Below are 57149 nucleotides of genomic sequence, written 5' to 3'. Positions count from 1 at the left end.
CCCCTTGCTCGGTGGTACGGAAACGCCCGGCCACCGACCCCGGAGGCTGCGACAGAATCGCCGCGTGCGCCGGGCCACCGCCACGGCCCACGGTGCCGCCGCGACCATGGAACAACAACAGTTCCACTTGTTGTTCGCGGCAGATATCCACCAAGCGTTCCTGCGCCCGGTACTGAGCCCAGGCCGCCGCCGTGGTGCCGGCATCCTTGGCCGAGTCGGAATAACCGATCATCACTTCCTGCGGGCCCTGCAACCGCGAGCGGTAACCCGGCAGCAGCAACAGTTTCTCGATCACCGGGCCGGCGTTGTCGAGGTCGGCGAGGGTTTCGAACAGCGGCACGACGCGCATGGGTCGCAACACACCGGACTCTTTAAGCAGCAGTTGCACGGCGAGCACGTCCGACGCGGCGCCCGCCATGGAGATCACATAAGAGCCCAGCGACGCCACCGGTGCCGCCGCGATTTCACGACACGTCGCCAGGACTTCGGCGGTGTCGGCCGAAGGCTTGAAATACGCCGGCAGGAGTGGCCGACGATTGTTCAGCTCGCCCATCAGGAAGCTGATGCGCGCTTCCTCGTCCCAGTCCTCATAGCGACCGAGCCCAAGGTAGTCAGTGATTTCGGTCATCGCCGACGCATGCCGCGACGAGTCCTGGCGCACGTCGAGTCGTACCAGGAACAGGCCGAACGTCACCGCCCGACGCAGGCAATCGAGCAACGGACCGTCGGCGATCACGCCCATGCCGCATTCATGCAGCGATTGATAGCACAGCTCCAGCGGGTCCAGCAGTTCGCGGTTGTTCTGCAGCACATCGGCCGGTGCCGGGATGCTCGCGGTCAGGGATGCCTGCGCCCAGTTACGGGTCGCGCGCAGGCGCTCACGCAGCTGTTTGAGCACTGCACGGTAAGGTTCGGCGCTGTCCCCGACCTTGGCCCGCAACGCGGTGCTGGCCTGCTGCATCGACAAATCGGCGGCCAGATGATCGACATCACGCAAGTACAAATCGGCCGCCATCCAGCGCGCCAGCAGCAAGACCTCACGGGTCACCTCTGCGGTGACGTTCGGGTTGCCATCACGGTCGCCGCCCATCCACGAGGCGAAGCGAATCGGCGCCGCTTCCAGCGGCAAGCGCAGACCGGTGGCCGCATGCAAGGCCTGGTCGGCCTTGCGCAGGTAGTTGGGAATCGCTTGCCACAGCGAATGCTCGATCACCGCAAAGCCCCACTTGGCTTCATCGACCGGGGTTGGCCGGGTGCGGCGGATTTCTTCGGTGTGCCAGGCTTCGGCGATCAGGCGCTGCAAGGTCGACTTGATCTGCTCGCGCTCGGCACCGGTCAGGTCGCGATGATCCTGCGCCGCCAGTTGCGCGGCGATGGCGTCGTATTTCTGGATCAAGGTCCGGCGGGCGACTTCAGTCGGGTGCGCCGTCAGCACCAGCTCGATCTCCAGCCGTCCCAATTGCCGCGCCAGCGCGTCGCTGCCATGCCCTTCCGCCCGCAGGCGAGCGAGCAGTTCAGGCAGCACCCGCGCTTCGAACGGCGCTGGCTGGGACTCTTCGCGGCGATGAATCAGCTGATATTGCTCGGCGATGTTCGCCAGATTGAGGAACTGGTTGAACGCTCGCGCCACTGGCAGCAGTTCATCTTCAGTCAACTGGTTGAGACTGGCGCGCAGTTCGGCGTCCGTCGAGCCACGACGATCAGCCTTGGCACCCTTGCGGATCAGCTCGATCTTGTCGAGAAAGCCATCCCCGTACTGCTCACGAATGGTGTTGCCCAACAACTCACCCAGCAGGTGAACATCCTCGCGCAAGCGTGCATCGATATCAGTCATCAGCAGTTCTCCAGCGAATGGCAGTCGACTCCAAGAGTGCCGTCCGCAGCGGGTTCTTACAAGTCAGACGACAAATCGACGGTAAACCCTGAAGGTTGGGGCTAGTCTGAAGAATAAGCCGTACAAAGGCTTGCCACCGGCCACGGCCGGACACTCATCTCCCCTGCCACCAGCAGGTGCCTATTGAGGTCATTATGAAAATCCGTGAGCTAGCCCAACATTGGGAAGAAACCGCCAAAGGCCGTTTGACCAAGACCGGCTACACCATTCACCTGGACGTCGAAGCCGCGGCGCGGCTGGCGGCGATTACCGAGATGTACCCCAAACGCCACCCCGAAGAACTGCTGGGCGAACTGATCGGCGCGGCCCTGGAAGAGCTCGAAGCGAGTTTCCCTTACATCAAGGGTCAGCAGGTGGTCGCAACCGATGAGGAAGGCGACCCGCTCTACGAAGACGTCGGCCCGACACCGCGTTTTCTCGAATTGTCGCGGCGCCATTTGCACGACTTATCGGCTCAGGCCGGCAAGCAAAAACACTGAGGCAGCCTGTAACGCAAAAGCCCCGCCTGAACTGATCAGGTGGGGCTTTTGTGTACATGCACGCTCTTACCACTCGTCGCCACCTGTTATTTCTGACAGTAGGCAGCCTCCAGCAGCGCGAGTAAAAGTGAGCTCCAGGCCAGGATTACGGGCATCAAGGAGCACCACCATGCGAATGCTGACGTTTTTTTTGCTGTTGAGTGCAGCACTGATTCAGGGAGGGTGTGCACAGTCCGCCCATGACTCGAAAGTCGGCGTCTCGACAAGCGGCGAGCCCGAGTACAACCCTCTCGACCCTGAGACCATTCTCACCGGTAAACCCCTGCCCGTTCCGGGCGTCAACCAACGACCGGTCGTGGGCACAAAGAAAGTGTTGCTGGTGGTCGGTAAGTGGGCCGGCATGCCCGCGCTGGACAAGGACGTGCTGTGGTCGCAGAGCCTTTCTCCAGAGGACAAATCTTCCTTGCGCAGTTACATCGCCGATGTTTCAGGCAAGAAGCTGACCCTGGAAGGCAAGATGATCACCGCTGACTTCGGTGCAAAACCGGCCATCTGCAGCACTCGCGACGCAGTCAAAGGCCCCGCCGAAGCCGCCGCCAGGGCTCAAGGCCTGAATCCTGACGCCTATGACTATCTGTTCATCGCGGCCCCCTGCGAAACAGGTACGGGGAATGCCGATGTTCCCGGCCGGGTACTGGCAATCTACAAACAGCCAGAGAGCTCGCATCTCTGGATTCACCTGTTCGGCAATAACCTGGGTTTTCTTCCTGGGCCTACCTACTCCAGTTGCCCTCTGAACGGCAATGTCATCAAAGCGCCCGACCAATGCAAAATCGTCTTCTACCCCGACTATGGCAATCCCGTCTCAGGCGGTCTGTCGGTGCTGTATCCCAATCACTTCCGCTGGTACGCAGGCTGGCAGGATGACGCCACGGCAACCCACATCAACAAGTCGGGCATCTATCGCCTCGCCCTCAGACAGAGTTACTTGATTGATCGCCCGACAACAGGCCCAAACCAGCCGAAGCAAATAGCACTGGAAGTGCGTCAGCCTGGTCGTCCACCGTTCGACAGCCAGTTTCCAGACAATTATGCCGTGGGCGTCTGGGCTCGCTACACCAACATAGGGGCCTACGTTCAGGACACCCAACTCGATGGCACGCCCGAAACGACTTCAACACAAGATGCAACCTTGAAAGCAGGTAGAACGTTGAAGGACGAGGCAGCAGGCATTACCGTGCATGTGTGCGCAGTTGAGCCCCTGGTCGGATCGTATGCTGCCATTTCTGTTGGTTTCAACGGTGAAACACCAGCGGCCTGTTCATCCCTGAAGAAGCCGACCTTCACGACTCCAAAAGATGGAGAATGGATCAACAACGGTACGCCCTACAGCGGGTCTGGACAGCCCGGTGCGGTGTTCTTCTTGACCTACGTCGACCTTTCGAATTTCGCCACTTGGACCCTCCCCCTCAACTCGGATAATGCAGGCAACTGGACTGGACAAGGATCTGGGAAACCAGGTAAAGCATACCTATTGAATTTGATTCAAAACTTCGGCGGTATCCTTGACACAACAACTATTAAATTCGGAGTAAATCCCGATACGTCAGCCGCCAGCCGATAGGCCATTGAACTGAACCTGATGTCTTCGCCTGACAAAACCGCTGATCACGTCGCATGGAAAAAGCCCCGGTTCCTACCAAGAAACCGGGGCTTTTTCATTTGCCTGATCTAAACCGGCTACTGCTCCAACTGCGGCGTCTCTTGCCCCATGCAACGCACGGCTTTTTTCTTGTTGTTGACCAGCACACCAGTCAGGCCTTTCTGTTCGGTGTCGAACAGCACCAGCACGCCATCAACGCACTGGGCGACTTCTGCCGCCGGCTCCAGCGAGACTTTGTAGTTTTCTCCCGGCACGGTCTTGAGCATGGTGAAGTCATTCAGCAGCAATGCGTCTTCCGGTTTGGCGAAGTGCAGGTAGCCGTAGTACCACAGGGCCCCGACCGTGCCGAGGATGCTGCAGATACCGGTGATGATCAGCGGGATGGCGTTACGTTCTTCACTCATTGCGGACTCTCTGGAGGTTCAACTTCTGAATTCGGGGGGGCCGGGTAATTGGGGATTTCTCCCAACCGGCGCAAGCCGTTGAAATGTTGCGGGTCATCGAGATAGCGCAGCATGACGGTGCGCCAGACCGGGTCGGCAAACGTCTGCACATGGCCGCCACGGACCAATTGCAGGACCCTCGGCGGGGGCGCAGCTTGATACAGTCGAATGCCATTGGAAAGAGGCACGAGCGGATCATCGATGCTGTGGTAGATCAGCTTTGGCACGCCATTGAGCTGCGGCATCGCGTTGATCGCGCTGTCGGCGTCCGGTACCAGCCAGGACAACGGCACCTGAAACGGCCAGGTCATCCACGACGTACTCAGTGCAAACCGCCCGACATCCCGGTAGCTGGCCGGCACGCCGTCGAGGACCAGCGCCTTGAGCTGGCGCTGACGCTCGGGGTGTTCCGCCAGATAATGCACAACCAGCGCACCGCCAAGGCTCTGGCCCAGGACGATCAACGGTTTGCCCTGAACCTCGGGCGCCTGGTCGAGCCATTTGAATGCAGCGTCGATGTCCTGATAGATCGCCGGCAGGCCGGGTTTACCCTGCGACAGGCCATACCCGCGATAGTCCACCAGCAGCACCTGATAACCCTGCTTCGGTAGCCACCAACTGGCCCCCAGATGCCCGGCGAGATTCCCGCCATTGCCGTGTAAATGCAGCACCGTGCCCTTGACCGTCACGCCTTTTTTGGCCGGTAGCCACCAACCGTTGAGTTTCACGCCATCGGCGGTGGTCAGGGTGACGTCACGGTATTCAAGCCCGGCTTTTTGCGGGGTAAACGGCAGACCGGGATCGGGATAGAACAGCAAGGAGCTGCACCCGCCGAGGGTCAGGAGAAGGCAAAGAATGCCGAGGATTCTCATCCGTTGAAGCCCCGCGAAAAAGGAGTTGAAACACATAACCTGTGGGAGCGAGCTTGCTCGCGATGGCGGTGGGTCAGTCAACATTGATGTTGAATGTAATTCCGTCATCGCGAGCAAGCTCGCTCCCACATTTGGACTGTGGTGCTCTTACAAAATGTTCGAATAATCCGCTTCGATCCGGTCCAGGCTCAGGTGGTTGAGGAAGTTGGAGAAACACATCCAGGCCGACAAGGCGTTCATGTCACGGAACTGGTCCGGCAGGTACTTGGGTGGCTCCACCAGGCCTTCATCCACCAACTGACGCAGGGTTCGCATGTCTTCCAGGGTGGTTTTGCCGCAAAACAGCAAAGGAATCTGCTCGAGCTTGCCTTTACGCACGGCCAACTGAATGTAGTTGTAAACCATGATAAAGCCCTTGAGATAGGACAAGTCTTTGGTGAATGGCAGGCCATTGGGTATCGAACCGCGGAAAACCCGGCTGGCATTGCTATAGCTTTCAGCCATCTCGAAACCTTGAGCGCGGAAGAACTCGAAGATCTGCAAAAAGTCCGCGCCCTCCTCGGCCATGTGAATCGCACGGGTACGATTGGTCAGTTTGCGCAAGCGACTCGGGTAGGACGCAAAGGTGATGATTTCCATCAGGATCGCCAGGCCTTCCTGGGTCACGGTCGACGACGGTGGCCCCTTGGAGAGGAAGGTGCAGATCGGCTGGTTCAGACCGTTAAGGGTGGTGCCGACATGCACCAGGCCTTCATGGACTTCCAAAGCGCGCACGTCACGTTCGTTGAACATCGCGTCAGCGCGGATCTTGATGTAGTCGGCACCGGCCGCCGCATCCGCGACAATACCGTCGGACTCGAATACCCGAATGGTTTCCTCGGCTTCGCCAAAGACCTTGTTCAAGCGGGTTTGCAGCAGGTGCACGGCTTCTTTGGCGGTGAGAATCTTCGGCTCGTCCTTGAGGTCGCCCCGGCCATCGATGTTGTTCAGGTAGTCGGACATCATCAGGCCAAGGTCGGCCAGGGTCGGGTCACCGGCGTGGAACGCATCGGACGCGGCGCCGTAAAGCTCCTGGGAGATCAACCCGAAATCTTCGGTGCCACGCGCTTCGAGCATCCGCACCACCATGCGGTATTCCTTGCACATGCGGCGCATGATCTGCCCGACGGGGTTGAACTGACCGAGCTGACGGGTGATGTCGCGCTCGATGTTCTGGAACTCCAGCTTCACTTTGCTGGAGTCGAAGGACAGTGGCCGATTGAGGTAGTAATCGCGGTCCACCGCCGGCATTTCCTTGCCTTTGGCCTTGAGGAAACCCTTGCGGATGTTGTCATCCCACTTGACCGCATCGAGGACCCGAATCGGCGTCTGCGCCAGCACTATGCGATCGGACAAGGTGCGTATCGTCTGCTGGTATTCGTCCACCGGTTGCTCCCGTTGATAACCGTTGCGTGTTGCGTTTATTGGACAAGGCGATCACGACACGCCGGGACTGCATTCAACACTCCCTAAGCGCGCACGAGGGCCTTATGTGGGAGCGAGCTTGCTCGCGATGACGGTCCGACATTCAACATGAATGTCGACTGTTCAATTGCTATCGCGAGCAAGCTCGCTCCCACAAGGTCAGACCGATGCCAGTACCAGGTGCATGTACCGATTCAGGATGCCGAGCATCTCTTCCTCGGCCTGCGGCTCTGCGTCGTTGAGCAGGCCCTGATATTCCATCCGGCCGATTATCGCCGTCAACACTTTGGCATCCTGCTGCGGCTCTCGCGAACCCAATACCTGGAAAAGCTGGCAGGTGCCCTGCAAGAGGATTTGCTGATGCGAGCGCACCAGCAGTGCCAGGCGCGGGTTGAGCAACGCTTCCTGGCGGAAGGCCTGCTCGGCCATCAGGTGCTCGCGGCGGTTGATCAATTGCCGGTGAACATAGTCCGCCATCAGCCGGGCAATATCGTCAGCCAACTGTGAGCGGGACTCGGGACTGCCATCACCACTGATGACCATCTCGCGCAACAAGCCTTCGTTGTTGGCCCACAACCTGGCCATGTAGGCGGCGCTACGTTCGACGTATTGAGCGAAGGTATCGGTGAGCAGGTCATCGATATCCTTGAAATAGTAAGTGGTCGCCGACAATGGCACACCGGCTTCGGCGGCCACGGCACGGTGACGCACCGCACGGACACCGTCGCGCACGACGATGCGCATCGCTGCATCGAGAATTTCCTGTCGACGCTGCTCACTGCCCTGTCGGCTGGCTTTGCGTCCCTGATACTGAACACTTTCAGCGACCGCAGTGGCAATGCCAACTGCTCCTTCTTGAGCCATTGCACGATTCACGACAGATATTCCTCTCTAACGTCAAAAGTAACCAATTGATACGTTTGTACCAGACAGGCAATAAAAAGCCGCCTGTTATAGGCGGCTTTTTAGTTGAAACATTTACGCTTGTGGCCGCATGTGCGGGAACAGGATCACATCGCGGATCGACGGTGAGTTGGTCAGCAACATCACCAGACGGTCGATGCCGATCCCTTCACCGGCGGTCGGCGGCATGCCGTACTCCAGCGCGCGAACGAAGTCAGCGTCGTAGTGCATGGCTTCGTCATCGCCGGCGTCCTTATCGGCCACCTGGGCCATGAAGCGCTCGGCCTGGTCTTCCGCGTCGTTCAACTCGGAGTAGGCATTGGCGATTTCACGGCCACCAATGAACAACTCGAAACGGTCGGTGACGTTCGGGTTCTCGTCGTTACGACGGGCCAGCGGCGACACTTCGAACGGGTACTGGGTGATGAAGTGCGGCTGCTCCAGCTTGTGCTCGACCAGCTCTTCGAAAATCATTACCTGCAACTTGCCCAGACCTTCGAAGCCCAGCACCTTGGCGCCGGCCTTCTTGGCAATAGCGCGAGCTTTGTCGATGTCAGTCAGGTCGTCAGCGGTCAGATCCGGGTTGTACTTGAGGATCGAGTCGAACACCGACAGACGCACGAACGGTTCGCCGAAGTGGAACACCTTGTCGCCGTAAGGCACGTCGGTGCTGCCCAGAACCAGCTGCGCCAGCTCGCGGAACAGTTCTTCGGTCAGGTCCATGTTGTCTTCGTAGTCGGCGTGGGCCTGGTAGAACTCCAACATGGTGAATTCAGGGTTGTGACGAGTCGAAACACCTTCGTTACGGAAGTTGCGGTTGATCTCGAAGACTTTCTCGAAACCACCTACCACCAGACGCTTGAGGTACAGCTCCGGCGCGATACGCAAGAACATCTGCATATCCAGCGCATTGTGGTGAGTCTCGAACGGCTTGGCCGCCGCACCGCCCGGGATGGTTTGCAGCATCGGCGTTTCGACTTCCAGGAAGTCGCGCTTCATCAGGAAGCTGCGAATATGCGCAATCACTTGCGAACGCACGCGGAAGGTCTGGCGCACGTCTTCGTTGACGATCAGGTCAACGTAACGCTGGCGGTAGCGCTGCTCGGTGTCGGACAGGCCGTGGTGCTTGTCCGGCAACGGGCGCAGGGATTTTGTCAGCAGACGCACGTTGGTCATTTCAACGTACAGGTCGCCTTTGCCCGAACGGGCCAGGGTGCCTTCGGCGGCAATGATGTCGCCCAGGTCCCAGGTTTTCACGGCGGCCAGGGTTTCTTCGGACAGGGTTTTACGGTTGACGTAAACCTGGATGCGTCCGGACATGTCCTGAATCACCATGAACGAGCCACGGTTGAGCATGAGACGACCGGCAACCTTGACCGGGATCGCAGCCTCTGCCAGCTCTTCCTTGGTCTTGTCGGCGTACTGTTTCTGCAAGTCTTCGCAGTAGGCGTCGCGGCGGAAGTCGTTGGGGAAGGCCTGGCCCTTGGCGCGCTCGGCAGCAAGCTTTTCCTTGCGCAGGGCGATCAGGGAGTTTTCTTCCTGTTGCAGGGCTTGCGAATCGAGTTCTAGGTCGCTCATGTCTTTAAATTTTCCATCACAGGTTCGTTGCCCCCACCGATGGCAGGGGACTTGAGGTCTTGACTGGCGGTTTACAAGCCTTGCTTCAGGCTCGCCACCAGGTATTCGTCGATGTCGCCGTCGAGCACCTTGTCGCAGTCGCTGCGTTCGATGTTAGTGCGCAAATCCTTGATTCGCGAGGCATCGAGCACATACGAGCGGATCTGGTGACCCCAGCCGATGTCCGACTTGGTGTCTTCCAGGGCTTGGGAGGCAGCGTTGCGTTTCTGCACTTCCTGCTCGTACAAGCGCGCCCGCAACATTTTCATCGCGGTGTCTTTGTTGGCGTGCTGGGAACGTTCGTTCTGGCAGCTGACCACGGTGTTGGTCGGTACGTGGGTGATACGTACGGCCGAGTCGGTGGTGTTTACGTGCTGACCACCGGCGCCCGAGGAGCGGTAGGTGTCGATGCGCAGGTCCGACGGGTTGATGTCGATTTCGATGTTGTCATCGATTTCCGGGGACACGAACACGGCCGAGAACGAGGTGTGACGACGGTTACCGGAGTCGTACGGGCTCTTGCGCACCAGACGGTGCACGCCGATCTCGGTCCGCAGCCAGCCAAAGGCGTATTCACCCTTGATGTGCACGGTTGCGCCCTTGATCCCGGCGACTTCACCGGCGGAGAGTTCCATGATGGTCGCGTCGAAACCGCGTTTGTCAGCCCAGCGCAGGTACATGCGCAGCAGGATGTTGGCCCAGTCCTGGGCTTCGGTACCGCCGGAGCCGGCCTGGATGTCCAGGTAGGCGTTGTTGGCGTCCATCTCACCGCTGAACATGCGACGGAATTCGAGTTTTTCCAGGGCCTCGCGCAGACGCTCGACTTCGGCAGCGACGTCATCGACGGCGGCCTGGTCTTCTTCCTCTGCGGACATCAACAGCAGGTCTTTGGCGTCGGCAAGGCCGCTGTGCATCTGGTCGAGGGTTTCGACGATCTGCGCCAGCAGGGACCGCTCGCGGCCCAGTTCCTGAGCGTACGACGGGTTGTTCCAGACATTCGGATCTTCAAGCTCGCGATTGACTTCAGTCAGACGCTCATGCTTTTGATCGTAGTCAAAGATACCCCCGAATAGTTTCGGAGCGCTCGGACAGGTCCTTGATGCTGTTAAGGATCGGGTTGATTTCCATGGCGGGCAGCACTCGTTGGCGAACTTTTGAAAGCCGGCGAGTATAACGTAATCACGCTGTCACGGCAGCCCGCCTGGCGGCTTTAGGGCGAATGGTTTTGGACGAAACCATATGAAGACGGCTGACTCTTGTAGCAGCTGCCGAGCCCGCGAGGCTGCGTTCGGTTGCGCAGCAGCCGTAAAATCAGATAACGCGTACTTCCAGGTCAATCGCATACACCGGATTGGCGAGGACTTCGTCCTCGAACGCAGCCTTGCGGGCTCGGCAGCTGCTACGGGTGCCGCATTTCAATCTTGCGGGCTGATCCTCATTCGATGCCCACCTGATTGCGTCCATTGTTCTTCGCCAGGTACAACCCCTTGTCCGCTGCCGAGATCAATTGACGGTAATCACTGCCTGGCTGCGGGGTCATGGTCGAGAGGCCGATGCTGATGGTCAGGCTCGCATCTTCTGCCGGAACTACATGCGCAATCTTCATCCCGGCTACGGTCTGCCGGAGTTTTTCCGCGACCAGCCGCGCCCCGCCCGGCGAGGTATTGGGCAATACCAGGACAAACTCTTCACCGCCATAGCGTGCCGGCAAATCGGAAGGCCGGCTGCTGGCATCGCGGATCGCCGCGGCGACTTTGCGCAGGGCTTCGTCGCCTTCCAGGTGGCCGAAGTTGTCGTTGTACAACTTGAAGTGATCGACATCGATCATCAACAACGACAGTTGCACCTGGTCACGCATGGCCCGACGCCATTCCAGTTCAAGGTATTCGTCGAAATGGCGACGGTTCGACAGGCCGGTCAGGCCGTCGGAGTTCATCAGGCGTTGCAGCACCAGGTTGGTGTCGAGCAGCTGTTGCTGACTGACCCGCAGCGCCCGGTAGGCCGCGTCGCGCTGGATCAGGGTCATGTAGGAGCGCGAGTGATAACGAATGCGCGCAACCAGTTCGATGTTGTCCGGCAGCTTGACCAGGTAATCGTTGGCCCCCGCAGCAAACGCCGCGCTCTTGATCAGCGGGTCTTCCTTGGTCGACAGCACAATGATCGGAATGTCCTTGGTCGCCGGGTGGTTGCGGTATTCGCGCACCAGCGACAGGCCGTCGAGACCGGGCATGACCAGGTCCTGCAGGATCACCGTCGGCTTGATACGAATCGCCTGGGCGATGGCCTGGTGCGGATCGGCGCAGAAATGGAAGTCGATGTTCTCTTCGTTCGCCAGCCCGCGGCGCACGGCTTCGCCGATCATCGCCTGGTCGTCGACCAGCAGGACCATCGCGGCGTTTTCATCGGTTTTAAAGGCGTCGAGCTGTAAATCATCCATGTGCGGGCACCTGAATAAGGCAAGTACAGCTGCAATGATGAGTCATTTTGCAAAGATCTCCAGCAATCGTGGCGCTATCTTGTCCAACGGGTGAATTTCTACAGCGGCGTCGAGGGCGGCGGCCGCTTTCGGCATGCCATATACCGCACTGCTGCGCTGATCCTGAGCAATGGTCAAGTAGCCTTGCTGGCGCATCAATTTAAGTCCCTGGGCGCCATCGCGCCCCATTCCGGTCAGCAGCACACCCACTGCATCTCCGTTCCAGTAAGTGGCCACGCTTTCAAAAAAAACGTCGATCGAGGGTCGATAGATTTCGTTGACCGGCTCGGCGGTGTAGGCCAGCGTACCGTTCTTCAACAACCGAATGTGGTGATTGGTGCCCGCCAGTAACACCGTCCCGCTTTGCGGCGGCTCGCCTTCCTGAGCCAGGCGCACGTTCAGGCCGCTGGCGCTGCTAAGCCATTCAGCCATACCGGCCGCAAACACCTGGTCAACGTGCTGAACCAGCACGATGGCCGGCGCAAAATCGCGTGGCAGGCCCTTGAGCAAGACTTCCAGCGCCGCTGGCCCACCGGCAGAAGAACCGATCGCCACCAGGCTCTGGCGTTGCCCGAGAATACGCGGATGGGCCGGCGCGGACTGCACGCGGTTACCGCGCTCGCCGATCAGCCAGCCGATGTTCATGATCTTGCGCAGCAGTGGCGCCGCAGCTTCTTTCGGATCGCCCGCGCCGAGGGCCGGGGTATCGACCACATCCAGCGCGCCGTGGCCCATGGCCTCGAACACCCGATGGACATTCTGCTGCCGGTCCACCGTGACAATGACAATAGCGCATGGAGTCTCGGCCATGATCCGGCGTGTTGCTTCGACGCCATCCATGACCGGCATGATCAGGTCCATCAGAATCAGGTCCGGGGTGAACTCGGCGCAACGTTGCACCGCCTCGGCGCCATTGCGGGCGACCCAGACCACCTCGTGCGCCGGCTCGAATGCCAAGGCTCGACGCAGGGCCTCCACGGCCATGGGCATATCGTTGACGATAGCGATCTTCATGTCCGCGCTCCTCCTATGAGCTCAACCACTGCATCGAGCAGCGCATCGTCATGAAAGCTGGCCTTGGCTAGATAGTAGTCGGCTCCAGCGTCCAGTCCACGACGACGGTCTTCTTCACGATCCTTGTAGGACACCACCATCACCGGCAGCGATTGCAGCCGATTGTCACGTCGCAACAACGAAACCAGTTCGATCCCGTCCATGCGCGGCATATCAATGTCGGTAATCAGTAGATCGAAATCTTCGGCACGCAGTGCGTTCCAGCCGTCCATGCCGTCAACCGCAACGGCCACGTCATAACCCCGATTGAGCAGCAGCTTGCGTTGCAACTCACGCACTGTCAGCGAGTCATCGACCACCAGAATACGTTTTCGCGCAACGATGGCGGCTTGCTGGCTGTGCCGGGCGATCCGCTCCAGGCGACCGGTATTGAGCAGTTTGTCCACCGAGCGGAGCAGGTCTTCGACGTCGACGATCAACACCACCGACCCGTCATCGAGCAAGGCGCCGGCAGAAATGTCCTGAACCTTGCCCAGCCGCTCATCCAGCGGCAGCACCACCAACGTGCGCTCGCCGATAAAACGCTCGACGGCCACGCCGTACACCGTGTCGCGATCACGGATGACCACGACTTTAAGGGTCGCCGGGCTGTTCTGACTCGCCGGGCGGTTCAGCAACTGGCTGGCCGCGACGAGGCCGACGTGTCGACCTTCGTGCCAGAAGTGCTGACGACCTTCCACCTGAACGATTTCGTCCGATGCCAAATCGCACATGCGCTCGATGTGCGCCAATGGAAAGGCATACGCCTCCTCGCCCACTTCCACCACCAGACTGCGCACCACCGACAACGTCAGCGGCACCTCGAGCTGGAAACGACTGCCCTCGCCGGCCTTCTGCTCCAGCACCACGGCGCCACGTAACTGGCGGACCATGTGCTGAACCGCATCCAGGCCTACGCCACGACCGGACACCTCGGTGACCGTGTCGCGCAGGCTGAAGCCCGGCAGGAAAAGGAACGTCAGCAACTCTTCCTCGCTCAACTGCGCCGCGGTCTCGGCCGGTGACAGTTGACGCTCGACGATGCTGCGGCGCACTCGTTCCAGGTCCACGCCATGGCCATCGTCGCTCAACTCCAGCAACAGCAGCCCGGCCTGGTTGGATGCGCGCAGGCGAATCAACCCTTCGGCAGGCTTGCCGGCCAGCAGGCGTTGCTCGGGTGTCTCGATGCCGTGGTCCACGGCATTGCGCAACAAATGGGTCAGCGGCGCTTCGAGTTTCTCCAGCACGTCGCGGTCGACCTGGGTCTTTTCACCCTCGATTTCCAACCGCACCTGTTTGCCCAGACTACGCCCCAAGTCGCGAACCATCCGCGCCTGCCCGGTCAGCACATCGGCAAACGGCCGCATGCGACAGGCCAGCGCCGTGTCGTACAGCACCTGAGCACGTTGATTCGCCTGCCAGGCAAACTCATCGAGCTCAGCGGTTTTTTCCACCAGCAACTGCTGGGACTCGGCCAACAGCCGCCGCGCATCGCCGAGCGCCTCCAGGGCCTCAAGGCTCAGGTCTTGCTCCTTGAGGTGAACGTTGAGGTTTTCCAGGGCGCGCAGACTGTTGCTCTGCGTGCGTTTGAGACGCTGCATCGTCGCGAGGTAAGGCTTGAGACGCAGGGTTTCCACCAGCGATTTGCTCGACAGATCGAGCAGGCTGTTCAAGCGTTCGGCAGTTACTCGCAACACCCGCTCACCGCCTTCGGTGACGCGCTTGGCTTTACGCGACGCTTCGACCGAGGCCGCCAGCGACGACTCGAGTTCTGACACCAGGTCCGGTGGCTCGACGTGCGGTGCCGCTGGCTCGGGCGGCAATGAGGGCTGTGCTACGGCAGGTGCTGCAAGCGCCAGGGGATCGAGCAAATGCCCCATCAGCGCCACGTAGGCATCGATGTCGCCTGACGCCACGTTGGCACTGCCGGGCGTGGCGATGCGCATCAGCAAGTCCGTGCCCTGCAGCAGCGCATCAATGTGTTCGGGGCGCAGAAAAAGTCGCCCCTCCTGCGCGCTGACCAGGCAATCTTCCATCACATGGGAAACGCTGACCCCGGCGTCCACACCGACGATCCGCGCCGCGCCCTTGAGCGAATGCGCGGCGCGCATGCAGGCTTCCAGCTGATCGGCCTGGGTCGGGTCACGTTCCAGCGCCAGCAACCCGGCGCTGAGCACCTGGGTCTGGGCCTCGGCTTCAAGACTGAAGAGTTCCAGCAGTGACGCGTCGCGCATTTGATCGGGGGTCATGTCAGGCTCCGGGTCACGGCGGACAACACCTGTTCTTCATCCAGCCAGCGCAGGCTGCGACCTCTGAATTGCAGGACGCCACGGGTGTACTTGGCACTGGCCTGCTCGCCTGAGCGGGACGCGGCGTCGAGAACCCGCTCATCAATGGCGTGTATCCCGTCCACCTCGTCCACCGGCACCACCACCGGGCCGCCGTGAGCAGCAATGATCAACATGCGCGGCATGATCCGCACGCCAGAGGCGACACCTGTAGTTGCGTCCAGCCCGAGCAATTCCACCAGCGACAGGCACGCCACCAGCGCGCCACGCACATTCGCCACGCCCAGCAACGCTCGCGAACGCTGATGCGGCAGCGAATGAATCGCCTGCATCGGCGCCACTTCCACCAGGCTGCGGGTGGCCAGGGCGAGCCATTCTTCGCCGAGGCGGAACATCAACAGCGAGCGTGTGACCACGTCCGCTTCAACGGCAATGGATGCTTGCGCGCGGTCGTCCTGTTGCAAGGCATAGCGATCCAGCAAACGCGTCGCCGCGGCGGAATACACCGCGCAATTGCGACAGTGAATGTGTTCGATCAGCAGCGGACAGGACTTGTCGCCGTGGATACCGATACGGTTCCAGCAGTCGTCAATAGCCTGGGCATCTTCATGGGTTACGTTCAGCGAAACAGAACCGGTCATCGTTTACGCTCACTGTCAGCGGTGCGCTCATTGCGAGCAGCGCGTTCCTGCAATCGACGGGCGCCGGACACATCCCCCTGGGACGCCAATAACACCGACAGGTGCATCAGCGCTTCGGGATGCTGCGGTTGCAAATACAGCGCCTTGCGATAAAAACCCTGGGCCTCCAGCACGTTGCCGGCGACATCACTGAGCAACCCCAGCCAGTAAAACACCTGCGCCACCGGCTCGTGGTTGCGCAGGTATTCCTCACAGGCGGCCCGCGCTTCGAGGCTTTTACCTTCGTTGGCCAGGGTTGCAATGCTTGCCAGCAGCGCGGCCGCATCGGTATTCGGTGCTTTCTCCAGGTTCGCACGCTGCACAGGTGCAACGGCGGCAAAAGGTCGGTTGCGCACCGACGGCGCTGGAACGCTGCGCAGCGGTAAACTCACCGGCAACGGCGGCGCAATAAACATGGGGGGCGGTGCAGGTTCGGGCTCGCTGTGGCGGCTGAAGGCGAAGGATTGTGGGATACCAATCGAACGCATCCCCAGATGCCCCAGCAAACTGCCTTCGGCCGGGCCGATAAACAGCACGCCGTCCACGTGGGTCAGGCGCTTGAGCACTTCCAGAACCTGCTTCTGGGTAGGTTGATCGAAATAGATCAGCAGGTTGCGACAAAACACGAAGTCATAGGCTGGCTCACTGGCCAGCAAGGTCGGGTCCAGCAGGTTGCCCACCTGCAAACGCACCTGTTCGCGTACCCGCTCGCTGACGCGATAGCCGTCGTCTTCGGTGCTGAAATAGCGCTCGCGGAAATCGGTTTGCTGCCCACGAAAGGAGTTCTTGCCGTACAGCGCACGCTTGGCCCGTTCGACCGACAGCGGGCTGACGTCCACCCCGTCGACCTTGAATTGATGCGGCGCGAGCCCGCCATCGAATAACGCCATGGCAATCGAATACGGCTCTTCGCCAGTCGAGCACGGCAGGCTGAGAATCCGCAGCGCGCGCATGCCCTTGATCTCGGCCAGACGCTTGAGCGCCAGCCTGGTCAGCGTGGCAAAGGATTCCGGGTAACGGAAAAACCAGGTTTCCGGGACGATCACGCCTTCGATCAGCGCCTGTTGTTCGTCTGCCGAGCCTTGCAGCCGCAGCCAGTACTCATCGGCCGTTACCACGTGCTGCACCGTCATCCGCTGGCGCACGGCCCGCTCGATGATCGCCGGGCCGACGGAGTTCACGTCCAGGCCGATACGCTCTTTGAGGAAATCGAAAAAGCGCTGGTCGCTACTCATGGGCGCTCCTCAAGCATCGCCAGGTCCAGCGGCGGCGACGGGAACAGCAGCGCCCGCACCTGGGCATCCAGCAAGTCTGCGACACGAACCCATTGCAGCAGCCCTTGCGCGTCTTCACGCACCGGCCCCAAATACGGCGCCTGACGGTTATCCAGACCATAGGGCTGGAAGTCCGCCGGGTTGCAACGCAGAGTGTCGGTGGCCTGCTCGAGAATCAGCCCGAGCAATTGCCCGGGCGTGGCGTCATCCGGCTGATAATGCACCAGCACCAATCGAGTGCTGGTGCGCGCCTGGGCCGGCTGACCGAACGCCAATTCGCCAACATCGATCACTGGCACTACCGCACCGCGATAGGCAAACACCCCCGCGACCCATGAAGGCGTCCCGGCAATCGGTTTTAGCGGCAGGCGCGGCAGCACCTCGGCCACTTCAATGGCTTGCAATGCATAACGCTCGTCACCGATGCGAAACACCAGAAACAATGACTGCCTGGGCGCCATGCCTGCGCCGCGTTTCGCCACGAGTTCGCTCATCAGACTTTGAATCGCGAGACGCCGCTGCGCAGCCCTACGGCCACCTGGCTCAGCTCGTCGATGGCGGAACTGGCCTGACGCAATGACTCGACTGTCTGGCTGCTGGCATCGCCCAACTGCACCAGCGCATGGTTGATCTGTTCGGCGCCCGTGGCCTGGGCCTGCATGCCCTCGTTGACCATCAACACCCGCGGCGCCAGCGCCTGAACCTGGTGGATGATTTGCGACAGTTGCTCACCGACCTGCTGCACTTCGGACATGCCACGGCGGACTTCTTCAGAGAACTTGTCCATGCCCATGACACCGGCCGACACCGCCGACTGGATCTCGCGAACCATCTGCTCGATGTCGTAGGTGGCGACGGCGGTCTGGTCTGCCAGACGTCGAACTTCGGTGGCGACCACGGCAAAACCGCGACCGTATTCACCGGCCTTTTCGGCCTCGATGGCGGCGTTCAGCGACAGCAGGTTGGTCTGGTCCGCAACCTTGACGATGGTCACCACCACCTGATTGATGTTACCGGCCTTCTCGTTGAGGATCGCCAGTTTGGCATTGACCAGATCGGCCGCGCCCATCACCGAGTGCATGGTCTCTTCCATGCGCGCCAGCCCCTGCTGACCGGAACCGGCCAGCACCGAGGCCTGATCGGCAGCGGTGGAAACTTCGGTCATGGTCCGCACCAGATCCCGCGAGGTGGCGGCAATTTCGCGCGAGGTGGCGCCGATTTCGGTGGTGGTGGCCGCCGTTTCAGTGGCGGTCGCCTGCTGTTGTTTGGAGGTAGCCGCGATTTCGGTTACCGAGGTGGTGACCTGTACCGAGGAACGCTGCGCCTGGGATACCAGCGAGGTCAACTCGGTCATCATGTCGTTGAAGCCGGTTTCCACCGCGCCGAATTCGTCTTTGCGATCCAGGTTCAGGCGGCTGCTGAGATCGCCGGTGCGCATGATGTCGAGGATCTGCACGATGCGGTTCATCGGCGCCATGATCGCGCGCATCAACAGCAGGCCACAGAGGCCGGCAGCAACGACCGCCACCAGCAAGGACACACCCATGCTGACTTTTGCCGCGGTGACTGCTTGGCGGATGGCCTCGGTAGCATTAGCGGATTGATCACGATTGCTATCAATCACAACATTCAACTGCTTGCGGCCATCGATCCACGCAGGCGTCAACTCCTGCTCCAGCGCCAGGCGAGCCTGTTCGTATTGTTTTTGCTGATACAGCCCGACGACTTTAGCCAACGCCTGGTTGTACGTTTGATAACGAGCCTCGAACACTTCGAACTCGGCCCGATCCTCGGCAGTGAAGATCGTTTTCCGATAGTTGGCCATCTCGTCTTTCAGGTGCGCCTCGGCACCCTTGTACAGCTCCAGGTCAGCGGCACTCATGTCGCGATGCTCCGAGAGGCCAACGATCCGTTGGGTCAAGACGTAGGTGTCGACCCAGGCGCCGCGAATCATCGAGCTGTAATACAACCCCGGAACGGCATCCAACTGGACCGTTTCCTCGCTGGACTCAATCTTCAGCAGACTCGAGAACGAGACCATGACCATCAGCAGCATGATGGCGATAATTACCGCAAAGCTCGCCAAAATGCGTTGGCGTAACGTCCAGTTCTTCACAGTCAGTCCTCGGGGCGGTTCAAATGGAGGGGAGTATAGCCGAGGGCACGCCGCGTTTTGTCTGCGGTTGCACACTGCGTCTCATCTTGAAATGAAAAACGGATAACCGCTTTATTGAGGGGCTGTGTAGATCCTGTAGGAACACGATTTGCCGGCGATGGCGATCTCACAGACGCCATCGCGGACAAGCCTTGCTCCTACGGATTTTCGGCGCTCCCACCTTAGTCGATATACGCCACACCTGTAGGAGCAAGGCTTGCCCGCGATGAACGATAACGCGGTCTACCTGACCAACCACAAATTCGTAGCAGCTGCCGAGCCCGCGAGGCTGCGTTCGGCCGCGAAGCGGTCGTAAGATCAGGCCGCGCGTTCTATCAGGTAAATCGCGTATGCAGGGTTTGCGAGGACTGCGTCCTCGAACGCAGCCTCGCAGGCTCGGCAGCTGCTACGGGGAGCCGCGTTCTTATCCGTTACTCCGGTGGGTCGAGGTGATCCAGTGCTCGATTCACGGCCAGCTCGGCCAGCGAGATCATCTGCTGAATCGCCAGCGCGGTATTGCGTTTGGGGCCTTCGAGTTCGAACGCCAGATCGCTGGCCATGACATTCACCGACGCGAGCGTCTCGCAGGCATGGGCCAGCAGGGTTTCGCTGTCGATGTCGGGGGCAATGACGAAAATGCAGCCGGGGCGTCGGTCGGCTAGCAATGTCTTGGTTTCGGGTAGCACCAGGTAGTGATCGAGCGCACGGTGCGCGGCGGCGTGGAGTTCTTTCGAATTGAGAGAGGCGTAGGGGGAAACGGGGTCTGTTTCGGGAGGATTTGGAGTTGGTTTGAACATGCTGATGCTCCTAGAGTCATGGAGCTGCCACGATTCGCTGCGAAGCAAAGGGAGGTGGCAGCTGTACGCGGGTTCGCAGACCGGGACTCTAGAACCGGCAGACCCGAAGGTCTCCCACGCACAACCGCCATAACATGAACTGACAGGCATAGAGGACACCTGCTCACGAACGGGGACGTTGTGCGTCTAGAGATTACCCGGGCTGCGAAACCCGGTCGCTGAATGGGCAGCGACACGGAAACAATAGGGACCCGGCCCAAGACGCACAAGCCGGCGGATTCTGGCGTAGGTGTAGGCAGCGACGCAAGGCAACGTAGCCTCGGACCGAGGATTTGGGAAAGGATTAAACAGAAGCACCTGCCCCGCTAAGATTTCCTGACACCGCGCGCGCAACTGGTGATTGACTGAAATCTTGGCAGGGCCTAGGGTGTTTACGTCGTTTACAATGTATACACCTTCACAGGAGAGCCGCGATGGCCTCGCCCGTTTTGTCCTTTCGAGTCGAAGAGATTCTTGCCCAGCAACTGGATCAGCTTGCAGCAGCGACCGATCGCGACCGTCAGTACCACCTCAAGCGCGCACTGGTGCGTTATGTAGAAGCCGAATCCTGGCACCTGCAAGCAATCAGCGAAGGTATTGCCGATGCCGATGCTGGAAAATTGACCGATCTGGACGCCGTGAAGGCTAAGTGGGCAAATCGTGCCGAGAGTCGCACTGACCGAGAAAGCTGAGAGTGATCTGGACGCTATTCATGAACACTATTGCGGGCTGATTGGCACAGCCGCTGCCAACGATGTGGTGACAAGCATCCTCAACACCTTTAGCCAACTTGAACTGTTCCCCGGCTCCGGGCGTCCTTCACCGGTACCGGATATACGTGAGCTTGTGCTGAATCAGCTTCCATTTGTTGCACCTTATCGCCTGGTACTCGGCCAAGTGCAGATCCTGCGAATATTGCATGAACGAACCGAGCGTAATCAGGAGTGGTGACACTCTATGCAATCGGGGCTGGTGCACAAGACAAACAGCCCCTCCCATAAGCGAACATGGGAGGGACCGTCACCCGCCTCAAAACCGCGAAACACGGTGCATCGCATCCGCCAGATAGCGCATTGCAATCCGGTCATTCTCCGATAACGCTCGATACTGCTCGACGAGTTTCACCTCCTCCGAGCTGAGCCGGCGCGATCTTCGCGAGAGGCTCAAGCCTGAGAAAATCCCTAAAAACCCGATGATGCCTTGCGCTTTTTCCATGGACGATGTCCCTCTGCACGTGAACTGAAACTTCAAATACCTCATCGCCCTGCTCCTGTTTCAACCATGCCTGGCACTTGCGTGAGTGCGGCTGAACGTTCACCGGTCTCAAGGGCAAAGACCGGTCATGAGCCTAAGAATAGGGACAAAAAAACGTTTGCGAGCTGTTTTTAGAGTAATTAGTCAAATAAATGAAAACGCTTATTTGAAACGCTATATCGGCTTGAATGACAGCTGAGTATCCTCGGGTTCCAGCTCATGCAACTGCAGGTCCGGCGTTTCGAGTAACACACAGCCCTGGCGCGGCCTGTGGGAGTTTTCCATAAAGCGCACACTCATCATTTTCGAGCTATTTCGAACGCTTTATCTTATTGGGCATCTGTTTAAAATCCGATGCGTTTGGTCGAAGGCTTGTCCGAACCTCACATTTTGATCCGAATCGCAGCCAGGAATGCCGCGGGATCGTCCACAACAGGTTGTCCTATGCACCGCAGGAATTTGCTCAAAGCCTCCATGGCCATCGCTGCCTACACCGGCCTTTCGGCCACTGGATTGTTGGCCGCGCGGGCCTGGGCCGGGACGGCTGATGGCGAGGCCCAGGCCTTCGACTTCGAGACCTTGCAGGCACAAGCCAAGCAACTGGCCAGCAGTGGCTATGTCGACACCAAGCAGGTGTTGCCAGCGACGCTGGCAAACATGACGCCGCAGCAGTTCAACGCGATTCAGTACGACGCCAAACATTCGCTGTGGAATGACCTGAACGGGCAACTCGACGTGCAGTTCTTCCACGTCGGCATGGGTTTCAAACAACCGGTGCGCATGTACAGCGTCGACCCCAAGACCCGTCAGGCGCGGGAAGTGCATTTCCACCCGTCGCTGTTCAATTACCAGAACAGCGGCGTCGATACCGCGCAGCTCAAGGGTGACCTGGGGTTTGCCGGGTTCAAGCTGTTCAAGGCCCCGGAGCTGGATAAACATGACGTGGTGTCGTTCCTCGGCGCCAGCTACTTCCGTGCTGTGGATAACACCGGCCAGTACGGTTTGTCGGCCCGTGGCCTGGCGATCGATACCTACGCCAAAAAGCGTGAAGAGTTTCCGGACTTCACCAAGTTCTGGTTTGAAACCCCGGACAAGGACAGCACCCGTTTCGTGGTCTATGCCCTGCTCGACTCACCGAGTGCCACTGGTGCCTACCGCTTTGACATCGACTGCCAGGCCAATCAGGTGGTGATGGCCGTCGACGCACACGTCAACGCGCGCACCGCCATCGAGCAACTCGGCATCGCGCCGATGACCAGCATGTTCAGTTGCGGCACTCACGAACGGCGCATGTGCGACACCCTTCATCCGCAGATCCACGACTCGGATCGACTGGCCATGTGGCGTGGCAATGGCGAGTGGATCTGCCGTCCGCTGAATAACCCGGCGACCCTGCAGTTCAACGCCTTCGCCGACACAGACCCGAAAGGTTTTGGTCTGGTGCAGACCGACCATGAGTTTGCCAGCTATCAGGACACCGTCGATTGGTACAGCAAGCGCCCGAGCCTGTGGGTCGAGCCGACCACCGCGTGGGGCGAAGGCTCCGTCGACCTGCTGGAAATCCCGACCACCGGCGAAACCCTGGACAACATCGTGGCCTTCTGGACCCCGAAAAAACCGGTGGCTGCAGGCGACTCGCTGAACTACGGCTACAAGCTCTACTGGAGCGCCCTGCCGCCGGTGGGCACGCCGCTGGCGCGGGTCAACGCCACGCGTTCGGGCATGGGTGGTTTCGTCGAAGGCTGGGCCCCCGGCGAGCACTATCCGAAAGTCTGGGCGCGGCGTTTTGCGGTCGACTTTACCGGTGGAGGACTGGATCGTTTGCCTGAAGGCACCGGCATCGAACCGGTGGTCACGGCGTCGAGCGGTCAGGTCAAGGATTTCAACGTGCTGGCGCTGGATGACATCAAAGGCTACCGAATCACCTTCGACTGGGTCCCGACTGATGACAGTGTGGCGCCAGTGGAGCTGCGCTTGTTCATCCGTACCCATGACCGGACGTTGAGCGAAACCTGGCTGTATCAGTATTTCCCGCCAGCGCCGGACAAGCGCAAGTACCCGGATTGGCCTGCCACTTGAGATAAGTAACGTCCGAGCCGGCCCCATCGCGAGCAAGCTCGCTCCCACACTTGACCGGTATGAACACAGATTTTGTGTACACCGAAACCTAATGTGGGAGCGAGCTTGCTCGCGATGACGGCGGTACAACCACCAAAAATCCGTCAGACAAACAAAGCCCCGACCAAACGGTGAGGGCTTTTTTTTTCAGCGTCACTCAGTCCCGCAAATCCGACTCATGGATCGGCTGATCGCGGCTCGTCGCCCGTTGATACTGCGCCGGCCAGATGGCCTTGCGTCCGCCCAAGTCATCGTCGGCGTGCAACGGCCAATACGGGTCGCGCAACAGTTCGCGAGCCAACAGGATGATGTCGGCCTGACAGGTGCGCAGAATGTGTTCAGCCTGCGCTGGTTCGGTAATCAAGCCGACGGTGCCGGTGGCAATCCCCGACTCCTTACGCACACGCTCGGCAAACCGCGTCTGATAACCCGGCCCGGTCGGGATCTCCGCATTCGCCGCCGTGCCGCCGGACGATACGTCGATCAGATCGACCCCCAACGCTTTCAAGCGCCGCGCCAGTTCCACGGTTTCATCCGGGTTCCAGCCATCTTCGACCCAATCGGTGGCCGATACGCGAACGAACAAGGGCAACTCTTCAGGCCAGACCGCGCGTACCGCCTCGGTCACTTCCAGCACCAGACGAATGCGGTTTTCGAAAGACCCGCCGTACTGATCACGGCGCTGATTGCTCAACGGCGACAGAAACTGATGCAACAGATAGCCGTGCGCCGCGTGCACTTCAACTACTTTGAAGCCTGCGGTCAGTGCACGCTTGGCCGACTCGACGAACGCCTGAATCACCTCGGCGATCTGCGCCTCGGTCAATGGTGTGGGTGGTGTGTGTTGAGGGTCAAAGGCTATCGACGAAGGACCGACCGGAGTCCAGCCGCCATCCTCCGGTTTGACACTGCCATGTTTGCCCAGCCACGGCCGGTGAGTGCTGGCCTTGCGTCCGGCGTGGGCCAGCTGAATACCGGCAACCGCACCTTGAGCGGTGATAAAGCGGGTGATGCGTTGCAGTGGTTCGATCTGTTCATCGTTCCACAGGCCCAGGTCCTGAGCGGTGATCCGCCCCTCGGCGGTGACTGCCGTGGCTTCGGTAAATACCAGGCCGGCCCCGCCCACGGCACGGCTACCGAGGTGGACCAGGTGCCAGTCATTGGCCAGTCCATCGACGCTGGAGTATTGGCACATCGGCGACACCGCGATGCGGTTGAGCAGGGTCAATTGACGAAGGGTATACGGTTCAAGCAGCAGACTCATGGGGCACCTCTCAAATCAGTGGGCAGGCTCCAGGGTTCTGTTTGAATAGTCGACGAGTGACAGGAAAGGATGCGGCACCCGCCCCCGCGGGTAAAAAATGGACAAAACGTCACAAGGCCAATCAAGCAGTGATTAGAGCCTAGTCGACATCGGCGGATGAGGGAGGGTTCAAGGAAGTTTCGGCTGATGATCGTTCCCATGCGTCGCAAAGGAATGCCTCAATGGACGCTCTGCGTTCGCCTTTGTGACGCGGAGCGTCACGGGATGCGTTCCCACGCAGAGCGTGGGAACGATCTGTGTTGCGCCTAACGCGGTTCGATATGGGCAATCATCAGCTGGACGGTTTCCTGGCCACGAAATTCGTTGACGTCGAGTTTGTAGGCCAGCTCGACCCAGCGAATGGTCGGATTCGGCCAGACGTCGCGGTCGATGCCAAACGCAATGCCGTCGAGTTTCACCGAACCGCATTCGCTTTTCAGCACCACCTTGAGGTGGCGTTCACCGACCACGCGCTGCTCGACCAACTGGAACACCCCGTGAAACAGCGGTTCCGGAAAGTGTTGGCCCCAGGGACCGGCATGGCGCAGGGCGCGGGCCAGTTCCAGGTGAAACTCTTCGACCGCCAGGGTGCCGTCCGACAGCAACCGTCCGGTCAGGTCCTCTTCGCGCATTTGCCGACGAACTTCAGTATCGAAGGCCTCGGCGAACAACGGAAAATTCGCTTCCGGTAACGTCAGGCCCGCGGCCATGGCGTGGCCACCGTACTTGCTGATCAGATTTGGATGCTGCGCCGCCACCACACTCAAGGCGTCACGAATATGAAAGCCCTGCACGGAACGTCCCGAGCCCTTGAGCATGCCGTCACCGGCGTCGGCAAAGGCGATGGTCGGACGGAAATAGCGCTCTTTCATACGCGAAGCAAGGATCCCGATGACACCCTGGTGCCATTCAGGGTCGAACAGACACAAGCCAAACGGCATCGACTCCAGCGGCAAGTCCTTGAGCTGGGCCAACGCTTCGCGCTGCATGCCCTGCTCGATGGATTTGCGGTCCTGATTCATGCCGTCGAGTTGCGCGGCCATTTCACGGGCCAGCGCCACGTCTTCGGTCAGCAGGCATTCGATGCCCAGGCTCATGTCGTCCAGACGCCCTGCCGCGTTCAGGCGTGGGCCGAGGATGAACCCCAGATCGGTCGAGGTGATGCGCGAGTGGTCACGCTTGGCCACTTCGAGAATCGCCTTGATGCCCGGCCGAGCCCGGCCGGCGCGAATCCGCTCCAGGCCCTGATGCACCAGAATCCGGTTGTTGGCATCCAGCGGCACCACGTCGGCAACACTGCCCAGCGCCACCAGATCCAGCAACTCGCCGATGTTCGGCTGCGGCCTGCTCTCGTACCAGCCCAGGCTACGCAGGCGTGCACGCAACGCCATCAGCACATAGAAAATCACCCCGACACCGGCCAGCGCCTTGCTCGGGAACTCACAACCTGGCTGGTTCGGATTGACGATGGCATCGGCCAACGGCAGCTCGTCGCCGGGCAAGTGGTGATCGGTGACCAGCACCTTGAGCCCGGCCTGTTTCGCCGCCGCCACGCCCTCGACGCTGGAAATGCCGTTGTCCACGGTGATCAGCAGCTGTGGCTCGCGCTGCAAGGCCACCTCGACGATTTCCGGGGTCAGGCCATAGCCATACTCAAAGCGGTTCGGCACTAGATAATCGACGTGAGCCGCGCCGAGCAGACGCAGCCCCAACAGGCCAACAGTACTGGCAGTCGCGCCATCGGCATCGAAGTCGCCAACGATCAGAATCCGCTGACGCTGCTCCAGCGCCACCACCAGCAAGTCCACCGCAGCCTCGATGCCCTTGAGCTGTTGATACGGGATCAAGCGCGCCAGGCTCTTGTCCAGCTCAGCCTCCGACTGCACACCCCGCGCCGCGTATAAACGGGTCAGCAGGGGTGGAATATCACCGAGGAATGGCAGGGTGTCGGGCAATAGGCGAGGTTCGATGCGCATGAGGTGACAGGTGCTTCTCTTGAATACGTAGGATAAAACCGGGTGATGCGATCCTGCGGCGAAAAATCAGCCGCGCTCGCCCGCCAACCATTGCAGCTGGACTTCGTGTTGACCACGGTCGTCGGTGACGAAGATCGTCCCTTCGCTGATCATCACGTCCCACTTGATAACGCGGGGCATGTCCTTGGCCAGGGTTTCCAGGACTTCCTGAGGAACCGCGGCGATGTTGACGTTTTTCAGGTTTTTTACTGCGGGCACCACTTTGCCTTCCCAGACGCGCAAGCTGCCGTAAGCCAACAGGCTGGTGCGCTCGGTACGACGCGAACACCAGGTCAGGCGATCGGCGTCTGGCTGGCCGACTTCGATCCAGTGCAGGACGCGGTCATCCAGGCTCTTTTCCCACAGGGCTGGCTCGTCCACTTCTGACAGACCACGGCCAAAGGACAGCTGCTCGTTGTACCAGAGGGCGTAGGCCAACAGCCGCACGGTCATGCGTTCTTCGGTTTCCGAAGGGTGGCGGGCGATGGTCTGCTTGACGCTCTCGTACACACTGCGGTCGAGGTCGGTAAGGTTCAGTTCAAACTTGTAGGTCGTGGACGGCTGGGCCATGAACGGGCTTCTTGATACGAGGAAAGGCGGCAAGTCTAACCGATGCCGGGGTCAATCAACGAATCATGACGGCCATCAAGCGTGGGCGATGAGCTCCGGCCTATGATAAAACGATCTACTCGCTCAGCCTTTGTCCTACAGGATTGACCATGCCGCTCACCGCCAAACCCCTTGCCGGCCTGAAAATCATTGAACTCGGTACTTTGATCGCCGGGCCTTTCGCCTCGCGTATTTGTGCCGAGTTCGGCGCCGAAGTGATCAAGATCGAATCTCCGGATGGCGGTGACCCGTTGCGCAAGTGGCGCAAACTCTACGAGGGCACTTCGCTGTGGTGGTTCGTCCAGGCGCGCAACAAGAAGTCCCTGACGCTGAACCTCAAGCACCCCGACGGCCTGGCAATCCTCAAGCAGTTGCTCGGCGAAGCCGACATCCTGATCGAAAATTTCCGTCCCGGTGTGTTGGAAAAACTCGGCCTGGGCTGGGACGTGCTGCATGCACTGAACCCGAAACTGGTGATGGTTCGTCTGTCGGGCTTCGGGCAGACCGGGCCGATGAAGGATCAACCGGGCTTCGGCGCGGTGGGCGAATCCATGGGCGGTTTGCGTTACATCACCGGCTTCGAGGATCGACCGCCGGTGCGTACCGGGATTTCCATCGGTGACTCGATTGCAGCGCTCTGGGGCGTGATCGGCGCGCTGATGGCCTTGCGTCACCGTGAGGTCAACGGTGGTCAGGGGCAAGTGGTGGACGTGGCCTTGTACGAAGCGATCTTCGCCATGATGGAAAGCATGGTCCCGGAGTTCGATGTGTTCGGGTTTATCCGCGAGCGCACCGGCAACATCATGCCCGGCATCACGCCCTCCTCCATTCACACCAGCGCCGACGGCAAACACGTGCAGATCGGCGCCAACGGCGATGCGATCTTCAAGCGCTTCATGCAGACCATCGGCCGCGACGACCTGGCCAACGATCCAGCGCTTGCCAGCAACGATGGTCGCGATAGCCGTCGCGATGAGCTGTATGGGGTCATTGATCGCTGGGTCAGTTCGTTGCCGCTGGATGCGGTGATCGAGCAGTTGAACCTGGCCGAAGTGCCAGCCAGCCGGATCTTCAGCGCCGAAGACATGTTCAGCGACCCGCAATTTCTTGCCCGGGAAATGTTCCTGCAAGCCAAGCTGCCCGATGGAAAAGACTTCAAGATGCCGGGCATCGTGCCGAAACTCTCGGAAACACCGGGCGCTTGCGAATGGGTTGGCGCGCAGCTCGGTGAACATAATGTGCAGGTGTTGAGCGAGCTTGGCTATGACGTGGAACAGATCGCGCAACTGCGTGCAGATGGGGCTATCTAAACTGCAAGGGTTGTCAGCCATTCGCAGATGCCTTCGTGTGCTGGGTTTCGGCACAACGCTGTCATGCCTGCTGGCAATCCCCACGGCCGCTCAAGCCAAGGACACGTTGATCTGGTTGCTGCGCGATCTGCCGCCGCTGACGATTGTCGACGGGCCGCAAAAAAACCAGGGCGTGATCGACCGGTATTTACCGCTATTGATCGCCAGCATGCCCGAGTACCAACACACAACCTTTCAGGTCAACCGCGCACGCGGCATGCAAATGCTCCTGGAACCCAGCTTCACCTGCGACCCTTCGTTGCTCTGGAGCGCGGAACGGGCGAAACGGATCGTCTATTCCATCGCGGCCTATCGAGTCCCTGGCAACGGCATTGTGATACGCCATCAGGACCGCAAAGCACTCGCGCCTTTCATCATCGACAACAGCGTCGATCTGGAGCAGTTGCTGGCGCATCAGGACAAGAAACTGGGCGTGGTCGCCGAACGCAGTTACGGCCAGGTCGTTGACCGCCTGCTGCAACAGGCACCGAGCAACAGTCTGTCAGCCCATTACGGTAACGATGCCCTTGGCAGTCTGCTGCAAATGCAGCGCCTGGGGCGTTTGACCGCCCTGTTGGGGTACTGGTCGGAAATTCGTTATCAGGCCCGCCAGCAAGGCATATCGCTCGACGATCTGGAGTTCTACGCGATTCGCGGCACGGACAAGTACCAGTCGATTCACATTGCGTGCTCGGACACCGAGCAGGGCCGTCAGGCCATCACTCACATCAACAAAATATTGCGCGGACCGGGGCAGACCAGGCTGGTCGAGCTTTACGCCCAATGGCTCGACCCGAAAATGCGCAGCGAGTATCTGGAAGACGCCAAGCGGTTTTTCCAGAATGAGACACCCTGACCAAACGCCAGGCAAAAGAAACCCCGAGAAGTGGGGAGACGACTCGGGGTTAAACGTGGCCTACAAAGACCCGCCCAACAAGCGACAAGCACCGGAGCACAATGCCTGCTCTTGTTGATACAGGGTCTGACTAACCTGATTGCGCGAAGGTTCCCGAAAAAAACAAATCAGCTTCTGCCATCCACACGCTTGTCTTGCGCAACATTGCGCAGTGCCGCAATCACGCTGGGTTCCAGCCGTCCCTCGGCAATCAGCACATCGCGATGCAAACCGTCGACAACGTCTGTCAGCAGTCGTTTGTCCGTGAACTGCGTCTGATTGAACTCCCGTTCGACCACGATGGCGCCAGTGGCGCTCTTCAATGTCACCAGGCATTCGCCGTGGGCACCTGACGGGGTCAGCGTTACCTGATACGGGCTCAATGCCTCACCCAGCAATAGGCTGATACTTTCCATCTCGATCACCACTCAATAGTCCGAAAACAAAGTGCCAAGGGCGTGATAAATGACCACTGGCCCGAGAAGAAAGTTCTGAACTCGACTGACGGTATGTCGCTTTACCCTGAGTCTTCAGAGCATGCATGGGAAAGATGACAAGAAAAAAACAGCAGGTTAAACGGCTGCTGGAGGAGCGGAACCACGACAAGTGCGCCATGCAGAAACGAAGAAGCCCGTCAGGAGACGGGCTTCAACATGCGACAGGAAACCCTGTCAGAGTGGCTTGCCGCGGTTGCCATGCTGGCTGACAAAAGCCTGCACGGCTTTCAGGTCGTTTGGCAAAACGGTGCAGCGCTCATCTCGCTCGAACAGATCAGAAAGATGGGCAGGCAGTTCAAGCGCTTTTCCTACGCCGGCTTTTTCGACAGCGTCAGGGAATTTGACCGGATGGGCCGTTCCCAGAATCACCATCGGAATATCCAGGCTACGACGGCACTCACGCGCAGCCTTGACGCCGATGGCAGTGTGCGGATCGAGCAACTCACCGGTTTGTTCGAAGACTTCAGCAATCGTCTCGCAGGTTTGCGCGTCATCCACGGCCAGCGAGTCGAAGAGTTTGCGCGCTTCGGTCCAGCGCTCTTGCTCGACGCTGAAACCGCCACCTTGCTTGAAGGTGTCCATCAGGCCGGCGATCGCGGCACCGTTGCGACCGTGCAGGTCGAACAGCAGGCGTTCGAAGTTCGACGAGACCATGATGTCCATCGATGGCGACAACGTGGCGTGCAGGGTTTCCTTGACGTACTGATTGCCGCTCATGAAGCGGTGCAGGATGTCGTTGCGGTTGGTGGCGACGATCAACTGATTGATCGGCAAACCCATGTTGCGTGCCAGGTAGCCGGCGAAGATGTCACCGAAGTTGCCGGTTGGCACCGAGAACGACACCGAGCGCGCCGGGCCGCCCAACTGCAGGGCTGCATGGAAGTAGTAGACGATCTGGGCCATGATCCGCGCCCAGTTGATCGAGTTCACCGCCACCAGGCGCGTGCCTTTGAGGAAGCTCTGGTCAGCGAAGCTCGCCTTGACCATTTCCTGGCAGTCATCGAAGTTGCCTTCGATGGCGATGTTGTGGATGTTCTCGCCGAAGATGGTGGTCATCTGGCGACGCTGCACTTCGGACACGCGGTTGTGCGGGTGCAGGATGAAGATGTCGACGTTTTCGCAGTGCTTGCAGCCTTCGATGGCGGCCGAGCCGGTATCGCCCGAGGTGGCGCCGACGATGACCACGCGCTCACCGCGTTTTTCCAGCACATAGTCGAGCAGACGACCGAGCAATTGCAGGGCGAAGTCCTTGAATGCCAGGGTCGGGCCGTGGAACAGCTCCAGCACCCATTCGTTGCCGTTCAACTGACGCAACGGCGCCACGGCGTTGTGGGAGAACACGCCGTAGGTTTCTTCAAGGATCTTTTTGAAATCAGCGTCAGGAATGCTGCCGGTGACAAACGGGCGCATCACCCGGAAAGCCAGCTCGTGATATGGCAGGCCGGCCCAGGAAGCGATTTCTTCCTGGGTGAAACGTGGCAGGTTTTCCGGGACGTACAGACCGCCGTCAGTGGCCAGACCGGCCAGCAGGACGTCTTCGAAATTCAGGGCCGGTGCCTGGCCGCGGGTACTGATATAACGCATGACTGGCTCCAATAGACAGTGTTCGCAAACCCGGGCCCGCAAGCGAGCCCGGTGAACGATAACGGCTTAGTTCAGATGCTCAACGCGGATCCGTACAACCGGACCGACCACGCCAGCCAACGCTTCGAGGGCGGCGATCGCGTCGTTCATGTGCTGTTCCAGCACACGGTGAGTCAGCAGGATCATTGGCACCAGACCGTCATGCTCTTCGACTTCTTTCTGCATGATCGATTCGATGTTGATACCGCGCTCCGACAGGATGCTCGCGACCTGAGCCAGCACGCCCGGATGGTCCTTGGCCTGGATGCGCAGGTAGTAGGCGCTTTCGCAGGCTTCGATCGGCAGGATCGGGTGAGCCGACAGCGAATCCGGCTGGAAGGCCAGGTGCGGTACGCGGTTTTCCGGGTCAGAGGTCATGGCGCGAACCACATCCACCAGGTCCGCGATCACCGACGAAGCCGTAGGCTCCATGCCGGCACCCGCGCCGTAGAACAGCGTCGAACCGGCAGCGTCACCGTTGACCATCACCGCGTTCATCACGCCGTTGACGTTGGCGATCAGGCGATCGGCCGGGATCAGCGTCGGATGCACACGCAGTTCGATGCCAGCGGCAGTGCTACGCGCCACGCCCAAGTGCTTGATGCGATAGCCCAGCGCTTCAGCGTAGTTCACGTCAGCGGTGGTCAGCTTGGTGATGCCTTCGGTGTAGGCCTTGTCGAACTGCAGCGGGATGCCGAAAGCGATCGATGCCAGGATCGTCAGCTTGTGTGCCGCGTCGATGCCTTCGACGTCGAAGGTTGGATCGGCCTCGGCGTAACCCAGGGCTTGCGCCTCGGCGAGTACGTCTTCAAAGGTCCGGCCCTTCTCACGCATTTCGGTGAGGATGAAGTTGCCGGTGCCGTTGATGATCCCGGCGACCCAGTTGATGCGGTTGGCCGACAGGCCTTCACGAATCGCCTTGATCACCGGAATGCCACCGGCTACCGCGGCTTCGAACGCGACGATCACGCCTTTCTCGCGGGCCTTGGCGAAAATTTCATTACCGTGAACGGCAATCAGTGCCTTGTTCGCGGTGACCACATGCTTGCCATTCTCGATGGCTTTGAGTACCAGCTCGCGGGCAACGGTGTAGCCGCCCATCAGCTCTATAACGATGTCGATCTCAGGGTTCGTGGCCACTTCGAAGACATCGTTGGTAATCGCAATACCGGTCGTCTGGAACTGAGGCTTTGGCGTGCGCATGGCAATTTGTGCCACTTCGATTCCACGCCCGGCACGACGAGCAATTTCCTCGGCGTTGCGCTGAAGTACGTTGAAGGTACCGCCACCGACGGTCCCTAACCCACAGATGCCTACTTTGACCGGTTTCACTGTGAACTCCCCATAAAACGGCCGACTCAAGGTCGGCCGTGGAAAACAGCCGCACCACGTGCGGCTCTCTATTAATGGAGCGCCGACTGCTGTCGCCGCTCCATGATCGTCAAAGGCTTACCGTGACGACGCAGGATTATTTCGCACTCAGTGCCAGTTTGGCGACTTGTGGTGCTGGCTGGTAGCCCGGAATCACTTGGCCATCGGCCAAAACGATAGCCGGTGTACCGTTCACGCCGATCGACTGGCCCAGGGCGAACTGCTTGGAAACCGGGTTGGCGCACTTGGCAGCCTTGATTTCCTTGCCGTCGACCATGTTGTCCATCGCCGCTTTTTTGTCAGCCGAGCACCAGACCGCTTGCAGTTGCTCATCACCCGGCGAGCCGAGGCCCTGGCGCGGGAAAGCAACATAACGCACTTCGATGCCCATTTTGTTCAATGCAGGCACTTCGGCGTGCAATTTGTGGCAGTACGGGCAGGTGGTGTCGGTGAATACGGTGATGTGGGTCTTGGTTTCGCCAATCGCCGGGTAAACCACGGTTTCAGCAACCGGAATACCGTTGATCAGCTTGGAGATACCCAGACGCTCGGCCTTCTCGGTCAGGTTGACCGGTTTGCCGTCCTTGAGCTGGAACACGTAGCCCTGAACGATGTACTGGCCGTCGGCGCTCGCGTACAGCACGCGGCTGCCCTTGAGTTTGACTTCGTAGAGACCGGCCAGCGGGCTGGCACTGATTGACTCGATCGGGGTGTCGAGCTTGAGGGTTTCCAGGCTTTTACGAATGGCTTTATCAGCCGCATCATCGGCGATAGCAAAGGTGCTGACCAACGCAATGGCTGCGGCGGCGAAAATCTGGGTCAGACGCATGAGAACTCCTGAAGGCGGGCAAATGAGTCGGCTAGAACGCCGGCAATGAAACACCGGGTCATAACCGCCCATCGTGCAAACCCGCAAAGCCTACCACATAAGGCCCGCGTGGCCGAATGCGCCTGACGCAAGACATCATGGGGAACACAAAACCCTTGTGGGAGCGAGCTTGCTCGCGATAGCTATCTGTCAGCCACATCAATGCTGGATGTGCCGCCACAATCGCGAGCAAGCTCGCTCCCACAAAAAGCCATTATCACATCGACTAGCCGCGTGGATGGTGTTTGGCGTGCAGGTCCTGCAAACGGGCGCGAGCGACGTGGGTGTAGATTTGTGTGGTCGACAGGTCGCTATGGCCGAGCAACATTTGCACCACCCGCAAGTCGGCGCCGTGGTTGAGCAGATGGGTGGCGAAAGCGTGACGCAAGGTATGCGGCGACAGGGACTTGCCGATCCCGGCGACTTTGGCCTGGTGCTTGATTCGATGCCAGAAGGTCTGGCGAGTCATCTGCTCGCCACGCAGGCTCGGAAACAGCACATCGCTGGGCCGCCCGCCCAGTAACTCGCTGCGCGCATCGCGCAGGTAGCGCTCGACCCAGACAATCGCCTCCTCGCCCATCGGCACCAGCCGTTCCTTGCTGCCCTTGCCCATGACGCGCAGCACGCCCTGGCGCAGGTTGATCTGTTCCAGCGTCAGGCTGATCAGTTCGGTAACCCGCAAGCCGCAGGCATACAGCACTTCCAGCATGGCGCGATCGCGCTGGCCGATCGCTTCGCTCAGATCCGGTGCGGCGAGCAAGGCTTCCACGTCCGCTTCCGACAATGACTTGGGCAATGGCCTGCCAAGTTGCGGCATGTCGACGCGCAATGTCGGGTCGACGGCAATCAGTTTTTCACGCAGCAAATAGCGATAGAACCCACGCACACCCGAGAGAAACCGCGCAGTCGAGCGAGGTTTGTAGTTTTGTTCGAGGCGCCAGGCCAGGTGATCGAGGATCAGCTCGCGCCCGGCGTTGACCAGCTCCAGGCCCTTCTCCAGCAACCAGCCGTTGAACAGGGCCAGGTCGCTGCGATAGGCGTCACGGGTGTTATCGGACAGGCCTTTCTCCAACCACAGGGCGTCGAGAAACTGGTCTATCAATGGATGGTCGATGGCAGGCATAAAGGCTCAAGCAAGACAGGCAACAACGGGAAGGTGGCGAACAGTCTTTCATAGCATGGCCGCTCGCGAAACCATGGCACTTTCAGGGAGAGGAATAAATGACAGGCAACAAAAAAGCAGCCCGTAGGCTGCTTTTTTCTGCATCGGAAGCTGGACTTAAGCCAGTTTTTCCTTGATGCGAGCTGCTTTACCCGACAGGTCACGCAGGTAGTACAGCTTGGCTTTACGTACGTCACCGCGACGCTTAACAGCCATGCTGTCGATTTGCGGGCTGTAGGTCTGGAAAGTACGCTCTACGCCAACACCGTTGGAGATTTTACGAACAGTGAAAGCACTGTTCACACCACGGTTACGCTTGGCGATTACTACGCCTTCGAACGCTTGCAGACGCGAACGGTCGCCTTCCTTCACTTTCACCTGAACGACAATGGTGTCGCCCGGGGCAAAGGTAGGGATCTCTTTGGTCATCTGCTCTGCTTCGAGTGCAAGGATGATTTTGTTAGTCATGCTGTGCTCCTAAGGTAAATCGTCGGATCTACCATCGATACGTTGTTAACTATCGTCCCGCTCGCGGATGTATTCCTCGAGCAGCTTCTTCTCTTCTCCAGAAAGCGAGCGGCTTTCCAGAAGATCGGCGCGTCGTTCAAAGGTCCTACCAAGGGACTGCTGTAAACGCCAACGCCGGATATGCGCGTGATTGCCACTCAGCAACACGTCGGGAACACGCTGATCCGCATACACCTCAGGTCGGGTGTAATGCGGGCAATCCAGCAGACCATCCGTAAAGGAATCTTCCTCGGCGGAGTCCGCATGCCCTAAAGCTCCAGGCAGCAGTCGTGTAACCGCATCGATCAGGACCATCGCCGGCAGCTCGCCGCCAGACAGTACATAGTCACCAATCGACCACTCTTCATCGACATGAGCGTCAATAAAACGCTCGTCAATGCCTTCATAGCGGCCGGCAATCAGGATTAATGCTTCCTCATTCGCCAACTCGCGTACCGCCGACTGAGTCAGTTGACGGCCTTGGGGCGACAGATAAATTACCTTCGCCGCCTCCCCGGCTGCTGCCTTGGCCTGAACCAGAGCATCTTCCAGGGGCTTGATCTTCATCACCATGCCCGGACCACCGCCAAATGGGCGATCATCCACAGTGTGATGTCGATCCGTTGTGTAGTCTCGCGGATTCCAACAGGTCAGCTGCAAGAGCCCCTGTTTCACCGCACGACTGGTGATGCCGTAGTCGCTGATGGCGGAAAACATCTCGGGAAACAAACTGATCACTTCGACGCGCAAGTTAGCCACGTTTAGAAGTCCGCGTCCCAATCCACCTTCATCTCGCCTGCTGCCAGGTCGACGGCCAACACGCATTGCTCCGTATAGGGCAACAGGCGTTCGCGATCATCCAGGCTGCCAGCGCAAGGCTTGACCACCATGACATCGTTCGAGCCGGTCTCCAGCAGGTGATCGATCTTCCCGAGCAATTGCCCGAGGTGGTCGATAACCTTCAGACCTTCCAGCTGGTACCAGTAGTACTCGCCGTCGGTCAGATCAGGAAACAGGTTACGCGGCACGCAGATTTCAAAACCGGCCAGAAGACGAGCTTCTTCGCGGTCATCGAGACCTTTGAGCTTTGTGACCAGAAACTTGCCGCCTTGTACGCGGCCGCTGACCAGCTCTACCTGCCGTACATCGCCTTCGCGCTTGAGCGTCCAGGTCTTGTAGTCCAACAGGTTTCCAATCGGATCAGTAAAGGAAAAGACCTTCACTTCGCCGCGAACGCCATGAATAGAATAAATCTTGCCGATAACGATCAAATCATCAGCATTTGCTGGCGTCGCGTTCATATTGCTCAGGCCGCAGCCTTAGCAGCGTCCTTCAGCAACTGAGCAACACGCTCAGAAGGTTGTGCACCAACGCTCAGCCAGTAGGCTACGCGCTCTTGGTTCACGGACAGGCGGACTTCTTGACCACGAGCGATCGGGTTGAAGAAACCAACTTGTTCTTTGTGCGAACCGTCGCGTGGGTTGCGGCTGTCGGTCACGTTCAAGTGGTAAAACGGGCGCTTTTTGGAGCCGCCAAGGGCAAGACGGATTGTTAGCATGTGAACATAGTTCCTGTAGTCGGTGCTGCAAATCTAAATGCACAGCGGGCATAGGTGCCCGAAAGGCCGCATATTCTAAGGAATATCCGGACTTTTGCAAATGTCTTTTTCCGGCACCTGTCAGTGTGCCATCCAGATTTGCTATAGAGCCGTTGCGAACAACGGCGAGTCAGCTCCCGCCAATGCGGGCTTGCTGTGGGTCCCACGTCCGTGTGGGGCCGCGCCGACATGAATGCCGGCGCGAAAGTTTTACATTTTCGGCATGCCGCCGCCGGGCAACATACCGCCCATGCCGCGCATCATTTTGGCCATTCCGCCTTTGGCGGAGAACTTCTTCATCATCTTCTGCATCTGCTTGTGCTGCTTGATCAAGCGACCGATGTCCTGCACCTGGGTGCCGGAACCCATGGCGATCCGACGCTTGCGCGAACCGCTGATCAGCTCAGGGTCGCGGCGCTCGGCCGGGGTCATGGAATTGATGATGGCTTCCATCTGCTTGAATTGCTTCTCTGCCGCACCCTGGGCATTGCCCATTTGCGCCAGATTCACCCCACCGATGTTCGGCAGTTTGTCCATGAGCCCGCCGAGGCCGCCCATGTTCTTCATCTGTTGCAGCTGATCGCGGAAGTCTTCGAGGTCGAAGCCTTTGCCCTTCTTCAGCTTTTTGGCCAGCTTGTCGGCCTTGTCCTTGTCGAGGGTCGCTTCAGCCTGTTCGATCAGGCTGAGCACGTCGCCCATGCCGAGGATGCGCGAAGCGATCCGCTCCGGGTGGAACGGTTCGAGGGCTTCGGTCTTCTCGCCCATACCGATGAACTTGATCGGCTTGCCGGTGATCGCACGTACCGACAGCGCGGCACCGCCACGGGCGTCACCGTCGACCTTGGTCAGGATCACACCGGTCAGCGGCAGCGCGTCGCCAAAGGCCTTGGCCGTGATGGCGGCGTCCTGGCCGGTCATGGCGTCGACCACGAACAGCGTCTCGACCGGTTTGATCGCCGCGTGCAGGGCCTTGATCTCGCCCATCATCTCTTCGTCGATGTGCAGGCGACCGGCGGTATCGACGATGACCACGTCGATGAATTTCAGTCTTGCTTCTTTAATAGCCGCTTCGGCGATATCGACCGGCTTCTGGCTCAGGTCGGACGGGAAGAACGTCACGCCGATGTCGTTGGCCAGGGTTTCCAGCTGCTTGATCGCGGCCGGGCGGTAAACGTCCGCCGACACCACCATGACCGACTTCTTCTTGCGCTCTTTAAGGAAGCGCGCCAGTTTGCCGGCGGTGGTGGTTTTACCGGCACCTTGCAGACCGGCCATCAAAATGACGGCTGGCGGCACGGCGTTCAGGTTCAAATCTTCGTTGGCCGCGCCCATCAGGCTTTCGAGTTCGGCCTGGACGATCTTCACGAAGGCCTGGCCCGGCGTCAGGCTGCGCGACACCTCGGTGCCGACAGCGCGCTCCTTGACCGAATTGACGAAGTCTTTGACCACCGGCAAGGCGACGTCGGCTTCGAGCAACGCCATGCGCACTTCGCGCAGCGTGTCTTTGATATTGTCCTCGGTCAGCTTGGCCTTGCCGGTGACATGGCGCAGCGTCTGCGAGAGACGGTCGGTTAAGTTTTCAAACATGCGCGATCCTTTCAGGCCCTATGGAGACCGAGGTAATGGCGGCCCAGACCGTGAAAAACATGTGCTCGGCGAGCCTGCGGCGTGGGCAGGTCGCGGATTATAGCGAAGACTGCGTCTGGCGCACACCCGCCGTCTGGTTGAGTGGTCTTTCGTGTCATGTCGGTTGTATGCCAAACTCAGCCTCTTTCGGGCTTGCCTAACAGGATTTATGCTCCCTTTGTCACCCAGTTTGCTCAGCACCCTCGCCGCCGCCTGCTTGTACGCCGCTGCGACTCTCTATCAAGGCACTCGTCTGGCCCAAGGCGCCAAGGCGAACAAACGCCTGCTGGTCTCGCTCGGCATCCTCGCCGTGCTGGCCCACAGCGCGAGCCTCCTCACCCACCTGATGACGCCGATTGGCCTGGGCCTGGACTTTTTCAGTGCCGCCAGCCTGATCGCCGCTGCCGTCATCGCTCTGACGCTGCTGGCCTGTTCACGGATCCCGGTGGAAAACCTGCTGGTGCTGCTGTTCCCGCTGGGGATGGCCACGGTGCTGCTGGCGCAGTTCGCGCCGTCGGGCACCGTACAGGTGATCGACGAAGAACCGGGGATTCTTGCGCATATCCTGCTGTCGATCCTCGCCTACGGCATGTTCACCATCGCGGTGTTCCAGGCGTTGCTGCTGCTGGTCCAGGATCACCAGCTCAAGCACAAGCACCCGTCCGGCCTGATCAAGAACTTCCCGCCGCTGCAAACCATGGAAAGCCTGCTGTTCGGTTTCCTTTGGGCCGGCTGGACCTTACTCTCGCTGTCGCTGATCTCCGGCTGGCTGTTCGTCGAAAACCTGTTCGCCCAGCATCTGGTGCACAAAACCCTGCTGGCATGCCTGGCCTGGATCGTGTTCAGTGTGTTGCTGTGGGGCCGCAATCGTCTTGGCTGGCGCGGCCACAAGGCCATTCGCTGGACCCTCGCCGGTTTCTGCCTGCTGATGCTGGCCTATTTCGGCAGCAAGCTGGTCCGCGAATTCATCCTGCACATCTGACGGGTATTCGTTATGGATAACCTGCCCATAGGGCCGCTGCTCGCCGTGCTGGCCCTGCTGATCTTATGGTCGGGGCTGTTCACCGCCATCGAAGCCGCACAGCAGCAGCTGATGACTCAGCGCACCGCCTCGCGCTCCGGCGACAAGCCGGTGGCGAAACTCAACTTCCCGCTCAACAGCCTGATCCTCTGCAATACCCTGTGCCGCGCGCTGGTGGTGGTCATCAGCACCCTGCTGGCGATTTTCGGCTGGGCTGAAAAAGGTCCATGGCTGGCCTGCCTGAGCGCCGGCGCTGCACTGCTGGTGTTTGCCGATTACCTGCCACGCACCCTCGCCAGCCGTTATCCGGACACCATTCTGACGCTGGGCAACACCTTGCTCGGCGTGCCGCTGAAAATTATCTACCCGGCCGCGTGGCTGCTCAGCGGCATCAGCCAATTGCTGCTCAAGCCCTTCGCACGCAAGGTCAAGGTCGTACAGCAAAGCGAAGACGAGCCAGCGGCCCCGCAAAACAACGGCACCGACCACGAACACGCAGCCTGCCGCCCACACGTGCTGTCGGGCATTCATGCGCTGGACAACATTACCGTCAACGACATTCTGGTTCCTCGCAGTGAAGTCGACGGGATCAATCTGGACGACTCGATCGATGAAATCATCGAACAGCTGCGCGTCAACAAACGCACGCGCCTGCCGGTGTTTCACAGCGATATCAACCAGGTCGAAGCGGTACTCAATACCCGACAGATCCGCCATTTGCTGCCCGACGCCAGCCTGACCAAAGAAGCCTTGCTGGCGGCGTGCCACGAACCTTACTTCGTCCCGGAAAGCACCCCGCTGCAACTGCAACTGCTGAACTTCCACAAACAGCAGCGCCGCCTGGGCATGGTGGTCGACGAATACGGCGAAGTAGAAGGCATCGTCACCCTGGAAGACATTCTCGAAGAAATCGTCGGCGAATTCGAAAGCCAGCACAGCCTCGACAACCCGCACATTCACCCGCAGGCCGACGGCCGGTTGGTGATCGAGGGCGCGGCCTCGATTCGTGAACTGAACAAGAGTCTTGGCTGGCACCTGCCGAGCGACGGCCCGAAAACCCTCAACGGGCTGGTCACCGAAGCGCTGGAAACCATTCCAGACAGCGCGGTATGCCTGAAAATCGGGCGGTATCGCCTGGAAATCCTCGAAACCGAAGACAACCGCGTCAGCCGGGTATTGATCTGGCACGTAGCTGCTGGCGAGGCCACAAGCCTGCGTTCGGCACTAAGGCCGTCGTAAACCCACATCCCTGGGTGTTTCAACCATAATAATTCGCTCCACCGGAGCACATGACTGTCAGGGATTACCGCATGACTACCAGCACGACTTACAGCGACGCTGCGCCTGCCCAACCGACGAACTCCACTACGCGAGTCGCAACGGCCAGCTTCATTGGCACCGCCATCGAGTTCTACGACTTCTACGTCTACGCCACCGCCGCCGCGCTGGTGATCGGCCCGGTGTTCTTTCCGCAGACCTCCGGCACCGCCCAGATGCTCTCGGCCTTCCTGACCTTCGGTATCGCGTTCCTGGCCCGCCCTTTGGGCTCGGCGCTGTTCGGCCACTTCGGCGATCGTATCGGGCGCAAATCCACCCTGGTCGCGTCCTTGCTGCTGATGGGCGTCTGCACCACGCTGATTGGCGTGCTGCCGGGCTACGAGAGCATTGGCGCCTGGGCACCGATCCTGCTCTGCGTATTGCGCTTCGGCCAAGGCCTTGGGCTGGGCGGCGAATGGGGCGGTGCAGCGTTGCTTGCCACTGAAAACGCACCAAAGGGCAAACGCGCCTGGTTCGGCATGTTCCCGCAACTCGGCCCTTCTATCGGTTTTCTCGCGGCTAACGGGCTGTTCCTGACCCTGGCGATGACCCTGAATGACGAGCAGTTCCGCTCCTGGGGCTGGCGGATTCCGTTTCTGCTCAGCGCCGTGCTGGTGATGGTCGGCCTGTATGTGCGCCTGAAACTGCATGAAACGCCGGTCTTCGCCAACGCGATAGCACGCCAGGAACGGGTGAAGATCCCGCTGGTCGAGCTGTTCAGTCAATACTGGGCACCGATGCTGTTGGGTGCGGCGGCGATGGTGGTCTGTTACGCGCTGTTTTACATCTCGACGGTGTTTTCCCTGAGTTACGGTGTTTCAACCCTGGGTTACAGCCGCGAAACCTTCCTCGGCCTGCTGTGCTTCGCCGTGCTGTTCATGGCCGCAGCCACACCACTGTCGGCCTGGGCCAGCGACCGTTTCGGGCGCAAACCGGTGCTGATCATTGGCGGCTTACTGGCGATTCTCTCGGGCTTCACCATGGAACCGCTGCTGACCCACGGTACGACCTGGGGCGTGGCGCTGTTCCTGTGCATTGAGCTGTTTCTGATGGGCGTGACGTTCGCCCCGATGGGTGCGCTGCTGCCGGAACTGTTCCCCACCCGCGTGCGTTATACCGGCGCGTCGGCGGCCTACAACCTGGGCGGCATTGTTGGCGCATCGGCGGCACCGTTCTTCGCGCAGAAGCTGGTGGCGATGGGCGGATTGAGTTGGGTCGGCGGGTATGTGTCAGTGGCAGCGGTGATCAGCTTGATCGCGGTGCTGTGCCTGAAAGAAACGCGGCATAACGACCTGAATCAGGTTGCCTGAAGTAAAAGCAAAAGCTTCGCGAGCAAGCCCGCTCCCACATTTGACCGATGTGAACACAGATTTTGTGTACCACTGAAATCCAATGTGGGAGCGAGCTTGCTCGCGATAGCCGCGACGCGGTTAGAGCTCTACAACGACGGCCTGAGAGGCGCGGGTCGCTTTGGCGCGAGCGGCCTCGATCGACTCGTCACGAGCCAGGGCAACACCCATGCGGCGCTGACCGTTGACTTCCGGCTTGCCGAACAGACGCAGCGCCGTATCCGGCTCAGCCAGTGCAGCACCCAGGTTGGCAAATGCGGTCTGGGTCGACTGCCCTTCCACCAGAATCACTGCCGACGCCGATGGGCCGAACTGACGGATCAACGGGATCGGCAGGCCGAGAATCGCCCGTGCATGCAAGGCGAACTGCGACAGGTCCTGAGAAATCAGGGTCACCAGACCGGTGTCGTGCGGGCGCGGCGAGACTTCGCTGAACCACACCTGATCACCCTTGATGAACAGCTCAACGCCAAACAGACCACGGCCACCCAGGGCTTCGGTCACGGCTTTGGCCACGCGCTCGGATTCCGCCAGCGCAACCGGGCTCATCGCTTGCGGCTGCCAGGATTCCTGGTAGTCGCCCTTCTCCTGACGATGACCGACCGGCGCACAGAACGTGGTGCCGCCAATGTGACGAACGGTGAGCAAGGTGATTTCGTAGTCGAAGTCGATGAAGCCTTCGATGATCACCCGACCTTTACCGGCACGACCGCCTTCCTGCGCGTAATCCCAGGCTTTCTGCACGTCATCGACGCTGCGCAGCAGGCTCTGGCCTTTGCCTGAGGAGCTCATGACCGGCTTGACCACGCACGGGAAGCCCAGGTCGTCGACTGCCTTGCGGTAGTCTTCGAAGGTATCGGCGAAGTGGTACGGCGAGGTCGGCAGGTCCAGCTCTTCTGCGGCCAGACGACGGATGCCTTCACGGTTCATGGTCAACTGCGCGGCGCGAGCGGTCGGGATCACGGTGAAGCCTTCAGCTTCCAGTTCGACCAGCGTGGCGGTAGCGATGGCTTCGATTTCCGGCACGATGAAGTGCGGCTTCTCGGCTTCAATCACGGCACGCAGGGCGGCGCCGTCGAGCATGTTGATCACGTGGCTGCGATGCGCCACCTGCATCGCCGGCGCGTTGGCGTAACGATCCACGGCAATCACTTCAACGCCCAGGCGTTGCAGCTCGATCACCACTTCCTTGCCCAACTCACCACAGCCACACATCAATACGCGGGTCGCGGTTGGCGACAATGGAGTTCCGATACGGGTCATCTCAGGTCCTCAAAGGAGCGGATCATCGAGGGTCGCTGCATGAGTGGCCTGTATGGCCGCCGCGCACTTCCCTCAGGGAGAAAGCGCGGCATTTTACATGAACCTGAGGGTTTGGCTCAGCTTGCCAGCGCGTTCTTGCGCAAACGCCAGGCCATGGCCAGCCAGACGATGGTCACACCGGCGAATTTCGAGCCCAGTGCGGTAAGGATCACACCCGGCGTCAGGGCATCGATCATGCCGAAGAAGATGAACGTATCCAGCGGAATGCTCAGCGCCGAACTTATCCACAGGCGGTCGTGCAACGGGCGTTTAGTGATGCTGAACACCAGCCAGTCAATGCACTCCGAAACGGCGAAGGCAATGGCGCTGGCCAGGGCGATGGAGGGATCGGAGGTGATGTAGGACAACACCAGCGCCGCCAGCATCGCGGCCAGCGCGCCGTGACCGAAACGGGTTTGCACCATGTCGCGCAGCACGAACACCAGGCCACCCCAGGCCGACCAGATGATGTCCAGGTGCGGGGCTGTGGAAAAGGCGTAGTTGATCAGCACGACACTGCTGATGTAGGCGATCAGAAAGAGCATGGGGCGCGGGGATACCTGTCAATTTTGTGCACAGGGTACTTTAGGGGATGGGGTTGGGCCAAGGAGGTAATAGCGTCTGTGATGGCCTCATCGCGAGCAAGCTCGCTCCCACATTAATTCAGCGTCGATCACAACAATGCAGGCAACATCGATCAAGTGTGGGAGCGAGCTTGCTCGCGATTAAAGTGCGCAGCACTTTCAAAGTACAACTCAATTGCCCGGTTTTGTCCCGATCATCCAAAGCAACCCACTGGATTTGGCCCGCTCATGACACAACCCCAGCACCTTGCGGCGTTCGTCGTTGTCCATGCGGCTCCAGCGGGTAATCTCATCCACCGTGCGTTGGCAGCCGGTGCAGACATCGTCCTCATCCAGTGCGCAAATGTTCACGCACGGTGAGCGTACGGGTCTTTCGTTGTCGTTCATTGCTCCTGCTCGACCAGATCGCGGGCATAGCGCTGCGAGTTATGCACATAGTGGGCGGCGCTGGCTTCGAGCATTTTCTTCTGCGGCTCGGTCAGTTCACGCACCACTTTGCCCGGCGAGCCCATGACCAGTGAACCGTCAGGGATTTCCTTGCCTTCGCCGATCAGTGAGTTGGCGCCGATGATGCAGTTCTTGCCGATTTTCGCGCCGTTGAGAATCACCGCGTTGATGCCGATCAGGCTGTAATCGCCTACCGTGCACCCGTGCAACATGGCGTTGTGGCCGATGGTCACGCCGGTGCCGATGGTCAACGGATAGCCCATGTCGGTGTGCATCACCGTACCGTCCTGCACGTTGCTGTTCTTGCCGATCAGGATCAGCTCGTTGTCACCGCGCAACACCGCGTTGAACCAGACGTTGGCGCCCTCTTCCAGTTTGACCTTGCCCACCAGCACGGCGTTGGGTGCGACCCAGCTCTGCGGGTGGGTTTCGACGCGGGCGTCGCCCAGGCGGTATTTCATTTTATTGTCCTCAAGACCAGGCAGGCTCACATGCAATGCATGGGTTCACGCCATACGCGCGATGGCTTCAAATATTGATAAAGCTTTTCGGTGGTTGATGCAGGCTGATCTGCGCGTCATAGAGCAGGTTGATCAGCTCGACGATCATGATCGCGGTCAGGCCCCAGATCTTGTATTCGCCGAAACGGTAGCTCGGCACATACCAACTGCGGCCCTGATAATCGATGCGGTGCGTGTGTTCCCGCGGGTCCTTGCGGAAGAACTCCAGCGGTACGCTGAACACTGCGGCAATTTCGGCATCGTTGGCCCGGTACTCGACGAAGTCCGGAATCACCCCGACATAAGGTGTGACCTTGATCCCGTGCAGGGAGATCAACGGGCTCAGTGGGCCGATGACTTCCACCAGACCCGGTGGCAGGCCGATTTCTTCTTCGGCTTCGCGCAACGCGGTGAAAATCAGGTCCGGGTCTTCCGGATCGCGTCGCCCGCCGGGGAAGGCCACTTCACCGCCGTGGGTCGAGAGCCCGCTGGCACGCAGGGTCAGAACCAGCTCCGGCTCGTCACTGCGGGTGATAGGCACCAAAACCGCGGCCTCCGGAAAACGCAGGTCGGATTCCAGCGTACGCGGCGTGTGGTTGCTTACCCGATGCAGTAGCTCGTCCAGCATGAGTGATCTCGACTTGTTAGCTACCTCGCATCATGCACCAAACAAACCGACCGCCCAACCCCTGAACCGTGGCATGTCGCTAAACGACAACTTGCCGACAGACACTGCCGCACGCCAAGATAGGCGCAGCATTTTCGGAAGCCCAGCATGAAATTCTGCAGCCAGTGCGGTAACCCGGTCACCCAACGCATTCCCGAAGGCGACTCGCGCCTGCGGTACGTGTGCGACAAGTGCCAGACCATCCATTACCAGAACCCGAATATTGTCGCCGGCTGCCTGCCAACCTGGGGCACTCAGGTGTTGCTATGCCGGCGCGCCATCGAGCCCCGCCGCGGTTACTGGACCTTGCCCGCCGGCTTCATGGAAAACGGTGAAACCATCGAACAGGCGGCCATTCGCGAAACCGCCGAAGAAGCCTGTGCACGGGTGCGCAACCTGAACATCTATACGCTGATCGATGTGCCGCACATCAGCCAGGTGCACGTATTCTTTCGCGCAGAACTGGTGGATCTGGATTTTGCCGCGGGCGAAGAAAGCCTGGAAGTGAGGCTTTTCGATGAAGCCGACATCCCGTGGTCGGAGCTGGCTTTCCGCACGGTCGGCCGTACCCTAGAATGCTTCTTCGCTGACCGCCGGGTAGAACATTTTCCTGTGCGTTCCGAATCAATTCCTCCGCTTGCTCAGCCTGCGATCACTTAAACTATAAAAGTACGCCGTACTCTCAGGGATATCGTTTTAATGCGCTGGTTGCTTGCGTTGTTCTGTCTGTCGTTTGTCATGGTTTCCCAAGCTGCCACCACGGAAACCCTGGACGGCAAAACCATCGAAAAAGTGTTGGTGCTCAAATCTGCCCATCAGTTGCAGCTGATCAATGACGGCAAGCCACTGCGCACCTATCGCATCTCGCTGGGCAAAAACCCCAAGGGCCCGAAACTGATGGAGGGTGATCGACGCACGCCAGAAGGCTTGTATTGGCTGGACTGGCGCAAGGTCAGCGACCGCTTCAACCTGGCCATGCACATTTCCTACCCGAACATCAGCGACTCCGTCCGCTCGCGCCGCGAAGGTGTGCAGCCCGGTGGCATGATCATGATTCACGGCACTCCGGACACTGAAGAAAACCCCGAAGAGCTGTTCCATACCCTGGACTGGACCGACGGCTGCATCGGCATGCGCAACGTCGACATGCGCGAAGTCTGGGGCTTGGTCAAAGACGGCACGATGATCGAAATCCGCCCCTGATTTGACCTGCTGCGAGGGGACCAAAACCTGTGGGAGCGAGCTTGCTCGCGATAGCGGCGTAACAGTCAACATAGATGTTGGATGTCATACCGCAATCGCGAGCAAGCTCGCTCCCACAAGGGTAATGCACCAGAATCATCAAAAAATTAAAAAAATATTACTCCCGAACCACGCCTCCACCTGCAATACCACTTCCCTCCTGAAGCACCGGCGCAGACAGTGATCTGATCCACTACCACCGCCACCTCAAATACCACTTTAAACCCAGTACTGCCGCGCCCTCCAACGTAGCGCGAATTTGCTCGTCCCGAGCAGACCACTGGCGTTGACATGGTATTTAAGTGGTATTAGTTTTGCGTCATTACCGGGCGACAACACTCCAATATCCGCATCGGAACACAACCTAATGAACCACATCCTGGCCCTGCGCCCTGACGACACCCAGCCAACGCCGTTGTACCTGCAACTAGCGCGCAACCTGGAGGCGGCGATCCATGCCGGCCAGTGGAAAGCCGAGCAGGCATTGCCGTCGGAACGCAACCTCAGCGAAATGCTGAACATCTCCCGCGTAACCGCCCGCAAGGCACTGGAAGTGCTGTTCGAACAAGGCCTGATCCGTCGCAGCCAAGGTTCCGGCACCTTCATCACTCCGCGCCTCGAACAACCGCTGTCCCGGTTGTCGGGGTTCAGCGAAATGCTCCGCCTCAAAGGTTTCGTGCCGAGTTCGCAATGGCTGGAGCGCGAAATCACTCAGCCGACTCACGAAGAACTGATCCGCCTCGCGCTCTCGCCCTACGACAAGGTCGCGCGCCTCAAGCGCCTGCGTAAAGCCGACGACACCGTGATGGCCATCGAGATGAGCACCCTGCCCGCCTCGATCATCGCCCAGCCGCAAGCAGTCGGGGATTCGCTTTACGAATACCTCGACGGTATCGGCAAACCGGTGGTGCGCGCCCTGCAACACATTCAGGCGATCAACGCCTCGGACGAATTCGCCGCGCTGGTCGGCATCGCCCCCGGCACCGCCATGCTGCTGATGACCCGGGTCGGTTACCTCGAAGACAACACCCCGATCGAAGTCACCGACACCTATTGCCGCAACGACTACTACGACTTTGTCGCAGAGCTGCGCCGCTGAGCCCTGTGTCATTGAAGCCGGAGAACCACTGATGTCCGAAGACAACATCCTCACCGCCCAAGGCTGGATCCGCGGCCGGTTGATCCATGAACACGGCAAGATCGTGCGCATCGAAGGTCAGCTGTGCGACCCGGCAGATAACGACCTGCCTTACCTGCTGCCGGGTTTCATTGACCTGCACGTTCACGGCGGTGGCGGCAAGGACATCATGGAAGGAATGCCGGCCTTCGACACCATCAGCAAAACCCACGTGCGTTTTGGCACCACCTCGCTGCTGGCCACCACCATGACCGCGCCACCGGAAGAAATTTCCCGGGTGCTGGCCGAGGTCGGCGAGTTCTGCGAACAGCGCCCAAAAGGCTGCGCCCGGGTACTCGGCGTGCACCTCGAAGGACCGTACATCAACCCTGGAAAACTCGGTGCACAACCGAACTTTGCCCACACCGCGCTCATGGCCGAAGTCGAAGCCTACCTGGCGCTGGCGCCGATCCGGGTGATCACCATTGCCCCGGAAATCGCCGGTCACGACAAACTGATTCGCGCCCTCAGCGACCGCGGCATTCGCATGCAGATCGGCCACACCCTGGGCAGCTACGAAGAAGGCGTCGCGGCACTTGAGGCCGGCGCCAGCAGTTTCACTCACCTCTACAACGCCATGAGCCCGCTGCACCACCGCGAGCCGGGAATCGTCGGCGCGGCACTGGCCCACGCCAAATACGCGGAACTGATTCCCGACCTGCTGCACGTGCATCCCGGCGCAATCCGCGTGGCCCTACGCTCGATCCCGTGCCTGTATTGCGTCACCGATTCCACCGCCGCCGCCGGCATGCCGGACGGCGAATACAAGCTCGGCAGCCACACCGTGACCAAATGCCTGGGCGGCGTGCGCCTGCCCGACGGCACGCTGGCCGGCAGCACCCTGACCATGGATCAGGCGCTGCGCAACCTGGTGAAGATCGGCCTGCCGCTGGCCGAAGCCTCGCAACGTCTGTCGCAATTTCCCGCCGACTACCTCGGTATCCAGGAGCGCGGCCGCCTGCAACCCGGCGCCTGGGCTGACTGCGTGCGTCTGGATCGCTCACTCACACTGACCGCCGTAATGGTCGAAGGAGAAGACATTGACTTCAAAAATGCTTGAAGAGGCGCTGTCCTCGTACAAGGCGGTCGACGCTCAGTTGCAGCAACTGGATCCGCAGATGATCGAGATCGCCGGGCGCCTGAACCGTCAGCCGCCGCAAGTGGCGATGACGGTCGCCCGTGGCAGCTCCGATCACGCCGCCAGCTACTTTGCCTACCTGACCATGCAGCACGTCGGTATTCCGGTGGCATCGCTGCCGATGTCGGTGGTGACCATGCAGCAAGCGCCGCTGAAGGTCAGCGGTCAGGCGGTATTCGCGTTCTCGCAGTCCGGGCAAAGTCCGGACCTGGTCAACAGCCTGCGCCTGCTGCGCAAGCGCGGCGCCCTGAGCATTGCGATGGTCAATGCCGAGAACTCACCACTGGAAGCCGCCTGTGAATTCAGCCTGCCGCTGTGCGCCGGTACCGAAAGCAGCGTCGCCGCGACCAAAAGTTTCATCGCCACCCTCAGCGCCAGCGCGCGCTTGATCGCCCACTGGAAGAGCGACGCCGAATTGCTGGAAGCCGGTCTCGCGCTGCCAGAAGGTTTGCGCGACGCCGCGACGCAGGACTGGAGTCTGGCCGTCGACGTACTGCGTGACAGCCAACGCTTGATGGTCATCGGCCGGGGCGCCGGGTTTGCCATCGCCCAGGAAGCGGCGCTGAAACTCAAGGAAACCTCGGCGATCCAGGCCGAAGCCTTCAGCAGCGCCGAAGTGAAACACGGGCCAATGGCACTGATCGACGACAACTACCCACTGCTGGTGTTCGCCCCACGTGGCGCCGAGCAGGCCGGTCTGCTGAGCCTCGCCGCCGAGATGCGTCAACGCGGTGCCCGCGTATTGCTGGCCGCACCGGATGACGTCAGCGAACGCGACCTGACGCTGAGCCGCGCCGAACACCCGGCGCTGGACCCGATCCTCGCCATCCAGAGCTTCTACGTCATGGCGGCCGGCCTCGCGGTCGCCCGTGGCATGGACCCGGACCAGCCGCGTCACTTGAGCAAAGTGACCCGCACCCATTAACACGCCCGATTCGAGTACCGAGCCATGCATAACAACAATAAAGACCTGACCCTCAGCGCCCCGCTCAGCGGTCCGGTGCTCACGCTCGCCAAAGTTCCAGACCCGGTGTTCGCCAGCGGCGCCATGGGCGACGGGATTGCCATCGACCCGCTGAACAACACCCTGCACGCACCGTGTGCCGGGGTGGTGGTGCATGTTGCCCGCACCGGCCATGCCGTGACCCTGCGCGCCGACAATGGCGCCGAACTGTTGCTGCACTTGGGCCTGGACACCGTCGAGTTGCAGGGCGAAGGGTTCTCGATGCTGGTCAAGGAAGGCACCCGCGTCAGCAATGGCCAGGCACTGTTGCGCTTTGATCTGGACCAGGTCGCTCAAGGCTGCACAAGCCTGATCAGCCTGTTGATCCTGACCAACAGCGAAGACTTTCAGGTGCTGCCGATCACCCTCAAATCGGTCAAGGTCGGCGAGCCGTTGCTGCACATCGTGCCAAGAACCACCCACAGCGCACAGGCCGATGAAGACAGCTCAGGTGCCGAGGTTCACGGGCACATTCGCATCACCCATCGCGGCGGTCTGCATGCACGGCCAGCGGCGCTGATCCGCCAGACCGCGCACCTGTTCAACAGCAAATCGCAGCTGCATTTCGCCGGTAAATCGGCGTCGTGCGACAGCCTGATCGGACTGATGGGGCTAGGGATTGGCGAGCAGGACGAGGTTCAGGTCAGTTGCAAGGGCGCGGACGCCAAGGCGGCGCTGCAAGCGTTGTTGAACGCCTTGTCCACCCCGGTCAACGACGACAGCCACGCGGCCGCACCGACACCGATTGCCCACCGCACCCGCGTTGCCGAAGCCGGTGTACTGCACGGTGTCTGCGCGGCGCCGGGACTGGTCGGCGGCCCGCTGTTCCAACTGGCGGCCATCCACCTGCCGGAAGACACCGGCAACGCTAACGCCGAAGAACAACTGCAAGCCCTCGACCGCGCGCTGGAACAGGTTCGCAGCGAAATCCGCGAAACGCTGTCCCACGCCAAAAAGCACAAACACACCGAAGAGGAACAGATTTTCGCCGCCCACCTGGCGCTGCTCGAAGACCCGGCGCTGCTGGAAGCGGCCATCCAGTCGATCGATCAGGGCAGCGCCGCCACCCACGCCTGGAGCCAGTCGATCGAGGTGCAATGCGAGGTGTTGCAACAGCTCGGCAACCCGCTGCTGGCCGAACGCGCCAACGACCTGCGCGACCTCAGGCAACGAGTACTGCGCGCCTTGCTCGGTCAGGATTGGCACTACGACGTACCGGCCGGCGCAATCGTCGCGGCGCATGAATTGACCCCTTCCGATTTGCTGCAACTGAGCCAGCAAGGCGTCGCCGGGCTGTGCATGGCCGAAGGTGGCGCGACCTCCCATCTCGCGATTCTCGCCCGTGGCAAAGGCCTGCCGTGCCTGGTGGCCCTCGGTTCGTCACTGCTCCATCAACCGCAAGGCCAGTTGGTGGTGCTGGATGCCGACGGCGGACGCCTGGAGCTGACGCCCGACAGCCAACGCCTGGAGCACGTCGCCCTAGCCCTGCGTGAACATCTGCAACGCCGCGAACGCCAACAAGCGCAAGCCCACAACCCGGCGCACACCCGCGATGGTCTGCGGATCGAAGTTGCAGCCAACGTGGCCTCCAGCGACGAAGCGGCCGATGCGTTGAAAGGTGGCGCCGATGGCGTTGGCCTGCTGCGTACCGAATTTCTGTTCGTCGATCGCCAGACCGCGCCGGATGAACAGGAACAGCGCCAGGCCTATCAAGCGGTGCTGGATGCCATGGGCGACAAGTCGGTGATCATCCGCACCATCGACGTTGGCGGCGACAAGCAACTCGACTACCTGCCACTGCCAGCCGAAGCCAACCCGGTGCTCGGCCTGCGCGGCATCCGCATGGCTCAGGTACGCCCGGAGCTGCTCGACCAACAATTGCGCGCGCTGCTGCAGGTCAGCCCGTTGCAGCGCTGCCGGATTCTGCTGCCGATGGTCAGCGAGGTCGACGAATTGCTGCACATCCGCCAGCGCCTCGATGCCTTGTGCGCCGAGCTGGCGCTCACGCAGCGTCCTGAACTGGGGGTGATGATAGAAGTCCCGGCTGCTGCGCTGCTCGCCGAGCAACTGGCTGAACACGCGGACTTCCTGTCCATCGGCACCAACGACCTTTCCCAATACACCCTGGCCATGGACCGCGACCACGCCGGTCTCGCCGCTCGGGTCGATGCCTTGCATCCGGCGTTGCTGCGGTTGATCGCCCAGACCTGCATCGGTGCCGCCAAGCATCAGCGTTGGGTCGGTGTTTGCGGGGCGCTGGCTTCCGATCCACTGGCGACTCCGGTGCTGATTGGCCTGGGAATCCGCGAGCTGTCCGTCAGCCCGCCGCAAGTCGGTGAAATCAAGGAACGCGTTCGCCAACTGGACGCCGCCGACTGCCGACGCTTCAGCGCCACCCTGCTCAACCTGAGCAGCGCCACGGCGGTGCGTCACGCCTGTCATCAACATTGGCCTCTGAGCTGAACAACAACAGCTACTAGAACAACAAAAACGCAGGGAGATACGCCATGTACCAACTCTTCATCGAAGGCTTGCAGCGCCTCGGACGGGCGCTGATGCTGCCCATCGCGATCCTGCCGATTGCCGGCCTGTTGCTGCGTCTGGGCGACACCGACTTGCTGAACATCGCGATCATCCACGACGCCGGGCAAGTGATCTTCGCCAACCTGGCGCTGATCTTCGCCATCGGCATCGCAGTCGGTTTCGCCCGGGACAATAACGGTACCGCCGGGCTGGCCGGGGCAATTGGTTACCTGGTGATGGTCTCGACGCTCAAGGTGCTGGATACGAGCATCAACATGGGCATGCTCGCGGGGATCATCAGCGGCTTGATGGCCGGCGCGCTGTACAACCGCTTCAAGGACATCAAGCTGCCGGAATACCTGGCGTTCTTCGGCGGCCGGCGCTTCGTGCCGATTGCCACCGGGTTCACCGCGGTCGGCCTGGGCGTGATCTTCGGTCTGATCTGGCCACCGATCCAGAACGGCATCAACAGCTTCGGCCAATTGCTGCTGGAAAGCGGCAGCATCGGCGCGTTCGTCTTCGGCGTGTTCAACCGACTGCTGATCATTACCGGCCTGCACCACATCCTCAACAACATGGCGTGGTTCATCTTCGGCAGCTTCACCGACCCGACCACCGGCGCCATCGTCACCGGCGACCTGGCGCGCTATTTTGCCGGCGACCCGAAGGGTGGCCAGTTCATGACCGGGATGTTCCCGATGATGATCTTCGGCCTGCCCGCCGCCTGCCTGGCGATGTACCGCAACGCCCTGCCGGAACGGCGCAAAGTGATGGGCGGGATTTTCCTGTCGATGGCCCTGACCTCGTTCCTGACGGGCGTTACCGAGCCGATCGAATTCGCCTTCATGTTCCTCGCGCCCCTGCTGTATTTACTGCACGCACTGCTAACCGGCATGGCGATGGCGATCACCAACGCGCTGAACATCCACTTGGGCTTCACCTTCTCCGGCGGCGCCATCGACATGGCGCTGGGCTGGGGCAAGTCCACCAATGGCTGGCTGGTGTTCCCAGTGGGCCTGGCGTACGCGGTGATCTACTACGTGGTGTTCGACTTCTGCATTCGTCGCTTCAACCTGAAAACCCCGGGGCGTGAAGGTGTCGTTGTCGGTGAAAAGGCAGTGCTGAGTGAAAACCAGCGGGCCGGGGCCTACATTCAAGCCTTGGGCGGCGCTGAAAACCTGATCACCGTTGGCGCCTGCACCACGCGGTTGCGCCTGGAAATGGTCGACCGCAACAAAGCCTCCGACAGCGAATTAAAGGCCCTCGGCGCCATGGCAGTGGTTCGCCCCGGCAAGGGCGGCAGCTTGCAGGTAGTGGTCGGGCCGCTGGCCGACAGCATTGCCGATGAGATTCGTCAGGCGATGCCGACTTCTGGTTCAGCTTTGGTAGCTGATGCTGTGGTGGTCGAAGAAGCGCCGAAAGCGGCACCCGTGACCATCCCGGAAGCACAAAAATGGCTGAACGCCTTGGGTGGCAGTGACAACGTGCTGCAACTGGATTGCGTGGCCATGACCCGGATTCGCCTGCAACTGGCGGACGGTAAAGCGCTGTCGGAATGTCAGCTGAAGGACTTGGGTTGCCAGGGTGTGAGTGCGTTGGACGGTGGGGTTTGGCACTTGTTGATTGGTGACAAGGCGTTGAGTTTGAGTGAAGCGCTCGAGGAGTTGGTGAATCGTAGTGAGGTCAGCGCCAAAGTTTAGATCTTCGTTGCTGGACAGTCGGTCATCGCGAGCAAGCTCGCTCCCACAGTTGATCTCTGTCGTACTTCAGATAGCGATCGCGTCAAAGATTCAGTGTGGGAGCGAGCTTGCTCGCGATGAGGCCCTCCGGACGCCGAAGATTCCATGGCTCACAGAAAAACCGCTGACCGGCTCCGGCTCAGCGGTTTTTTCATTTTGCGGCGCATGAATGACCTACAGCGCCTCTATTCCTTCACGTAAAACTGGTCCGACTTCGACGGGTTGTGGTCATCCAGCGCCTTGTCCACCAACAACAAAGCACCATCGACCATCCGGCAAATCGCCAACGCCACACTGCGGCGCGAACCCTCGATCTCGAATGCCAGGTCGGCGGCCATGACCTTGACTGAGGCCAGATCTTCCGAGGCATTGGCCAACAGGCTTTCGAGGCCCACGTTGGGTGCAACGCTGAACAGGCGGTCTGAACGCAGATCGCTGAAGCGCAGTTTGGTGAGCGTGGGTTTCAGGTAATGATCGAGGGCACGGTGGGCGGCGTCGTGGAGTTTTTTTGGCGCAACCGGCATCAGCTGTAGATGCGGCACCTGTAAGCGCCTAACAAACTATCGGCGGGCTTGCAGTCCTGGTCGCTGAATTGGCAGCGACGATCAAGGACTAGAGAAGGAGCTTCCGACAGTCGGCCTGAAAGATGTGTGGGAATTCCCTGCCTTCTAACCTACCGAATAAACACACGCATCACCTTCATATTGACGCTCCGCACATTCTGAGCTGCCGCAGACTGCGCTCTTTTGACGGTAGCCAGTTATCCACAAGCTGAAACCGCAATCATCAAAATCAAAAGATCGCAGCCTGCGGCAACTCCTACATTAGGGGGAGTGTGGTCAATGCAGGAGCTGCCGCAGGCTGCGAGCCTTTCGATGCAATTCAAAACTGCTGACCGGTTTCGGTTCAGCGGTTTTTTCGCCTTTATTAAGGCGTCACAGTAAACCTCCAGACTGGGGAACTCTGTCCTTCGCTGACAGCGTGAATGGCATACACCGCGGGTGCCAATCCAGCCAGGCGGGCAACCCACTGACCCATGGGGTTCGCACTGATTGAGAGAAGCACAATGCCATTGTTAATCACGTCCACTTTCTTGCCGCGCTCAGACGTACCTTTCACTTCTACCGTGGTGTCTTCCGTGGTGTCGCCGTTCGAGATTGGATGCCCCGTTGAATCGGTAACCGCGTGAATGACGGGTGCTACTTTCACTGCTGAAGTCATGATGACGCTCCTTGTGGATGACTTGGATTGAAGGGTTATCAAACCTGAGCCCTCCATGCGTGACTACTGTCATAGTTGACAGGTAGGCACGCGTTTCAGACCAACGGCAGAGCCTGACTTTTCCCGAATACAAAAAACCGCTGATCGTTTCCGGTTCAGCGGTTTTTCGTTTTGCGGCGTATGAATGACCTGCAGCGCCGCTATTCCTTGACGTAAAACTGGTCCGACTCCGACGGGTTGTAGTCATCCAGCGCCTTGTCCACCAACAACAGAGCGCCATCGACCATCCGGCAAATCGCCAACGCCACGCTGCGTCGCGAACCCTCGATTTCGAATGCCAGGTCGGCGGCCATCACCTTGACCGAGGCCAGATCCTCCGAGGCATTAGCCAACAGGCTTTCGAGGCCCACGTTGGGCGCAACGCTGAACAGGCGGTCAGAACGCAAATCGCTGAAGCGCAGTTTAGCGAGCGTGGGTTTCAGGTAGTGATCAAGGGCGCGGTGGGCGGCGTCGTGGAGCTTTTTTGAATCGAGGGATTCGTAGGGGGAAACGTCGTCGGTTTCTGGGGGGATCGAGTTGTCTTTGATCATTGTGGAGCTCCTGAGAAACATTGGAGCGACCGGCATCAGTTGTAGATGCGGCGCCTGTAGCGCCTAACAAATTATCGACGGGCTTGCAGTCCCGGTCGCTGAATTGGCAGCGACGATCAAAGGCTAGAGGCCGTGCTTCCGAGAGGCAACCTTAAAGACTTGTCAGAGATTTCTGCGTTGCCCGTGATGCTGTCGTCGAATTCGACTCGACTCCTACAGGCATTACACAAGTGCCATTCCCACGCGCAGCATCCAACCACTCAGGCCGGCTGGCAGGCCGCCGTGCTTTGCTGTTGATCTTGATCCACCCGCCCCTTCGGGAGGCCGAGTGGAGGTGTTCATCAGGGGGTGGGCGCGCAGCGCCGTACGGCGCAGCCGGACACATCGAGAGGAGGTCGTCGCGAAGCAGACCGTAGGCGATGCCCCCTGATGGACACC

54 protein-coding genes (1 of these 54 running past the window's edge) are annotated in these 57149 nt (G+C 60.0%); 17 read left to right on the top strand and 37 right to left on the bottom strand.

Features of this window, described 5'->3' with window-relative positions; translation table 11 throughout:
• Positions 1-1834 carry the 5' portion of a phosphoenolpyruvate carboxylase gene (ppc, locus tag AC1DIG_RS22640; protein ID WP_477769104.1) on the bottom strand. 797 nt of this gene lie to the left of the window's left edge, so only the first 1834 of its 2631 coding nucleotides appear in the window; it begins with the start codon at positions 1832-1834; its stop codon lies off the left edge, out of view.
• Positions 1835-2028: 194 nt separating this feature from the next.
• Here ppc and AC1DIG_RS22635 point away from each other — a divergent pair, with 194 nt between their 5' ends.
• Both AC1DIG_RS22635 and AC1DIG_RS22630 read left to right on the top strand, forming a co-directional pair.
• Positions 2029-2373 (top strand): pilin assembly protein, encoded by a 345-nt coding sequence (locus AC1DIG_RS22635; protein WP_477769103.1) that lies wholly within the window; start codon positions 2029-2031, stop codon positions 2371-2373.
• A 169-nt stretch (positions 2374-2542) separates the two neighbouring features.
• Positions 2543-3997, top strand: coding sequence for a hypothetical protein (locus AC1DIG_RS22630; protein ID WP_477769102.1), 1455 nt, complete (start codon positions 2543-2545; stop codon positions 3995-3997).
• 116 nt (positions 3998-4113) lie between these two features.
• On the opposite strand, the gene AC1DIG_RS22625 is transcribed toward AC1DIG_RS22630, so the two are convergent.
• The 14 genes from AC1DIG_RS22625 to AC1DIG_RS22560 all read right to left on the bottom strand — a co-directional run bounded on the left by AC1DIG_RS22625 (position 4114) and on the right by AC1DIG_RS22560 (position 20058).
• The gene (locus tag AC1DIG_RS22625; RefSeq protein ID WP_477769101.1) at positions 4114-4440 is read right to left on the bottom strand and encodes a hypothetical protein; all 327 of its coding nucleotides are present in this window, start codon (positions 4438-4440) and stop codon (positions 4114-4116) included.
• Entirely contained in the window at positions 4437-5351 is a 915-nt protein-coding gene (locus AC1DIG_RS22620) for an alpha/beta hydrolase (RefSeq protein ID WP_477769100.1), read from the bottom strand. Before AC1DIG_RS22620 ends, AC1DIG_RS22625 begins: the two co-directional genes overlap by 4 nt.
• Positions 5352-5498: 147 nt before the next feature.
• Positions 5499-6776: a flavohemoglobin expression-modulating QEGLA motif protein gene (locus tag AC1DIG_RS22615; RefSeq protein ID WP_019692051.1), complete on the bottom strand. Its 1278-nt coding sequence runs from the start codon at positions 6774-6776 to the stop codon at positions 5499-5501.
• A 198-nt stretch (positions 6777-6974) separates the two neighbouring features.
• Positions 6975-7691 carry a TetR/AcrR family transcriptional regulator gene (locus tag AC1DIG_RS22610; protein ID WP_477769099.1) on the bottom strand — a complete coding sequence of 239 codons (717 nt, stop codon included), beginning with the start codon at positions 7689-7691 and terminating at the stop codon, positions 6975-6977.
• Between the two features lie 102 nt (positions 7692-7793).
• The gene (gene lysS / locus AC1DIG_RS22605; protein WP_477769098.1) at positions 7794-9296 is read right to left on the bottom strand and encodes a lysine--tRNA ligase; all 1503 of its coding nucleotides are present in this window, start codon (positions 9294-9296) and stop codon (positions 7794-7796) included.
• A 71-nt stretch (positions 9297-9367) separates the two neighbouring features.
• A protein-coding gene (gene prfB, locus AC1DIG_RS22600; protein ID WP_477769097.1) for a peptide chain release factor 2 occupies positions 9368-10463 on the bottom strand; the annotation gives its coding sequence in 2 pieces (ribosomal slippage) (positions 9368-10390 and positions 10392-10463; 1095 coding nt in all).
• Positions 10464-10770: 307 nt separating this feature from the next.
• Positions 10771-11772 carry a diguanylate cyclase domain-containing protein gene (locus tag AC1DIG_RS22595; protein WP_477769096.1) on the bottom strand — a complete coding sequence of 334 codons (1002 nt, stop codon included), beginning with the start codon at positions 11770-11772 and terminating at the stop codon, positions 10771-10773.
• A gap of 42 nt (positions 11773-11814) precedes the next feature.
• Complete coding sequence (gene cheB / locus AC1DIG_RS22590) at positions 11815-12825, bottom strand: chemotaxis-specific protein-glutamate methyltransferase CheB (RefSeq protein WP_477769095.1); 1011 nt, start codon at positions 12823-12825, stop codon at positions 11815-11817.
• Positions 12822-15113 (bottom strand): response regulator, encoded by a 2292-nt coding sequence (locus tag AC1DIG_RS22585; protein WP_477769094.1) that lies wholly within the window; start codon positions 15111-15113, stop codon positions 12822-12824. The genes cheB and AC1DIG_RS22585 overlap by 4 nt, the downstream gene beginning before the upstream one ends.
• Complete coding sequence (locus AC1DIG_RS22580) at positions 15110-15793, bottom strand: chemotaxis protein CheW (protein ID WP_477769093.1); 684 nt, start codon at positions 15791-15793, stop codon at positions 15110-15112. The genes AC1DIG_RS22585 and AC1DIG_RS22580 overlap by 4 nt, the downstream gene beginning before the upstream one ends.
• Entirely contained in the window at positions 15790-17067 is a 1278-nt protein-coding gene (locus AC1DIG_RS22575) for a CheR family methyltransferase (protein WP_477769092.1), read from the bottom strand. The genes AC1DIG_RS22580 and AC1DIG_RS22575 overlap by 4 nt, the downstream gene beginning before the upstream one ends.
• Positions 17064-17600 (bottom strand): chemotaxis protein CheW, encoded by a 537-nt coding sequence (locus AC1DIG_RS22570; protein ID WP_103319577.1) that lies wholly within the window; start codon positions 17598-17600, stop codon positions 17064-17066. The genes AC1DIG_RS22575 and AC1DIG_RS22570 overlap by 4 nt, the downstream gene beginning before the upstream one ends.
• Entirely contained in the window at positions 17600-19222 is a 1623-nt protein-coding gene (locus AC1DIG_RS22565; RefSeq protein WP_477769091.1) for a methyl-accepting chemotaxis protein, read from the bottom strand. The genes AC1DIG_RS22570 and AC1DIG_RS22565 overlap by 1 nt, the downstream gene beginning before the upstream one ends.
• A 470-nt stretch (positions 19223-19692) precedes the next feature.
• Positions 19693-20058, bottom strand: coding sequence for a DUF6124 family protein (locus tag AC1DIG_RS22560; RefSeq protein ID WP_477769090.1), 366 nt, complete (start codon positions 20056-20058; stop codon positions 19693-19695).
• Positions 20059-20531: 473 nt separating this feature from the next.
• Between AC1DIG_RS22560 and AC1DIG_RS22555 the strand changes: the two genes are divergently transcribed.
• Together AC1DIG_RS22555 and AC1DIG_RS22550 are read left to right on the top strand one after the other, a co-directional pair.
• Complete coding sequence (locus tag AC1DIG_RS22555; RefSeq protein ID WP_477769089.1) at positions 20532-20789, top strand: CopG family ribbon-helix-helix protein; 258 nt, start codon at positions 20532-20534, stop codon at positions 20787-20789.
• Complete coding sequence (locus AC1DIG_RS22550) at positions 20758-21048, top strand: type II toxin-antitoxin system RelE/ParE family toxin (RefSeq protein WP_477769088.1); 291 nt, start codon at positions 20758-20760, stop codon at positions 21046-21048. Before AC1DIG_RS22555 ends, AC1DIG_RS22550 begins: the two co-directional genes overlap by 32 nt.
• A 78-nt stretch (positions 21049-21126) precedes the next feature.
• Here AC1DIG_RS22550 and AC1DIG_RS22545 read toward each other — a convergent pair whose 3' ends face one another.
• The gene (locus AC1DIG_RS22545; protein WP_477769087.1) at positions 21127-21312 is read right to left on the bottom strand and encodes a hypothetical protein; all 186 of its coding nucleotides are present in this window, start codon (positions 21310-21312) and stop codon (positions 21127-21129) included.
• Positions 21313-21795: 483 nt separating this feature from the next.
• Here AC1DIG_RS22545 and AC1DIG_RS22540 point away from each other — a divergent pair, with 483 nt between their 5' ends.
• On the top strand, positions 21796-23430 hold the full coding sequence (locus AC1DIG_RS22540; RefSeq protein ID WP_477769086.1) for a glucan biosynthesis protein D: 1635 nt from the start codon (positions 21796-21798) through the stop codon (positions 23428-23430).
• Positions 23431-23626: 196 nt separating this feature from the next.
• Here AC1DIG_RS22540 and AC1DIG_RS22535 read toward each other — a convergent pair whose 3' ends face one another.
• The 3 genes from AC1DIG_RS22535 to AC1DIG_RS22525 form a co-directional block, all read right to left on the bottom strand.
• Positions 23627-24733 carry an NADH:flavin oxidoreductase/NADH oxidase gene (locus AC1DIG_RS22535; protein WP_477769085.1) on the bottom strand — a complete coding sequence of 369 codons (1107 nt, stop codon included), beginning with the start codon at positions 24731-24733 and terminating at the stop codon, positions 23627-23629.
• A 305-nt stretch (positions 24734-25038) separates the two neighbouring features.
• Positions 25039-26748 (bottom strand): single-stranded-DNA-specific exonuclease RecJ, encoded by a 1710-nt coding sequence (gene recJ, locus AC1DIG_RS22530; RefSeq protein WP_477769084.1) that lies wholly within the window; start codon positions 26746-26748, stop codon positions 25039-25041.
• 66 nt (positions 26749-26814) lie between these two features.
• Positions 26815-27357, bottom strand: coding sequence for a YaeQ family protein (locus AC1DIG_RS22525; protein WP_054593842.1), 543 nt, complete (start codon positions 27355-27357; stop codon positions 26815-26817).
• 149 nt (positions 27358-27506) lie between these two features.
• Between AC1DIG_RS22525 and AC1DIG_RS22520 the strand changes: the two genes are divergently transcribed.
• Positions 27507-28706, top strand: a complete 1200-nt coding sequence (locus tag AC1DIG_RS22520) for a CaiB/BaiF CoA transferase family protein (protein WP_216744772.1) — start codon at positions 27507-27509, stop codon at positions 28704-28706.
• Positions 28660-29601, top strand: a complete 942-nt coding sequence (locus AC1DIG_RS22515) for a TIGR02285 family protein (RefSeq protein ID WP_477769083.1) — start codon at positions 28660-28662, stop codon at positions 29599-29601. Before AC1DIG_RS22520 ends, AC1DIG_RS22515 begins: the two co-directional genes overlap by 47 nt.
• A gap of 167 nt (positions 29602-29768) precedes the next feature.
• Here AC1DIG_RS22515 and AC1DIG_RS22510 read toward each other — a convergent pair whose 3' ends face one another.
• From AC1DIG_RS22510 to ffh, 10 genes are all read right to left on the bottom strand, one after another.
• Positions 29769-30056, bottom strand: coding sequence for a DUF3509 domain-containing protein (locus AC1DIG_RS22510; protein WP_477769082.1), 288 nt, complete (start codon positions 30054-30056; stop codon positions 29769-29771).
• Between the two features lie 255 nt (positions 30057-30311).
• Positions 30312-31721: a threonine synthase gene (thrC, locus tag AC1DIG_RS22505; protein ID WP_007897604.1), complete on the bottom strand. Its 1410-nt coding sequence runs from the start codon at positions 31719-31721 to the stop codon at positions 30312-30314.
• Positions 31722-31787: 66 nt separating this feature from the next.
• Complete coding sequence (locus AC1DIG_RS22500; protein WP_092281511.1) at positions 31788-33092, bottom strand: homoserine dehydrogenase; 1305 nt, start codon at positions 33090-33092, stop codon at positions 31788-31790.
• 136 nt (positions 33093-33228) lie between these two features.
• On the bottom strand, positions 33229-33960 hold the full coding sequence (locus tag AC1DIG_RS22495) for a DsbC family protein (RefSeq protein ID WP_477769081.1): 732 nt from the start codon (positions 33958-33960) through the stop codon (positions 33229-33231).
• 265 nt (positions 33961-34225) lie between these two features.
• Positions 34226-35122, bottom strand: a complete 897-nt coding sequence (gene xerD, locus AC1DIG_RS22490; RefSeq protein WP_477769080.1) for a site-specific tyrosine recombinase XerD — start codon at positions 35120-35122, stop codon at positions 34226-34228.
• A 156-nt stretch (positions 35123-35278) separates the two neighbouring features.
• Entirely contained in the window at positions 35279-35629 is a 351-nt protein-coding gene (gene rplS / locus AC1DIG_RS22485) for a 50S ribosomal protein L19 (protein ID WP_003175895.1), read from the bottom strand.
• Positions 35630-35674: 45 nt separating this feature from the next.
• Positions 35675-36427 carry a tRNA (guanosine(37)-N1)-methyltransferase TrmD gene (trmD, locus tag AC1DIG_RS22480; RefSeq protein ID WP_019692017.1) on the bottom strand — a complete coding sequence of 251 codons (753 nt, stop codon included), beginning with the start codon at positions 36425-36427 and terminating at the stop codon, positions 35675-35677.
• 2 nt (positions 36428-36429) lie between these two features.
• Entirely contained in the window at positions 36430-36969 is a 540-nt protein-coding gene (gene rimM, locus AC1DIG_RS22475) for a ribosome maturation factor RimM (RefSeq protein ID WP_145019044.1), read from the bottom strand.
• A gap of 5 nt (positions 36970-36974) precedes the next feature.
• Positions 36975-37226, bottom strand: coding sequence for a 30S ribosomal protein S16 (gene rpsP / locus AC1DIG_RS22470; protein WP_145019047.1), 252 nt, complete (start codon positions 37224-37226; stop codon positions 36975-36977).
• A 249-nt stretch (positions 37227-37475) separates the two neighbouring features.
• Positions 37476-38852 carry a signal recognition particle protein gene (ffh, locus tag AC1DIG_RS22465; RefSeq protein ID WP_477769079.1) on the bottom strand — a complete coding sequence of 459 codons (1377 nt, stop codon included), beginning with the start codon at positions 38850-38852 and terminating at the stop codon, positions 37476-37478.
• Positions 38853-39060: 208 nt separating this feature from the next.
• Between ffh and AC1DIG_RS22460 the strand changes: the two genes are divergently transcribed.
• The 3 genes from AC1DIG_RS22460 (at position 39061) to AC1DIG_RS22450 (ending at position 42539) form a co-directional block, all read left to right on the top strand.
• Positions 39061-39873, top strand: coding sequence for a cytochrome C assembly family protein (locus AC1DIG_RS22460; protein ID WP_477769078.1), 813 nt, complete (start codon positions 39061-39063; stop codon positions 39871-39873).
• A 12-nt stretch (positions 39874-39885) separates the two neighbouring features.
• Positions 39886-41151, top strand: coding sequence for a transporter associated domain-containing protein (locus AC1DIG_RS22455; RefSeq protein ID WP_477769077.1), 1266 nt, complete (start codon positions 39886-39888; stop codon positions 41149-41151).
• Positions 41152-41222: 71 nt separating this feature from the next.
• Complete coding sequence (locus tag AC1DIG_RS22450; RefSeq protein WP_477769076.1) at positions 41223-42539, top strand: MFS transporter; 1317 nt, start codon at positions 41223-41225, stop codon at positions 42537-42539.
• Between the two features lie 120 nt (positions 42540-42659).
• Here the strand turns inward: AC1DIG_RS22450 and purT are convergent, their stop codons facing one another.
• From purT to AC1DIG_RS22425, 5 genes are all read right to left on the bottom strand, one after another.
• Positions 42660-43841, bottom strand: a complete 1182-nt coding sequence (purT, locus tag AC1DIG_RS22445; RefSeq protein ID WP_477769075.1) for a formate-dependent phosphoribosylglycinamide formyltransferase — start codon at positions 43839-43841, stop codon at positions 42660-42662.
• A 116-nt stretch (positions 43842-43957) separates the two neighbouring features.
• A complete protein-coding gene (locus AC1DIG_RS22440) occupies positions 43958-44425 on the bottom strand; it encodes a VUT family protein (protein ID WP_019692009.1) in 468 nt (155 codons plus the stop codon).
• A 210-nt stretch (positions 44426-44635) separates the two neighbouring features.
• On the bottom strand, positions 44636-44851 hold the full coding sequence (locus tag AC1DIG_RS22435) for a DUF1289 domain-containing protein (protein WP_477769074.1): 216 nt from the start codon (positions 44849-44851) through the stop codon (positions 44636-44638).
• Positions 44848-45372, bottom strand: a complete 525-nt coding sequence (locus tag AC1DIG_RS22430) for a gamma carbonic anhydrase family protein (RefSeq protein WP_007936184.1) — start codon at positions 45370-45372, stop codon at positions 44848-44850. Before AC1DIG_RS22430 ends, AC1DIG_RS22435 begins: the two co-directional genes overlap by 4 nt.
• A 67-nt stretch (positions 45373-45439) precedes the next feature.
• Positions 45440-46039 (bottom strand): CoA pyrophosphatase, encoded by a 600-nt coding sequence (locus AC1DIG_RS22425; protein WP_019692007.1) that lies wholly within the window; start codon positions 46037-46039, stop codon positions 45440-45442.
• A gap of 147 nt (positions 46040-46186) precedes the next feature.
• Here AC1DIG_RS22425 and AC1DIG_RS22420 point away from each other — a divergent pair, with 147 nt between their 5' ends.
• The 7 genes from AC1DIG_RS22420 to nagE all read left to right on the top strand — a co-directional run bounded on the left by AC1DIG_RS22420 (position 46187) and on the right by nagE (position 54861).
• A complete protein-coding gene (locus AC1DIG_RS22420; RefSeq protein ID WP_477769073.1) occupies positions 46187-46738 on the top strand; it encodes an NUDIX hydrolase in 552 nt (183 codons plus the stop codon).
• 39 nt (positions 46739-46777) lie between these two features.
• Positions 46778-47281 (top strand): L,D-transpeptidase family protein, encoded by a 504-nt coding sequence (locus tag AC1DIG_RS22415; RefSeq protein ID WP_477769072.1) that lies wholly within the window; start codon positions 46778-46780, stop codon positions 47279-47281.
• Positions 47282-47687: 406 nt separating this feature from the next.
• Complete coding sequence (locus AC1DIG_RS22410) at positions 47688-48419, top strand: GntR family transcriptional regulator (RefSeq protein WP_071551701.1); 732 nt, start codon at positions 47688-47690, stop codon at positions 48417-48419.
• 31 nt (positions 48420-48450) lie between these two features.
• Positions 48451-49557: an N-acetylglucosamine-6-phosphate deacetylase gene (gene nagA / locus AC1DIG_RS22405; protein ID WP_477769071.1), complete on the top strand. Its 1107-nt coding sequence runs from the start codon at positions 48451-48453 to the stop codon at positions 49555-49557.
• Complete coding sequence (locus tag AC1DIG_RS22400) at positions 49550-50560, top strand: SIS domain-containing protein (RefSeq protein WP_477769151.1); 1011 nt, start codon at positions 49550-49552, stop codon at positions 50558-50560. Before nagA ends, AC1DIG_RS22400 begins: the two co-directional genes overlap by 8 nt.
• A gap of 24 nt (positions 50561-50584) precedes the next feature.
• Entirely contained in the window at positions 50585-53101 is a 2517-nt protein-coding gene (gene ptsP, locus AC1DIG_RS22395) for a phosphoenolpyruvate--protein phosphotransferase (protein WP_477769070.1), read from the top strand.
• Positions 53102-53145: 44 nt separating this feature from the next.
• Positions 53146-54861 carry an N-acetylglucosamine-specific PTS transporter subunit IIBC gene (gene nagE, locus AC1DIG_RS22390; RefSeq protein ID WP_477769069.1) on the top strand — a complete coding sequence of 572 codons (1716 nt, stop codon included), beginning with the start codon at positions 53146-53148 and terminating at the stop codon, positions 54859-54861.
• Positions 54862-55085: 224 nt separating this feature from the next.
• Here the strand turns inward: nagE and AC1DIG_RS22385 are convergent, their stop codons facing one another.
• The 3 genes from AC1DIG_RS22385 to AC1DIG_RS22375 form a co-directional block, all read right to left on the bottom strand.
• Complete coding sequence (locus AC1DIG_RS22385) at positions 55086-55442, bottom strand: DUF6124 family protein (protein ID WP_477769068.1); 357 nt, start codon at positions 55440-55442, stop codon at positions 55086-55088.
• A gap of 385 nt (positions 55443-55827) precedes the next feature.
• Positions 55828-56121, bottom strand: a complete 294-nt coding sequence (locus AC1DIG_RS22380; RefSeq protein WP_477769067.1) for a hypothetical protein — start codon at positions 56119-56121, stop codon at positions 55828-55830.
• A 200-nt stretch (positions 56122-56321) separates the two neighbouring features.
• Positions 56322-56711, bottom strand: coding sequence for a DUF6124 family protein (locus AC1DIG_RS22375; protein WP_477769066.1), 390 nt, complete (start codon positions 56709-56711; stop codon positions 56322-56324).
• Positions 56712-57149: the final 438 nt, after the last annotated feature.

This window comes from Pseudomonas sp. 05N431 (assembly GCF_056397005.1).
This window is presented reverse-complemented; position numbering and strand designations above follow the sequence as displayed.

Excerpts from the sequence above, each read along its gene's own strand:
- AC1DIG_RS22630 (WP_477769102.1), top strand. The coding sequence starts at position 2,543 with ATGCGAATGCTGACGTTTTTTTTGCTGTTGAGTGCAGCACTGATTCAG.
- AC1DIG_RS22635 (WP_477769103.1), top strand. The coding sequence starts at position 2,029 with ATGAAAATCCGTGAGCTAGCCCAACATTGGGAAGAAACCGCCAAAGGC.
- ptsP (WP_477769070.1), top strand. The coding sequence starts at position 50,585 with ATGCATAACAACAATAAAGACCTGACCCTCAGCGCCCCGCTCAGCGGT.
- AC1DIG_RS22440 (WP_019692009.1), bottom strand. The coding sequence starts at position 44,425 with ATGCTCTTTCTGATCGCCTACATCAGCAGTGTCGTGCTGATCAACTAC.
- AC1DIG_RS22575 (WP_477769092.1), bottom strand. The coding sequence starts at position 17,067 with ATGAGTAGCGACCAGCGCTTTTTCGATTTCCTCAAAGAGCGTATCGGC.
- rplS (WP_003175895.1), bottom strand. The coding sequence starts at position 35,629 with ATGACTAACAAAATCATCCTTGCACTCGAAGCAGAGCAGATGACCAAA.
- AC1DIG_RS22375 (WP_477769066.1), bottom strand. The coding sequence starts at position 56,711 with ATGATCAAAGACAACTCGATCCCCCCAGAAACCGACGACGTTTCCCCC.
- AC1DIG_RS22580 (WP_477769093.1), bottom strand. The coding sequence starts at position 15,793 with ATGACCGGTTCTGTTTCGCTGAACGTAACCCATGAAGATGCCCAGGCT.
- AC1DIG_RS22625 (WP_477769101.1), bottom strand. The coding sequence starts at position 4,440 with ATGAGTGAAGAACGTAACGCCATCCCGCTGATCATCACCGGTATCTGC.
- lysS (WP_477769098.1), bottom strand. The coding sequence starts at position 9,296 with ATGAGCGACCTAGAACTCGATTCGCAAGCCCTGCAACAGGAAGAAAAC.
- AC1DIG_RS22380 (WP_477769067.1), bottom strand. The coding sequence starts at position 56,121 with ATGACTTCAGCAGTGAAAGTAGCACCCGTCATTCACGCGGTTACCGAT.
- cheB (WP_477769095.1), bottom strand. The coding sequence starts at position 12,825 with ATGAAGATCGCTATCGTCAACGATATGCCCATGGCCGTGGAGGCCCTG.
- AC1DIG_RS22620 (WP_477769100.1), bottom strand. The coding sequence starts at position 5,351 with ATGAGAATCCTCGGCATTCTTTGCCTTCTCCTGACCCTCGGCGGGTGC.
- AC1DIG_RS22495 (WP_477769081.1), bottom strand. The coding sequence starts at position 33,960 with ATGCGTCTGACCCAGATTTTCGCCGCCGCAGCCATTGCGTTGGTCAGC.
- purT (WP_477769075.1), bottom strand. The coding sequence starts at position 43,841 with ATGACCCGTATCGGAACTCCATTGTCGCCAACCGCGACCCGCGTATTG.
- AC1DIG_RS22545 (WP_477769087.1), bottom strand. The coding sequence starts at position 21,312 with ATGGAAAAAGCGCAAGGCATCATCGGGTTTTTAGGGATTTTCTCAGGC.
- AC1DIG_RS22535 (WP_477769085.1), bottom strand. The coding sequence starts at position 24,733 with ATGAGTCTGCTGCTTGAACCGTATACCCTTCGTCAATTGACCCTGCTC.
- AC1DIG_RS22460 (WP_477769078.1), top strand. The coding sequence starts at position 39,061 with ATGCTCCCTTTGTCACCCAGTTTGCTCAGCACCCTCGCCGCCGCCTGC.
- recJ (WP_477769084.1), bottom strand. The coding sequence starts at position 26,748 with ATGCGCATCGAACCTCGCCTATTGCCCGACACCCTGCCATTCCTCGGT.
- nagE (WP_477769069.1), top strand. The coding sequence starts at position 53,146 with ATGTACCAACTCTTCATCGAAGGCTTGCAGCGCCTCGGACGGGCGCTG.
- AC1DIG_RS22420 (WP_477769073.1), top strand. The coding sequence starts at position 46,187 with ATGAAATTCTGCAGCCAGTGCGGTAACCCGGTCACCCAACGCATTCCC.
- rimM (WP_145019044.1), bottom strand. The coding sequence starts at position 36,969 with ATGAACGCGACGCCAGCAAATGCTGATGATTTGATCGTTATCGGCAAG.
- AC1DIG_RS22585 (WP_477769094.1), bottom strand. The coding sequence starts at position 15,113 with ATGACCCCCGATCAAATGCGCGACGCGTCACTGCTGGAACTCTTCAGT.
- AC1DIG_RS22450 (WP_477769076.1), top strand. The coding sequence starts at position 41,223 with ATGACTACCAGCACGACTTACAGCGACGCTGCGCCTGCCCAACCGACG.
- ffh (WP_477769079.1), bottom strand. The coding sequence starts at position 38,852 with ATGTTTGAAAACTTAACCGACCGTCTCTCGCAGACGCTGCGCCATGTC.
- rpsP (WP_145019047.1), bottom strand. The coding sequence starts at position 37,226 with ATGCTAACAATCCGTCTTGCCCTTGGCGGCTCCAAAAAGCGCCCGTTT.
- AC1DIG_RS22430 (WP_007936184.1), bottom strand. The coding sequence starts at position 45,372 with ATGAAATACCGCCTGGGCGACGCCCGCGTCGAAACCCACCCGCAGAGC.
- AC1DIG_RS22595 (WP_477769096.1), bottom strand. The coding sequence starts at position 11,772 with ATGGATGATTTACAGCTCGACGCCTTTAAAACCGATGAAAACGCCGCG.
- AC1DIG_RS22415 (WP_477769072.1), top strand. The coding sequence starts at position 46,778 with ATGCGCTGGTTGCTTGCGTTGTTCTGTCTGTCGTTTGTCATGGTTTCC.
- AC1DIG_RS22410 (WP_071551701.1), top strand. The coding sequence starts at position 47,688 with ATGAACCACATCCTGGCCCTGCGCCCTGACGACACCCAGCCAACGCCG.
- nagA (WP_477769071.1), top strand. The coding sequence starts at position 48,451 with ATGTCCGAAGACAACATCCTCACCGCCCAAGGCTGGATCCGCGGCCGG.
- AC1DIG_RS22455 (WP_477769077.1), top strand. The coding sequence starts at position 39,886 with ATGGATAACCTGCCCATAGGGCCGCTGCTCGCCGTGCTGGCCCTGCTG.
- xerD (WP_477769080.1), bottom strand. The coding sequence starts at position 35,122 with ATGCCTGCCATCGACCATCCATTGATAGACCAGTTTCTCGACGCCCTG.
- AC1DIG_RS22425 (WP_019692007.1), bottom strand. The coding sequence starts at position 46,039 with ATGCTGGACGAGCTACTGCATCGGGTAAGCAACCACACGCCGCGTACG.
- AC1DIG_RS22570 (WP_103319577.1), bottom strand. The coding sequence starts at position 17,600 with ATGAGCGAACTCGTGGCGAAACGCGGCGCAGGCATGGCGCCCAGGCAG.
- AC1DIG_RS22540 (WP_477769086.1), top strand. The coding sequence starts at position 21,796 with ATGCACCGCAGGAATTTGCTCAAAGCCTCCATGGCCATCGCTGCCTAC.
- AC1DIG_RS22520 (WP_216744772.1), top strand. The coding sequence starts at position 27,507 with ATGCCGCTCACCGCCAAACCCCTTGCCGGCCTGAAAATCATTGAACTC.
- thrC (WP_007897604.1), bottom strand. The coding sequence starts at position 31,721 with ATGCGTTATATCAGTACCCGCGGCCAGGCACCGGCCCTGAATTTCGAA.
- AC1DIG_RS22555 (WP_477769089.1), top strand. The coding sequence starts at position 20,532 with ATGGCCTCGCCCGTTTTGTCCTTTCGAGTCGAAGAGATTCTTGCCCAG.
- AC1DIG_RS22515 (WP_477769083.1), top strand. The coding sequence starts at position 28,660 with ATGACGTGGAACAGATCGCGCAACTGCGTGCAGATGGGGCTATCTAAA.
- AC1DIG_RS22525 (WP_054593842.1), bottom strand. The coding sequence starts at position 27,357 with ATGGCCCAGCCGTCCACGACCTACAAGTTTGAACTGAACCTTACCGAC.
- AC1DIG_RS22400 (WP_477769151.1), top strand. The coding sequence starts at position 49,550 with ATGCTTGAAGAGGCGCTGTCCTCGTACAAGGCGGTCGACGCTCAGTTG.
- AC1DIG_RS22560 (WP_477769090.1), bottom strand. The coding sequence starts at position 20,058 with ATGTTCAAACCAACTCCAAATCCTCCCGAAACAGACCCCGTTTCCCCC.
- AC1DIG_RS22435 (WP_477769074.1), bottom strand. The coding sequence starts at position 44,851 with ATGAACGACAACGAAAGACCCGTACGCTCACCGTGCGTGAACATTTGC.
- AC1DIG_RS22510 (WP_477769082.1), bottom strand. The coding sequence starts at position 30,056 with ATGGAAAGTATCAGCCTATTGCTGGGTGAGGCATTGAGCCCGTATCAG.